The organism is Roseburia sp. AF20-18LB (assembly GCF_003461185.1).
Taxonomy (GTDB): Bacteria; Bacillota; Clostridia; order Lachnospirales; family Lachnospiraceae; genus Roseburia_C; species Roseburia_C amylophila.
In genome coordinates, this window is sequence record NZ_QTWP01000002.1 from 115344 (window position 1) to 173014 (window position 57671).

44 protein-coding genes (2 of these 44 cut by a window edge) are annotated in these 57671 nt (G+C 39.2%); 1 reads left to right on the plus strand and 43 read right to left on the minus strand.

Features of this window, described 5'->3' with window-relative positions; all coding sequences use genetic code 11:
- Both glmS and DWX65_RS05310 read right to left on the minus strand, forming a co-directional pair.
- Positions 1 to 1401 carry the 5' portion of a glutamine--fructose-6-phosphate transaminase (isomerizing) gene (glmS, locus tag DWX65_RS05305; RefSeq protein WP_117697456.1) on the minus strand. Its footprint begins 426 nt before the window's first position, so 1401 of the gene's 1827 nt are visible here — the first part of the coding sequence; it begins with the start codon at positions 1399 to 1401; its stop codon lies beyond the left edge, outside the window.
- 135 nt (positions 1402 to 1536) lie between these two features.
- Positions 1537 to 2856, minus strand: a complete 1320-nt coding sequence (locus DWX65_RS05310) for an ArnT family glycosyltransferase (RefSeq protein ID WP_158551977.1) — start codon at positions 2854 to 2856, stop codon at positions 1537 to 1539.
- A 193-nt stretch (positions 2857 to 3049) separates the two neighbouring features.
- Between DWX65_RS05310 and DWX65_RS05315 the strand changes: the two genes are divergently transcribed.
- Entirely contained in the window at positions 3050 to 4024 is a 975-nt protein-coding gene (locus DWX65_RS05315; protein WP_117697452.1) for a glycosyltransferase family 2 protein, read from the plus strand.
- On the opposite strand, the gene DWX65_RS05320 is transcribed toward DWX65_RS05315, so the two are convergent.
- From DWX65_RS05320 to DWX65_RS05520, 41 genes are all read right to left on the minus strand, one after another.
- Entirely contained in the window at positions 4005 to 5456 is a 1452-nt protein-coding gene (locus tag DWX65_RS05320; RefSeq protein WP_118172991.1) for an MBOAT family O-acyltransferase, read from the minus strand. The two genes, DWX65_RS05315 and DWX65_RS05320, sit on opposite strands and share 20 nt — an antisense overlap.
- On the minus strand, positions 5453 to 6514 hold the full coding sequence (locus DWX65_RS05325; RefSeq protein WP_118172992.1) for an SGNH/GDSL hydrolase family protein: 1062 nt from the start codon (positions 6512 to 6514) through the stop codon (positions 5453 to 5455). The genes DWX65_RS05320 and DWX65_RS05325 overlap by 4 nt, the downstream gene beginning before the upstream one ends.
- A gap of 142 nt (positions 6515 to 6656) precedes the next feature.
- Positions 6657 to 7805, minus strand: coding sequence for an LCP family protein (locus DWX65_RS05330; RefSeq protein ID WP_118172993.1), 1149 nt, complete (start codon positions 7803 to 7805; stop codon positions 6657 to 6659).
- A 102-nt stretch (positions 7806 to 7907) separates the two neighbouring features.
- On the minus strand, positions 7908 to 8612 hold the full coding sequence (locus DWX65_RS05335) for a glycosyltransferase family 2 protein (RefSeq protein WP_118172994.1): 705 nt from the start codon (positions 8610 to 8612) through the stop codon (positions 7908 to 7910).
- Positions 8609 to 9775, minus strand: coding sequence for a beta 1-4 rhamnosyltransferase Cps2T (gene cps2T, locus DWX65_RS05340; protein ID WP_118172995.1), 1167 nt, complete (start codon positions 9773 to 9775; stop codon positions 8609 to 8611). Before cps2T ends, DWX65_RS05335 begins: the two co-directional genes overlap by 4 nt.
- Positions 9776 to 9778: 3 nt before the next feature.
- Positions 9779 to 11227 carry a glycosyltransferase family 2 protein gene (locus DWX65_RS05345; protein WP_118172996.1) on the minus strand — a complete coding sequence of 483 codons (1449 nt, stop codon included), beginning with the start codon at positions 11225 to 11227 and terminating at the stop codon, positions 9779 to 9781.
- Between the two features lie 3 nt (positions 11228 to 11230).
- Positions 11231 to 12637, minus strand: a complete 1407-nt coding sequence (locus DWX65_RS05350) for a sugar transferase (RefSeq protein WP_118172997.1) — start codon at positions 12635 to 12637, stop codon at positions 11231 to 11233.
- Between the two features lie 120 nt (positions 12638 to 12757).
- Entirely contained in the window at positions 12758 to 12955 is a 198-nt protein-coding gene (locus tag DWX65_RS05355; protein ID WP_022244445.1) for a hypothetical protein, read from the minus strand.
- Between the two features lie 81 nt (positions 12956 to 13036).
- Entirely contained in the window at positions 13037 to 14680 is a 1644-nt protein-coding gene (locus tag DWX65_RS05360; RefSeq protein WP_117698698.1) for a glycosyltransferase family 2 protein, read from the minus strand.
- Between the two features lie 77 nt (positions 14681 to 14757).
- Positions 14758 to 15942, minus strand: a complete 1185-nt coding sequence (locus DWX65_RS05365) for a nucleotide sugar dehydrogenase (RefSeq protein ID WP_117946440.1) — start codon at positions 15940 to 15942, stop codon at positions 14758 to 14760.
- Between the two features lie 11 nt (positions 15943 to 15953).
- A complete protein-coding gene (locus tag DWX65_RS05370; RefSeq protein WP_118172998.1) occupies positions 15954 to 17426 on the minus strand; it encodes a flippase in 1473 nt (490 codons plus the stop codon).
- Between the two features lie 15 nt (positions 17427 to 17441).
- A complete protein-coding gene (locus tag DWX65_RS05375; RefSeq protein WP_158564702.1) occupies positions 17442 to 18359 on the minus strand; it encodes a glycosyltransferase family 2 protein in 918 nt (305 codons plus the stop codon).
- A gap of 26 nt (positions 18360 to 18385) precedes the next feature.
- Positions 18386 to 19393, minus strand: coding sequence for a glycosyltransferase family 2 protein (locus DWX65_RS05380; protein WP_118088230.1), 1008 nt, complete (start codon positions 19391 to 19393; stop codon positions 18386 to 18388).
- Positions 19394 to 19408: 15 nt separating this feature from the next.
- The gene (locus tag DWX65_RS05385) at positions 19409 to 20398 is read right to left on the minus strand and encodes a GNAT family N-acetyltransferase (protein ID WP_118173000.1); all 990 of its coding nucleotides are present in this window, start codon (positions 20396 to 20398) and stop codon (positions 19409 to 19411) included.
- A gap of 13 nt (positions 20399 to 20411) precedes the next feature.
- Complete coding sequence (locus tag DWX65_RS05390) at positions 20412 to 21509, minus strand: DegT/DnrJ/EryC1/StrS family aminotransferase (protein WP_118173001.1); 1098 nt, start codon at positions 21507 to 21509, stop codon at positions 20412 to 20414.
- 12 nt (positions 21510 to 21521) lie between these two features.
- On the minus strand, positions 21522 to 21935 hold the full coding sequence (locus DWX65_RS05395) for a sugar 3,4-ketoisomerase (protein ID WP_022244453.1): 414 nt from the start codon (positions 21933 to 21935) through the stop codon (positions 21522 to 21524).
- A 104-nt stretch (positions 21936 to 22039) separates the two neighbouring features.
- Positions 22040 to 23008, minus strand: a complete 969-nt coding sequence (locus DWX65_RS05400; RefSeq protein WP_118173002.1) for a glycosyltransferase family 2 protein — start codon at positions 23006 to 23008, stop codon at positions 22040 to 22042.
- A 56-nt stretch (positions 23009 to 23064) separates the two neighbouring features.
- The gene (locus DWX65_RS05405) at positions 23065 to 23973 is read right to left on the minus strand and encodes a glycosyltransferase family 2 protein (RefSeq protein WP_158552104.1); all 909 of its coding nucleotides are present in this window, start codon (positions 23971 to 23973) and stop codon (positions 23065 to 23067) included.
- A gap of 12 nt (positions 23974 to 23985) precedes the next feature.
- Positions 23986 to 25761, minus strand: a complete 1776-nt coding sequence (locus tag DWX65_RS05410; RefSeq protein WP_118173003.1) for a hypothetical protein — start codon at positions 25759 to 25761, stop codon at positions 23986 to 23988.
- Between the two features lie 21 nt (positions 25762 to 25782).
- The gene (locus DWX65_RS05415; RefSeq protein ID WP_118173004.1) at positions 25783 to 27732 is read right to left on the minus strand and encodes a DUF2142 domain-containing protein; all 1950 of its coding nucleotides are present in this window, start codon (positions 27730 to 27732) and stop codon (positions 25783 to 25785) included.
- Positions 27729 to 30665, minus strand: coding sequence for a YfhO family protein (locus DWX65_RS05420; protein ID WP_158564703.1), 2937 nt, complete (start codon positions 30663 to 30665; stop codon positions 27729 to 27731). The genes DWX65_RS05415 and DWX65_RS05420 overlap by 4 nt, the downstream gene beginning before the upstream one ends.
- A complete protein-coding gene (locus DWX65_RS05425; protein ID WP_117698687.1) occupies positions 30646 to 31590 on the minus strand; it encodes a glycosyltransferase family 2 protein in 945 nt (314 codons plus the stop codon). The genes DWX65_RS05420 and DWX65_RS05425 overlap by 20 nt, the downstream gene beginning before the upstream one ends.
- A gap of 12 nt (positions 31591 to 31602) precedes the next feature.
- Positions 31603 to 31935, minus strand: a complete 333-nt coding sequence (locus DWX65_RS05430; protein ID WP_117698686.1) for an EamA family transporter — start codon at positions 31933 to 31935, stop codon at positions 31603 to 31605.
- Between the two features lie 3 nt (positions 31936 to 31938).
- Positions 31939 to 32295, minus strand: coding sequence for a transporter (locus DWX65_RS05435; RefSeq protein ID WP_117698685.1), 357 nt, complete (start codon positions 32293 to 32295; stop codon positions 31939 to 31941).
- A complete protein-coding gene (locus DWX65_RS05440; RefSeq protein ID WP_118056474.1) occupies positions 32292 to 33437 on the minus strand; it encodes an ATP-grasp domain-containing protein in 1146 nt (381 codons plus the stop codon). Before DWX65_RS05440 ends, DWX65_RS05435 begins: the two co-directional genes overlap by 4 nt.
- Before the next feature lie 20 nt (positions 33438 to 33457).
- A complete protein-coding gene (locus tag DWX65_RS05445) occupies positions 33458 to 34474 on the minus strand; it encodes an NAD-dependent epimerase/dehydratase family protein (protein WP_118173006.1) in 1017 nt (338 codons plus the stop codon).
- Positions 34475 to 34503: 29 nt separating this feature from the next.
- Positions 34504 to 35637, minus strand: a complete 1134-nt coding sequence (gene rffA, locus DWX65_RS05450; protein WP_118173007.1) for a dTDP-4-amino-4,6-dideoxygalactose transaminase — start codon at positions 35635 to 35637, stop codon at positions 34504 to 34506.
- A gap of 67 nt (positions 35638 to 35704) precedes the next feature.
- Entirely contained in the window at positions 35705 to 38143 is a 2439-nt protein-coding gene (locus DWX65_RS05455) for a glycosyltransferase family 2 protein (RefSeq protein ID WP_242997819.1), read from the minus strand.
- A gap of 120 nt (positions 38144 to 38263) precedes the next feature.
- Positions 38264 to 40123: a hypothetical protein gene (locus DWX65_RS05460; RefSeq protein ID WP_117946412.1), complete on the minus strand. Its 1860-nt coding sequence runs from the start codon at positions 40121 to 40123 to the stop codon at positions 38264 to 38266.
- Between the two features lie 17 nt (positions 40124 to 40140).
- Entirely contained in the window at positions 40141 to 41709 is a 1569-nt protein-coding gene (locus tag DWX65_RS05465) for a transglutaminase domain-containing protein (RefSeq protein ID WP_118173008.1), read from the minus strand.
- A gap of 134 nt (positions 41710 to 41843) precedes the next feature.
- The gene (locus DWX65_RS05470) at positions 41844 to 42944 is read right to left on the minus strand and encodes a hypothetical protein (protein WP_118173009.1); all 1101 of its coding nucleotides are present in this window, start codon (positions 42942 to 42944) and stop codon (positions 41844 to 41846) included.
- A 94-nt stretch (positions 42945 to 43038) separates the two neighbouring features.
- Positions 43039 to 43713 (minus strand): hypothetical protein, encoded by a 675-nt coding sequence (locus DWX65_RS05475; RefSeq protein WP_117946406.1) that lies wholly within the window; start codon positions 43711 to 43713, stop codon positions 43039 to 43041.
- Positions 43714 to 43743: 30 nt separating this feature from the next.
- Positions 43744 to 44781 (minus strand): CAP domain-containing protein, encoded by a 1038-nt coding sequence (locus DWX65_RS05480; protein ID WP_118173010.1) that lies wholly within the window; start codon positions 44779 to 44781, stop codon positions 43744 to 43746.
- Positions 44782 to 44799: 18 nt separating this feature from the next.
- On the minus strand, positions 44800 to 47886 hold the full coding sequence (locus tag DWX65_RS05485; protein ID WP_118173011.1) for an N-acetylmuramoyl-L-alanine amidase: 3087 nt from the start codon (positions 47884 to 47886) through the stop codon (positions 44800 to 44802).
- Positions 47887 to 47902: 16 nt separating this feature from the next.
- Positions 47903 to 48910 carry an NAD-dependent epimerase gene (locus tag DWX65_RS05490; RefSeq protein ID WP_118173012.1) on the minus strand — a complete coding sequence of 336 codons (1008 nt, stop codon included), beginning with the start codon at positions 48908 to 48910 and terminating at the stop codon, positions 47903 to 47905.
- Positions 48911 to 49135: 225 nt separating this feature from the next.
- The gene (locus DWX65_RS05495; protein ID WP_117698674.1) at positions 49136 to 51367 is read right to left on the minus strand and encodes a DUF5722 domain-containing protein; all 2232 of its coding nucleotides are present in this window, start codon (positions 51365 to 51367) and stop codon (positions 49136 to 49138) included.
- Positions 51368 to 51377: 10 nt separating this feature from the next.
- Positions 51378 to 51692: a hypothetical protein gene (locus DWX65_RS05500; protein WP_147339139.1), complete on the minus strand. Its 315-nt coding sequence runs from the start codon at positions 51690 to 51692 to the stop codon at positions 51378 to 51380.
- 14 nt (positions 51693 to 51706) lie between these two features.
- On the minus strand, positions 51707 to 52129 hold the full coding sequence (locus tag DWX65_RS05505; protein ID WP_147339140.1) for a hypothetical protein: 423 nt from the start codon (positions 52127 to 52129) through the stop codon (positions 51707 to 51709).
- A 17-nt stretch (positions 52130 to 52146) separates the two neighbouring features.
- Positions 52147 to 54867 carry a YfhO family protein gene (locus DWX65_RS05510; protein ID WP_117698671.1) on the minus strand — a complete coding sequence of 907 codons (2721 nt, stop codon included), beginning with the start codon at positions 54865 to 54867 and terminating at the stop codon, positions 52147 to 52149.
- Positions 54868 to 54945: 78 nt separating this feature from the next.
- Positions 54946 to 56145, minus strand: coding sequence for a glycosyltransferase (locus DWX65_RS05515; protein WP_118173015.1), 1200 nt, complete (start codon positions 56143 to 56145; stop codon positions 54946 to 54948).
- Positions 56146 to 56182: 37 nt separating this feature from the next.
- Positions 56183 to 57671 carry the 3' portion of an ArnT family glycosyltransferase gene (locus DWX65_RS05520; RefSeq protein ID WP_118173016.1) on the minus strand. The gene runs 692 nt beyond the window's last position, so only the last 1489 of its 2181 coding nucleotides appear in the window; its start codon lies off the right edge, out of view; it ends in the stop codon at positions 56183 to 56185.

The following is a 57671-nucleotide window of genomic DNA, read 5'->3' on the forward strand; positions in this document are numbered from 1 at the left end:
AATATCCTTAGCTGCAATGAAACGGTTGGCAAATTTCTGGATCTTCTCTTTATGGCTCAGTAACATTTCTACCTGATCCGGCAGCTTCTTAAGGTCACGAAGCATTTCTCCTACTTCTGCTTCCGTAACTTTACCACGAACCTGTGCAAATTTAATTGCCAGAAGATATTGTGCCACAAGCTGTGCACTGTATGCCTTTGTAGTTGCAACTGCAATTTCCGGTCCAGCCCAGGTATACATTACTTTATCTGCCTCTCTTGCAATGGAGCTTCCAACTACGTTTACAATACCAAGGGTCTTAACACCACGCTCTTTTGCCATACGGAGTGCCGCCAGGGAATCTGCTGTCTCTCCGGACTGACTGATAATAATGACAAGGGCTCCATCCTCTAAAATCGGATTCCGGTAGCGGAACTCGGATGCCACATCTACATCTACCGGAATTCTTGCCATTCCTTCGAAAATATACTTACTGGTAAATCCGGTATGATAAGCAGAACCGCAGGCAACAATGTGAATTCTGCTGATATTTCTGATTTCTTCGTCACTCATTCCAAGCTCATCGATGACAATTCTGCCATCCTTGATACGTGGACTGATGGTATCTCTTATGGTCTTTGGCTGTTCATTCATTTCTTTTAACATGAAATGCTCATAGCCGCCTTTTTCTGCTGCATGAATATCCCACTCGATATGTTTGCATTCTTTTTCGATAGATTCCCCGTCTACATTAAAGAATTCTATTTTTTCCTCGGAGAGGCGGGCAATTTCTTCATTTTCAATAAAATATACATCTCTGGTATATTTTAAAATTGCCGGGACATCGGATGCAATCAGATTCTCCCCCTCACCTCTTCCTACAATCAGAGGGCTGTCCTTACGGACTGCATAGATAACATCCGGATTCTCTGCAAAGATAATTCCCAGTGCATAAGAACCTTCCACACGATGCATGACCTTGGTAATGGTCTCCAATGGATTCCCGGTATAGTAATAATCCAGCAGCTGGGCCACAACCTCAGTGTCCGTGTCTGACCGAAACTTATAGCCTTTTTCTGATAACTTTTTCTTTAATTTCATATAGTTTTCAATGATACCATTGTGTACCACAGCAATCGTACCGGCTTCATTGAAATGTGGATGCGCATTGATATCACTCGGTGCACCATGGGTTGCCCAGCGTGTGTGACCGATTCCAACCGTTCCCGGCAAGGTAGCACCCTCATGGGTCAGCTCAGATAATACCTTTAATCTTCCGGTCGCCTTAGCCATGTTAATCTTCTTCCCATCAAAGATTGCCATACCTGCCGAATCATAACCACGGTACTCCAGTTTTGAAAGTCCATCCAACAAAATTGGTGCAGCCTGTTTCTTCCCTATATATCCAACAATTCCGCACATAATTCTTCCTCCTGCTTTTCTTTTACATTCTATTCCAATTGCTGTTGTTTCATCCTATCTTTTATAGAACTGTCTTTATCGTCCTTTTGACATTATATAAGAAAAACCGGGGATTATCCAGTCCTTTTTTGAAATCTATATCAGCGCATGAACATAATAAAAACTTGCTGCAGATATCAATATGAAAAACATATAAATTCCACCGTATAACATACGATTTACTTTTTGTGGTATCTTTTCAAGTACCAAAGTCAGTCCTGTCGTGACAAAATAAAGAAACGGAATCAGCATCGGCATCAGATACCGCCCCTGTGGCTGATAGTCACTATAAAAAGAATAATAAATACTCAATCCGCATGGAATTACCATGCATATCAGAAATGTGATATGCAGCAGTCTGTCTGACGAAAATATTTTTCTTTTCCACCCGCCTGCCAGATAGCCAATGATTCCAGCAAGAAAAAGTATTCCAATCCCCAGATAGCCCCTGCCCATCAGATTCCAGTCGCAGGTCCTTAATATTCCAATAAAGCTGATCAGTGATGTTCTCAGCCAGCCGGAAGTAAATAACATCTGGTACCATGACCAGCCCTGATGATATGGCGTCGGCCGTTCTGACGGACGGAATCCCGGCTGTGCATACATTTCCCCATATTTATCCGTTGTTCGAAGTCCAAGGAAATCACCATCATATAATATTGCACTCCGGATAAACCACCAGCCAGCTAAAAGTATTGCTACAATAGCAATTACTGCTGCCATCCTGAACATCCGATGCATGTCAGTTCTTTTTCCTTCACCTTCTATTTGCCTTTCCTTCCAGTAGGAAATAAAGAAAAACGGTATACTCATCAAAAGATAACCGTAGGCATTATAATAAGATAATGCACATAACCCTATTCCAGTTCCTAATAGGATACAGCTTTTCCAGTCCCAGTGTCTGTCCCTGCCCCTAAGCCAGGCATAAATAATCCATGCAATTGTAAATAATGCAAAGGAATCATTATTCAGATAACTTCCAAGATACATTACCTGGGGCAGCAGGGTTCCAGACATTACGAACAAAAATCTGCTTCTATTGGTTTGAAATAAGTACTCTCCTATCTGAAACATCAAATATGCCATTCCGGTTATGGAAAGTACACTGGTGAATCTGACTGCCACATACAGCCAATACGCATTTGTGGTAAATAAAAAAGCTATTTTCAAAAAAACTCCGCTTATCATATATGACAGAATCGGAGTAAATCCATATGATATTCCCCAGATTGGATTTCTTAGCGCCGGGTCCGTTCCATCAGGAAGCTTTCCATGGGACGCTATATAATTACAGATATCATATTTCATTGCTTCATCCGGCCCGCTTCCGGAAGTAGTTGCCATACTCCAAATTGTCAACGCCAGAAATAAACATATTAAATACCCTCTTTTCAGAGTCTGATTTGTCTTTTCCATTCTCATTTCCTTTTCATTATTAATTTCTTCTTCATGATGAATCGTTGGTATTATACTCCTGAAAACTTATCCAGACAACTAAGAGTTCTCTTACTATTTTCTTAAGACTTTCTTTACCCTATTGATTTTACAAAAACATACGTTATCATAATAAAGAATCAAGAAGTAATAGTTTATGAAAGGAGCCAATGTTATGAAACTATCCATTGTAATACCAGTGTATTTTAACCATGATAACCTTCTTCCACTTTACAATGATCTGCGGGAAAAGGTTTTATGTAAACTAGATTGTGACTATGAAATTCTCATGGTTGATGATGGTTCCAAAGATAAATCCTATGATGTCATCTGCGAGCTTGCCCGCCTGGATACACATATTATCCCATTAAAATTATCCCGTAATTTTGGTGAACATGCCGCCATTCTTGCAGGACTCTCCCGCTGCAGTGGCGATTGTGCTGTCCGCAAAGCTGCAGACTTACAGGAACCATCCGAATTAATCTTAAGTATGTTAGAAAAATACAGGGATGGTAATAAGGTAGTACTTGCTACCCGTGCTGACCGTGAGGAACCTCTTACACAGAAAGCTGTTTCTTCCCTTTATGCCTATATTATGAAGGAGGTTGCACTTCCCACCATGCCCAAAGGTGGATTTGACAGTTTTCTGATTGACCGCCAAATCATTGACCTGCTGGTCGCAATGAAGGAAAAAAATACCTCTCTTATGGGACAGGTCCTGTGGAGTGGCTTTCAGACTGCAACTGTTCCTTATATCCGGAAAAAAAGAACCATCGGACATTCCCGATGGACTCTTCACAAAAAAATAAAACTTGCCACGGATTCCCTGATAGGATTCTCCAGCTTTCCGATTACCATGGTCACTGCAGCCGGTGCCGGAGTATTTCTCTTTGCACTCATTCTGTTCTTTATTACAATTTACCGGAAAATGACCGGAATTATAACTGCAGAAGGCTATACCTCATTATTAATCGTACTTTTAATGGGTATGGGAATTATTATGCTTTCCATCGGTATTATTGGTTCCTACATCTGGCGTATTTATGATGCCACCAGAAACCGTCCACCATTCATTATTGATGAACCGATGACACCAAAGACCTCCATGGCAGACACACAAACTGCCTTACCTAAAACTGAAAATAAATAAACGGACTGCCCTTCACATAAGCCAGACCAAGGATAAGGCCTATCTCAACAAAGAAAATCACAAGAGACCAGAAATGATTTAAATCCATAACCGGATAAAAACCATTGACGGTCTTTTCTTTTTTCTTTGCTGCCCTAAGATATGCAGCCACTGTTGCAATGCAAAGAATAATAATTGCTGCAATGGCAAAGCTGTACGGATGTGTAATGCCCGCCCGGAAGCCAAATAACTGTTTTAATACCAGCCATGCCTTCGGCACATTTTCTGCCCGGAAGAATATCCAGCAGATGCAGACAAAAATGTCCGTTCCGAGGATGGATAAGGTATCCACCAGAACATTTTTCTTTCTCTCCTGCCCTTTCTGATACCCAGCCAGTTTCCGGAAGCCCTTATGGATACAAAGAGCCAGTCCATGGAGACCACCCCACAATACAAAGCTCCATTCTGCACCGTGCCAGAGTCCCCCTAAAAGCATCGTTATCATCAGGTTTACATAAGTACGAATACGTCCCTTGCGGTTACCACCCAGCGGAATATAAAGATACTGCATCAGCCAGCTTGAAAGGCTGATATGCCACCGTTTCCAGAACTCACTGACATTATGGGATATATATGGAAGGTTAAAGTTCACCGGTAATTCATAGCCCATACATTTTGCACAGCCGATTGCCATATCCGAATAACCGGAAAAATCCATATAAATCTGAATGGAATAGGCTGCTACTGCCAGTGCAACCGTTCCGGAACCAAATATCTGAGGACTACGATATACTTCATCCACAAATACAGAAATATTGTCCGCCAGTACCACTTTCTTAAACATACCAAATACAAATATCTGTATTCCACTTTCCAGTCCCACAAGTGTAACCTTCCGGTTCTCCTTAAGCTGTGGCAGAAACTCCGATGCTTTTACAATCGGTCCCGCTACAAGCTGTGGAAAAAAACTTAAGTACAATGCAAACTGCAAAAAGCTTTTTTCTTTTTCTATCTTCCCGGTATAGACATCAATGGTATAGCTCAATGCCTGAAAGGTATAAAAGGAAATTCCTACCGGAAGAATCAGATTCAGTACTCCCGGTGTCAGATGAAACACATCACAAAAGGAAGTCACAAAGAAATCATAATATTTAAAAATTCCAAGGACCGCCAAAGGCGTGCCTACTCCAATCAGAAGAGAAATCCGGCTCTGCCGCAGATGCTTTTCATCTTTTTTTACCGCGGTAAAAAAGGAAATCCATGTAATTCCCATTAAAAGCAGGCAAAGCCGCATATTCCACCAGCCATAAAAAACGTAACTGGCTATCAGAAGGATTCCCTGGCATATGATGCGGCGCTTTATTTCCGCAAAAGGCAGCACCCTCTGTACAAGAAGTAAAAGAAGAAGCACTACAAGAAAAAACAGTAAAAAGCTTACACTTGCAAAACTCATCTCTGCTCCTCCTCTCCGATTGCATCATAAATGCACTGTGCCAGAAGCTCATGTCCATATGCATTAAGATGCCCATAACCAACTGTTGTATTATCAAATCCACTGGCTACGATATGCTCTTTCACATAGGCTTCCTCTACGGAATCTGTCATGTCCGCAAAAATAATATTATATTTTCCACATAATTCTGCAAAAGTATCTCTGGTGTCCACACTTGCAGAGCATTCATAACTGCCATCCTCTGTCAATGTCATATCCGGAATATAATAAATCACTGCCTGAACATCTGCTTCTTCCGCCGTCCTGCTGATATAAGAAAGCAGTTCCTCCGTGGCCGCATAGGTGTCATCACCAAATACATCATATCCGGCATTTTCCGTAATCGTTACATCTGTTTCTCCATTGTTCTGGCTCTGCAGATTCTTATACTGCTGGTACAGCAGCTTGATATAAGGATTCTTTTCTAATGCTTCCAGTGCCGGTATTCCGCTTCCTGCTGTCAGATCCGGCATTTCATGGTTTAATGCCTGAGCAGCTTCTACCGGATTCATTGCCAGTGTTCCGGTCTCTAACGCAACATATTCAGCAGGCTGATAAACCTTAAGGGCATTTTCCAAATTACTGATATTACGGTAAATGGTATGGGCTGACATTCCCACATTGTATACATACCGGCTGCTTCCATCTTCGGCGTATTTCTCATTTAGCAAATAAGATACACAATCATCCTCGTTGACATACAGTCCTTCCGTCTGGGAAGAACCCATCATTAAAATAGCAGTCTTTCTTCCCTCTGCTGGATAACTGTTGTTATAACCATTGTCATCAGTAGTTCCCATGGCAAAACCTTCCGTTCCTCTCGCCCAGAACGTATCCGCCTGTCTTACATAGCTGGTCACTCCATTTCCACATGGTTCATGTACCGGAGGGTTGTAATAAAATACGCAAAAAAGCGCCAGAATTGCAAATGCTGTAATTCCGGCTCCTATCACCTTTCCGATAAAGCAGAATATTGTTTTTCCTGTTGTATTCCCTTTTTCCGATGTTCTTCCCGCCATGGAGAACCTCCTGTCATGATATAAGAAACAACTTTTCTGAATTCGTTTTCCGTCTCTTTTTCGTCTCTTCCTTATTTCCTGCGAAAGAAAAGCTGTCCTTTTCCAGACAGCTTTTCCTATGAATATTTTTATTTATCTTTCTTTACTGTGTCTGGGTATCCGCCTCTGTATCCTCTACCGTAAACGGATTTGTATCCCTTACTGTATCCGAAGCAGTCTTTCCAGTCTCATTGATTACGGATTTACTGATATTCTTTACGGTCTGTGTTGTCTCATAATCTTCTACATCAAATAAATACTGATGCAGTAAATTTACATTGGTTTCCAGATCTGTAGGAACTACTACATCGCCAAGCTTTCCTCCCATACGCTCTGTCGTAAGCTGGAATGGCCATCCCTGTGTATCTGCCAGTTCGTAGTCTTTGATGCCTGCTGCCAGTCCCAATATTTCAGAACTGCTAAGACTTGTGGAAATATCCGGGAATAATTCATCAATCACCTTATTTAATGTAGGAAGACTGGCTGCCTTTGCCTTCTCGACTATTTTACTGATAACGGTTCTCTGGCGCTCAGTACGGCCATAGTCATCACCACCGCTGTAACGGTCACGGCAATAAGCCAATGCCTGGATTCCGTTTACTGTCTGAAGTCCCGGTCCGGAAACTGCTGTTCCGTTGGTTCCCATTACCTCATTCATCTCATTGATATATATTTTCATGGTTTCTGCTTCTTTGGAAGTAATATCAAGTTCAATTCCACCCAGTGCATCTACCACTTCCATAACTGCATTAAAGTCCACAGCTACATACTCTTTAATATCCAGATCAAGATTCTTATTCAATGCTGCAACTGCACCGGTCGGACCGCCTTTTGCATATGCTGCATTGAGTTTTCTTAAATGGTCATCATCATCTACTGCCAGGAAGGAATCACGGTAAACCGATATCAGTCTTACTTCCTTCGTATCATTATTAATACTTGCAATCATGATACAGTCACTGTTTCCGGACTCATATTTACCGGTACTGCGGTTATCAATACCAAATAATGCAATGTTCGTATAACCATCTAACAATTCCTGGGTTTTGGCATCAATATTAATATTCAGCTTATCTTCATCCAAATCACCGGTATTATTGAGTTTATTTAATTTAATAATTACAAATAATGCTGCCAGAAGAATTAAGATAACCAATACTTCTATTATAAAAAGAATCAATTTTCTCTTTCTTCTCTGGCGTCTGGTCATTTTCTTTCTTTTACGGTTTCTATTATTACTACTTGTACTCATAAGTCATCTCCATTATCTTATTTTCCTGATGTTAAACAGTTTCTATTCATTTTTTCAAAACAATTGAAACTAATATATAACAAAACACTTTTTGTGTCAATATTATCCATGATAGCTTAATATCCTTTTTAGAAAAATTAAGCGATTCTTAATCATTACACCCACGCTGTTATGGGAAAAATCGGATACATTCTTTTCATGCCTCCGGTAAAGAATCAATGGTTCCTTTAAAAATACCGTGCGGTGATATTTCAAATCACATTTCACACCAATCCACTGATCATGCATGGTAACATCCTTCGGAATCGGAAGTACTGCATCCAATACCTCTTTCCGAAATGCCATGCAGCAGCCCATATAGGTATTCTTAATAATATTTTTAATCGCACCTCTTCCACTGTGGCGGTAAACAAAAAAGGACGGCATCAGTGTCTCTTTGCATGTAGCATCTGTCACTCTGGCATCATGAACCACAACCATGGCTTTCTTCCTCCGGAATACTTCCATGACTTTCTCTACTTTATCCGGCATCCAGACATCATCCTGGTCTGCAAGAAAAATATAATCGCCCCGGCACGCCCTAAGTCCTGCTTCCACATTGGCAATAACGCCTTCACCCGGTCCTTCCATAACACGGATTCTGGCATCCTGTTCCTGATAGGACTTAAGGATTTCCCTCGTAGTATCCAGTGAACCATCATCCGATACCACCAGTTCATCTCCCAGTCCGATATTTTTAAGTATGCTGTCTATCTGTTCTCTGATATAGGTTTCTCCGTTATAGGTTACTACTAAGACCGATATCATTCTCTCTCTTCCTCTCCTGTAAGAAACAGTGTTTCATACTGCTGTACAATTGCTTCCCAGCTATACCATTTCTTCATTCTGTCCTTCGCTTTCCGGCCAAGCTCCTCCCGCTCTGCTTCATCCATAGTATCCGCCTTCTGAATCAGTGTGGCAAGATTTCCGTTTTTCTTATTCCAGTACAGTGCGGCATCTTCCCCCACTTCTTTATTAAAGCCCACATCTAAAAGCAGATTCAGTTTTGTGGTACTGAGTGCCTCAAGAAGGGATGGATTGGTTCCTCCCACCTCATGTCCATGGAAATATCCATAGGCAAAGTAGCGGATTTCTGCCAGCAATGCAGCATCATACACGGTTCCTGCAAATTTAATCCGCTTGTCATTTAAAAAGCCGGTTTTCTCTTTTAAACTTTCATAAAAAGCATTTTCTTCCACATTTGTGATGATTACAAGATCTTTTGTGGAATCAGATGCCATAAATTCCCGAATCATTGTCTCGTAATTATTTTCCGGGACAAATCTTCCGACGATAAGATAATAATTTTCTTTTCTGATATCAAACTTCTGATACCATGCCAGCAACTCCTCTGTTGGTTCACCTGCTTTATAAGATAGTGTTCCATATGCGATAAATGTGGTCTTCGGCTGATATTTATGATATTCATCCCTGATATACTGTTCAATATTCTTTGAATCACAGACTAATAAATCTGCATGCTTTACCATTCCCTTTTCCGAATATTTCCAGTATTTACGAATCCATTTATTCCATTTTGCCCGCATAAATTCATGTCCATCCGGGTTTACATAAAGTGTACCAGACAACCGGTGCAGCTGCCTTTTAAAGTGCCCCACAAATGGTCCGATTCTGCATGCCAGCACATAGACAACGGCATCCTCTATCTTTTCTTTTTTAATTTTCTGAATGCAGTAACGAAATGCTGCCAAATCATAATACACGGCTCTCGCTGGTCCGATATCCGGCACCTTCACCCGGAAGCATTTCGCATTATGATAAGTAAATTCTTCATTATGGTCAGACATGCACGCCACATGGTACTGAATGTCTTCACTGACTGCCTGTCCGGTCAGATTCTCTACAAATGTCTCGAACCCGCCGTAAGCCGCCGGAATTCCTTTACTGCCTATAATAAATACATGTTTCATTTTCTATCCCTTATAAACTGCTGTAAGTTTTGCATCCAGCATAATCTGATATCCCGCTTTTTGCAGACGTCCGGCAAAATCTATTGCTCTCTCTAACGGTTCTTTATCCAGATCAATTCCGCCAGCCTTAAGATATGCTTCTTTCTTTATGATACACTGTTCCAGCGGAACGGCGCTGACATTCTGCGGAAGCACTGCCCGGTTGAAATATCCCTTGAAGCAGACCGGAAGTTTTTCAAAAAGATATCCCATCTTTCCATCCGGTAATACGCCAATGCCTGCCGAAACTAACTTCCGGTGTTTTTTAAACCGGACACCTGTCAGTCCCACTTTATTTAAACAGGCATATTGTGCCAGTTCTTTTCGTTCTCTCTCCCCAAGCAATCTGGTGCGACGGCTGTCATAAATGAAAAGATATTCCCTTGTGCTGTTTTCTACCAGTTCATTTAAAGCATCTTTTTCCTTTATTTCCGCAAGATTAATAAGCTCCGGCTCCGGAACTTCCTGTTCATAAATCACTTCATAAGAATTATGCCCCTGGGCTTCTTTAATCTCTGCCGGGATTTTCCGCCTCTGCACGTAAGCTTCCAATGCCCGCTTTCCCGCATCATAGGCATAATCCTTGGACAGGGAACTGCCTGCCGTGGAACCACTGTGTATTCTCCAATGATAAAGAATCTTTCGAATATGATAAATGGCAGCCGTCTGCTCTGTCAGGCGGAGCACCAGTTCATAGTCCTGGGCACCATCATAGCAGGGATTGAAATCCCCCACCTTCTCTAGCATGGTCTTCTTTACCACCAGAAAATGGCAGATATAATTATAATGCATCAGCAATTCCGGATTATAATCCGTCTTAAAATGCGGCCGGCTGTGTATCCCGGATTCTGCATCAATCTTATCTTCATCGGAATAAATCACCTGCGCATCCGGATGGGCATTTAACATCCGCACCACTTCATAAAGGGCATTGGGAGCCAGCACATCATCATGATCCAATAATCCGATATATTCGCCCATTGCCATCGCAACTGCCTCATTGGTATTCTCTGAAATCCCACCATTTTCCAACAGTCTGCGGTAACGTATTCTTGCATCCTCTTTATAATTTTCCGCAAGAAAACGTTCGATTTTATCGGTAGGGCTTCCATCTGCAAGACACAGTTCCCAGTTTTCATAGGACTGTCCCAGCATGCCCTCTATCAGTTCCCGTAAGAAGCATTCCGGTGTCTCATATAATGGTACTACAACAGAAACCAGCGGCATATGTTCAAACAACGTATTCCGCTGCACCTTCCATTCTTCTTTTGTCACCATATAATTCTGCCAGTTTTTCGTATATTCATGGTCTATGGGCTCATATTTTGTTTCCATTACTTTAATCGCCAGTCCCCGGAGTCCATGCTTGCGTATCATTCCAACTGCATATGCAGCCTTTTTCGTTAATCCCATTGCTTACTTCGATCCTTTTCCTGTTATAACAACCTGAATGGTCTTAAACAAGATTTTAATATCCAATGCCAGTGACCAGTTTGTAATATAGTAGGTATCCAGCTGTACCACTTCTTCAAAATCCGTAATGTCACTTCTTCCACTGACCTGCCACATTCCGGTAAGCCCCGGCTTAATTCCGAGTCTTGCCCGGTGCCTTGCCTCATATCCGGCAAATTCTTCCTCCGTCGGCGGTCTTGTGCCTACCAGACTCATATCCCCTTTTAAAATATTCCAGAACTGTGGCAGTTCATCAATGGAAAACTTCCGCATGAACCTGCCAACCGGAAATACTCTCGGATCATCTTCCATCTTAAACATCAGCCCTGACATCTCATTCTGCCCCATCAGCTCTTTTTTCTGTTCTTCTGCATTTACATTCATGGAACGGAATTTATAAAAGCGGAATTTCCTGCCATTTTTCCCCACACGAATCTGGGAAAAGAAAATCGGTCCCGGTGACTGTTTCTTAATAATCGGTGCAAAAATAATGGTAGCAATACCGGCAATCACCAATCCCACAAAACCGCCTACAATGTCCATCAGACGTTTCAAAAACAACTGACGTGGTGTTGCAATACACATACTGGAAGTTAAGACCATATAATTTCCACACTGCTCGATTACTTTATTCGGCATCAGCTTGGAAGCATGTACCAGATTAAAATGCACCGTAACGCCCATTTCCAGCAGATCATCTGCCAGTGCCTGGCTGCTGGCTATCGTATTGCCATTGATAAATACTTCATCTACCACATTATTTTTTACATATTCAAAGAAATCATCTGCATTTGCTACCACCGGAATGCCCCGGATAATTTCTCCCTTACGCATTGCATCCACTACAACAACTCCACGCACGGCAAATTCCCGGTATGGCAGATTTTCAAATTCCTTAAGACAGCTCTCCACCAGTTCATCTGTCGTTACCACTATCATGGCAGACAGATTTCTGTCATTCATCATCTTTTTCTTAATAAAATTCTTAAGCCCGGAACGGCCGACAAATTCAAAAATCATAGACAGTCCCCAGAACATCAGGAAAATCTGTCTGGAGAAGTCAGACTGTCTGGTCCAGTATCCATATACCATCATTCCGGCAACAATGATTGTTGTATGAACAACAACATGCTTAAATTCCTGCGTATTCTTTCTCCGCAGAATGCTCTTATAGGATTCGCCGAAAAATACCACGCAGATATCAATCAAAATAAGGACTACCGCTAATCGCTGATATTCCTCATTTAAAAACTCATTTTTTCTTCCAAAACGCATAAAATAGGATAAGGCATATGCAAGTTCCAGACAGATAATATCCAGAATCGTAAAGTCAAGATGCTTCATCCAGCTTTTTCGTTCTTTTTTATACATAATCTATTCCCTCTTATGCAATACAAGCCATCTTTTTAGGAATATTATACCAGTCCTACCCTGTCAGGTACAACCGAATTCTTTCTTAATTTTCTGTGAAAAAAGTATGTTCTTCTTCTGTCAAATGCTGTTTCTGTGAATATACAGCCAGCTTTCCGAATAGTCTTTCCGTTCTTTCTCACTCATCTTCCCATATTTCTCATAAGGAATCTTTGCCAGAACCATCTTTTCATTTCCACATTTAAAACATTCCACTTCATTTCTTCTTGAAACCGTCCGTATCCAGCCACATTTCGGACAAATATAAACTTTCATCATGTGTAACTCTACCTCCCTGTTACTTGTTTTTCTCTATACTCAGTTACAAAGTTACCACTTTCTTACAAATTCTGCAATGCCTTAGTGCTTTTGTCCCAGGGAATAATCTGTCCGGTAACGGGTCAGTCCGGGATGATAATAGGGATCTCCCTGCTTTAAAATATCAATCCAGCGGGTTCTCATATATTCAATCTCTTCCTGAAAACGGCGTACTTTCTCCTCTGTATCCTCCTGTCCTCTGGACTTTGATTCATAATGGTACGCTTCTACGGATGGTTCATATATAATAAGATAACCCTTCTTCCGGATTTTAAGACACAAATCCACATCATTAAATGCTACTGATAAAGCTTCGCAGAATCCGTCCACCTCACGGAACACCTTTGCCGGCACCATAAGAAATGCTGCTGTTGCTGCACTTAAATTCTGCCGCAGGCTGGCTCTATACATATACCCACTATCGCTGCGTACCTGTCCTACACACATATTGGCTGCAATTCCTCTGGCATGTCCACCGATGCCTATGACAATTCCGGCATGCTGTATCGTATCATCCGGGTAATAAAGCTTTGCTCCCACTGCTCCGGTATTTTCTTTTCCGCACAGGGTAAGCATCCGTTCCATGTAATCCTTTGTTATAATCTCAATATCATTGTTTAAGAACAAAAGATATTCACCCTTTGCATAGGATGCTCCATAGTTATTAATGGCTGAATAATTAAAAGTACCCGGTATTTCAGGTTTCCATTCTACCACACGGATATCCGGATACTGCATCTGCAGCTCTTTATAATAATCAAAGATTTCTTCGCTTTTACTGTTATTTTCTATAATGATAATCTCATAATTCCGGTAGCTGCCCTGCCGAATGGATGTGATGCATTTTTCCAAAGAAGCTTTTTCGTCTTTATTCGGTATCAGAATGGATACCAGTGGCTGCTTCTTTTCGTGACTGCCTGCTGCCATAGATGCATGCTCTACTCTCGGTGCATGCTCTGCCTTTGTATGATAAAGCACTTTGGGAATATGGATGATACTATCGGACTGCTTTGCCGCCCGGCAGATCAGTTCTTCTGTTGCAGGATTTCCGTCATTTTCTTTCAATGCCTGCAGGAATACCGTTTTTCTGATGCAGCATAAATGTCTGATATAACAGTAGTTTTCCAGATAATCCGGGCTGAAGTCCGGCTTTAAAAGAGGCTCTGCTGTCTCCGTTGTCTTTGATTCATCCGGACATCTGACATCTTCATCCGTATAAATCAAATCCGGCTTTCCGATTTCTTCCCAGTGAATTCCTGACTGCCTTGTCTCTTTTGGAAAAGCAATGGCATGGGCAAGCTCATAGAAAGCATCCGGTTCTAAGGTGTCACCCGCCTCAATAAGCGCTGCATATTCCCCGGAAAGTTCTATTTCTTTTCCGGTACAGAGCTTATCGATACAGGTTAGATTCCAGTTGGTATAGCTCTGCTGTTCTAACATAGCCAACGCATCTTCTCTATTTTCTCCCATATAAACACAACTGATAAGCGGTCGATAGGACCACTTATCAGATTCTTTTGTCTGTATCTTAAGTTGTGCTTCTGTCACCTTATGGGCTGCTGCATATTCTGCATAGGAAATCTGCTCCGGTTCTCCTTTTTCTTTCAGGCGGATAAAGAATTCCTTTAAACCATAATTTTTTAAATATCGGAAACCTTTTCTGAGGTTATAAAGGCTCAGTTTCATCTTGTCTCCTTTTTTCACTGCTCTAATCTCACTGCGCTAATCTCGTCGTTCTAATCAGGCAGCTTTATTTTCTAAAATTAATCTCTGTCATAAATATCTCTGGTATATACCTTGTCCTGCACATCCTCTAAGTCTGCACTGTTACGGTTGGATACAATAACATCGGACATCTTCTTGAACTCGTCTAAGTCATGGATTACTTTGGAATTATAGAAGCTGTCATCCTTTAAGGTTGGCTCATAAATCACTACTTCAATGCCCTTTGCTTTCAGACGTTTCATAACGCCCTGAATAGAAGACTGGCGGAAGTTATCGGAATTGGTCTTCATGGTCAGACGATAAATACCTACTACAGAAGGATTTCTATCTAAAATCTGCTGTGCAATGAAATCTTTTCTTGTCGTATTGGCTGCAACGATTGCTCCGATAATATCATTTGGAACATCCGCATAATTTGCCAGTAACTGCTTGGTATCCTTTGGCAGGCAGTATCCGCCATATCCGAAGGACGGATTGTTATAATAGTTACCGATTCGCGGGTCTAAGCCTACGCCTTCGATAATCTGTCTGGTATTTAATCCTCTTACCTCTGCATAGGTATCCAGCTCATTAAAATAGGAAACACGCAGTGCAAGATAAGTATTTGCAAATAATTTGATTGCTTCTGCCTCGGTGAGGTGTGCTAATAATACCGGAATATCCTCTTTGATAGCACCCTGTTTTAATAAGCCGGCGAACTCTTCTGCCTTTGCCCTTAAGCTTTCATCCTCTTTCGGATATCCCACTACGATACGGGATGGATAGAGGTTATCATATAATGCTCTTCCTTCTCTTAAGAATTCCGGAGAGAAGATGATATTTTTGCTGCCAAACTGTGCTCTTACTTTTTCGGTATAGCCAACCGGAACTGTAGATTTGATAACCATAATTGCATCCGGTGCATATTCCATAACCAGCTTGATTACGGCTTCTACGGATGATGTATCAAAGTAATTCTTCTTCTCATCATAGTTGGTCGGAGTGGAAATGATAATAAAATCTGCTCCTTCATATGCTGCCTTTGCATCTGTGGTAGCCCGCAGATTCAATGGTTTCTCTGCTAAATATTCTTCAATCTCCTTATCGACGATTGGCGATTTCTTATGATTAATCAGATCGACCTTCTCTTCAACAATATCGACTGCCCATACCTCATTATTCTGTGCTAATAAAATGGAATTTGACAATCCCACATAACCGGTTCCTGCTACTGCAATTTTCATGTGTATCCTCCTTATTTTTCATTGTGTTTCAATTTTCCAAATATCATGCGTACTTCTTCACGCACCAGTTCATCCCCTAAGATTAAAAGCATAATGCCATAGGTTACTACTCCAATTATAATCATCAGTAACATATAAATCAAATAACTGCTGAAAGTTACCTTCTGAAACAGCACATATGCAATGACCATCGGAACGGATGCGATGACATATTTCCAGACACCCTGCATCATTCCCTTAAACGGTATCATCTTATGTCCTAAGATAATGCAGATTAACATTACCATTGCCTCTGCCAGTACGGTAGCAATTGCTGCTCCATCGTAGCTTAATACCGGAATCAGCAGGTAGTTAATGATAAGGTTACTGATTGCGCCACCCAAGGTTGCCCAGAAAATAATCTTCTCTTTCTTCTTTGGCATAAATATCTGATATGCAATAAAGCCGTTAATCGGCGAGAAGAACAAATTGATGGCAAGAATTCTCGATGTTGTAACACTCGGGAAAAACTCGCTGTAATTCTTACCGGATATCAGATGAATGACTTCCGGCGAAATCAAAAGCATACCCACCATACATGGTACAATTAACATCATCATAAAACGGAATGCCTGTTTTAACAGCCGGTCAAAGTTATCCTTCTGGTCATTTTCAAGATAATATGCCATCCGGGGCATGATAACCGTACTCAGAGATTTAATCAGCGTACACAAAACCTGATTCATCTTCGATGCCGTTGTATAGATTCCCGCATCCTTATCTCCCTTCATCCATCCCAACATTGTAATATCGGAATTGAGATAAATAACAGATGCAATCGAAACGCCAAACATATATACCATCGGTTTCATATGAACCTTGATATCAGCCCAATGGACTCTTGTTTCAAATAAATGGATGTAATGTCTGCTGTGAATAAAATTCAGCACACCGGAGCCAACGGTAGATACCGCAGTCAATGCCACATACCATGCCACATCACCTTCATTCCGTACCAGCACAAATAGCATTACAAGTGCTACTACCTGGAAAATGACAGAACGAATCGTAATATACTCATACTCTTCCAACAGTTCATAGAGCCATTCCATACCAAGGGTGGTAAATAGAACCGTAGAACTGCTGATTAACAGCAGCATTTCATAGCCGTCAAACTTCGGCAGGAACAACGCACCTGCAAATCCGATATAAGCAAGCACCGTAAATACCAGATTGATGAAAAACATCTCCGAAGCAAATTTATTTAATTTTGCCTTATCGTCACGGATTTTTGCACCCTCTGTAATGGCATAATTATTAACACCAAAGGATGCTACCAGCTGAAAATAGCTGACAATGGATGCTACATAGGCAGCCCGTCCCACTCCGGCAGAATTCAGTACCCGCGTTGCATATGGATAGGTAATCAGCGGGAATACTATTGTCATCAAAACCCGAATCAGATTCATTATAAAGTTAAATTTGATTGATTTTACTTCTTTCACAATATGTCCTCGCTGTTACTTCTGCATTGCCTCTAAATGTTCCAAGAGAATTCCAAGCGATTTAATCTGATTCTCCAGATTAAAGATTTCTTTTTTGCGCTCGGTCTTATAAATATAATCCGTAGAGATATCCTCAAGATGAAGAATTCTTACCTCCGGACAGTATACCATCGGTATTCCCGCTTCTTTACATCTTAAATATAAAAGTTCCTCTTCCCGGAACATAAAGGTATCCGGTACGAATGCATCTTTATATTTTGTAAGATAAATCGGCGAGAAAATCAGACAGCAGCCATGCAGTACCAGCTCATCCTGATATTCCAAGGAGCCTTCTGTGCAGTCTTCATGTTTCTTTAATTCCGGCATGACATGAATCTTTCCAAGGAAGATGCGAAGCAGCAGCTTTGCTCTGTCCCAAAGATTCCAAAGCGGATAAATGGAAGAGGTAATGTGTTTTAATCTCGTCTCATATACATGGCGTTCTTTTTTCAAACCCTCAATGGATGCAATTTCATAATACATGGCATTTTCCCTGCCATCCTTTAATTCAATATGCGGTCCCATTACTGCAAACTGATGTGCTTCATAGGCTGCCTCCACCAGCTGTGCAAAGTTATCCTGCAATAAAATCACATCATTATTCATCACGCAGATAAAATCACAGTGCAGATCTTCTCTTGCATATACATAGCCAAGATTGTTGCCTTTGGCAAAGCCGAGATTTTCCTTACTCAAAAGAACACTTACATGCTCTGTGTCTTTATAGCACTCTGCTAAATCTTTACCGGTTCCGTTGCCGGACGCATTATCTACTACCACAATTTCATAATCAGCCTGTGCCATTTTCTCCTGAATTGCCGCAATACACTTCTTTGTCATATCAAGAGTGCAATAATGCAATACCACAAAGCCAAATTTTTTCTTCTCACTCATCTTTGATTCCATCCATTCCAGATATCCTAATTGTGTAATAATAAACTGTCAATGAACAGCCATTTTACATGGCATACAAAATACCAAAGCATTGCCTTCCGGTATAATTTTAATGCCTTTTTATCAGACATCTTTCCGGTCTTGCAATATTCTAACCACGCCTCGGATACTGTAAGTCCGTCTTTTTTTATCTTTTCCTCATAGAAAGCCACCTTTTCTCCGGCTGGCTGTTCCTTACATTTATGCATGAAACTCATATCTGCCCGGTGACGTACGAGACTGTAGCGGATAAATTCCGGTGCAATCTTCTGCTCCAAGTCATAGTCCATCAAATTTCTAAGATAGTTGATAAACCTGGAATTTCCCGTCCAGATGCCGTCTCCGGTCTGACGATAGCTCGCCATAATATCCGGCATATAATATACATCCCCATGCTTGATAAAACAGAACGTAATGGTATTATCATTAAAATAATCTGCTACCACATCCATCGGAATATCCTTGATATAGGCACTTCGCATCAGAATAGAATCCGGATGGAAATAGAAACGTCCCCAATAGGTTGTTCCCTTTAATTTCATCGTATGATTGCAGTTTAAAAATGGTGTATTTTCTTTCGTCTTCTCATCATAGGCATAGACATTGTGGGCACAGACTGCATATTTTGCATTTTCCGGCTGATCCATAATCTCTACCTGCTTCTGCAGTTTATGGTCATCGATATAGAAATCATCCCCATCGAGATAAGCAAAATACTCTCCCTTTACATACTGCAAAAGATTCAGACGGTTTCTTGATGCCCGCTGGCTGCTGTTGTATTTCACACCAGGTTCCCGGTCCATCACATAGATTTCCATTCTGTCCGGATATTTCTGCTTCCATTTCTGTAATTTTGCCATGGTGCCATCGGTAGAACCATCGTCACCAATCAGCACCTCAAAATCAAAATCACATTTCTGGTCAAAGACACTCTGCAATGCCTCATCCACATAATCTTCCTGATTATAAAAAGTCACAAGGACGCTTACTTTCATACTATCCTCCAGTGCCTACAATGTAATGGAGTAGGTCAGGTTATTACAATAGGAGCTTCCGAAGTCTTCTTTGCTGGTAATCAGTCCCATATTCAGATAATTACCTAAATCTTCGGTTGCTGTTCCCCAGGAAATCCGTTTATAGCCACGATTCTTCATTTCCACAATCATGGAATAATACATAAAGGTCATCGGGCTTAATTTATTAAACGCCTGTCTTGCAGCAAGATACTGTGTATGGGCACAGCCTACTTTATCGAAATAAAACATCATGGAGCCAGCTAACATTTCATCCTCTTTGAAAATGCCAAAGAAGCCACATTCCTTCGGAAAACGGTCATTCTTGAAATCTAAGAGCTCTGCTAAAGTATGTACCGGTCTGGTATCATACTTGGAAAGGTTCTCACAGAGAATATCATAGAATTCTTTAATCTCATCATCTGTCGTCAGCGGTCTGCATTCCAGACCTTCCTTCTCACAGTTGTGTACATTGGTACGTTTTCCCTGTGCAAAGTTAGATAGAATTGCCTCTTTATAGGTAGCATAGTTTACATAAGTGCTCAGTTCCTTATGCTCCGTATAGCCTGCATGCTGGAATGCATACTGGAATAAATCACTTTCTACTTCTGAGAAAATATCGGAAGTCATCTTAAGATAAGCCTCGTTATAGCCCTGCTCCTTAAGATAATCTTTTAATTCTTCTACTAATACCACTACATGTTTGGCATTGTGATGCTTCTTGTCGATAATGATACCGCCAAAGGTGGTTCCTTTGTGGGAGAAAAATACCTTTTTTCCATCCTGCTCCAATTCACATGCAGGAATCAGGGCTGCGATATTATTTTTCTCATTATATACTACCAAAGATACATCTTTAAATCTGCCTGCCGGATGATAATTGAAGAACCGGCGGCTCTGTAAAAAGGTTCCGTTTATGGATTTTTCTGTGATAAATTTATCCCACTGTTCCTCTAAACTGTCCTCATATTTTTCAAATCGAAACATAGTCTCTCCTCTTCTATTTGAATGCATTGATTGCATCAATGACATATCCGGTTTCTTCCTCTGTCATTCCATAGTACATCGGAATGCTAAGCTCTGTTGCAGAAATCTCTTCTGCCAGTGGAAGCTCTCCCTTTTTGATGCCAAGGCTTTCATATGCGCCCTGCAGATGCATTGGAATCGGATAATGTTTATTGGTTCCAATTCCCTTTTCATTTAAGAACTTCTCTAATTCATCCCTGCGTGCACAGCGGATTGCAAAGATGTGGAATACATGCTTCGTATCCGGCATTATAGTTGGCAGTGCGATTTCCGGATTCTTAATTCCGGCAAGATATTTCTCTGCTGTCTCAATACGGTTTGCATTCCAGCGGTCTAAATTCTTTAATTTAATTCTTAAGAAAGCTGCCTGCATCTCATCCAGTCTGGAGTTATTTCCCTGATAGATATGATGATATTTATAATCAGAACCGTAGTTGCCAAGGGCACGTACTTTATCTGCCAGTTCTTTATCATTGGTTACAAAAGCTCCGGCATCTCCTAATGCGCCTAAGTTCTTGCCCGGATAAAAGCTGAATCCGGCTCCGTCTCCAAGACTTCCCACATGTTTTCCCTTATAGAGTGCGCCATGTGCCTGTGCAGAATCTTCGATTACTTTCAGATTGTGACGTTTTGCAATCTCCATGATTTCATCCATTGGTGCCGGCTGTCCATAAAGATGTACTGCCATAATTGCTTTGGTCTTATCGGTAATCTTCTCTTCGATTCTTGCCGGGTCAATGTCAAAGGACTCTAAAGTCGGCTCTACAAATACCGGAATTGCACCTGTATAAGAAACTGCCAGTGCAGTTGCAATAAAGGTATTGGATGGAACAATGACTTCATCACCTGTCCCGATTCCATATGCTTTCAGTGGAAGGAACAGTGCATCCAGTCCGTTACCTACACCTACACAGTATTTCACGCCACAATATGCGGCATACTCTTCTTCAAACTTTGCTAATTCTTCTCCCTGGATAAACCAGTTTTTTGCTAAAACCTGCTGAAATTTTCCGGTAAGTTCGTCCTTGATTTCATCATGCATTTTCTCAAATGACACAAATGGTATTTTCATGGCAATTCTCCTTTACTTATCCTTATTTTCCTCTTTTACAAATGCAAGAAATTTATCGTAATCCCTGATATAATCATTTTCATCATAATATTCTGATGCCAGTACCATCAGCACTGCATCCTCAGAGAAATCATACATTTCCCGCCACATATTATTTGCAATATATAAGCCTTCATATGGCTTGTCCAATAAGACCTCTGCCGTCTCACTGCCGTTATCCAGATGAATCTTACAGGTTCCATGAATCGGAATCAGAATCTGTTCTAAACACCGGTGTGCATGATAGCCTCTTCGTACACCATCTACGGTATCATACATATAGTAAACACGCTTAATTTCAAATGGAATATCACGCATCTCTTCCAATGCTACCAGCTGACCGCGTTCATCCCCATGCTGCTGAAATCTGTACTTAATCACTTCCATGGACATTCTCCTTCTTCCACATTCCTGTGTTCTGCTTTTCTCGTTTCTTTTCTATGTTACTTTCTATTTTCGCTCTTATTTTAGTTCCTGTTTCAATTCTCTTCTTACTCTGCTTTTTCTTTGCCGAATTCCGGATTATCTAAAAATCCCTTCTGCTGATGTAATGGCCGGTATGCGCCTTTTCGTGCCTGCAGCATATGGCTTATAAGATAACGGATGGCATCCGGATTGCGGAACAGCCGTAACAAAGTACGAAGATAAAGGTTTCTGATTTTATATAATCCCAATACCTTTTTCTGCTTCTTCACATATGGATTATCGCTGTACTGCTCCTGAATCATGGCATAGAAACGGTCTACATCCTGTGCAAGAAGCTCCGAGAAGCTGCTTTTCTTCTTAGTGGATACTCCGGTATCGGCTTCATACCATACCAGATAATCCGGGAAGAAATGCATCGGTCTGCCATCTAAGCCTGCCATCATCTGAAAAATATCTTCTGCATAAATGACCGTTCCCTCTATCTTCTTAAGATAAGTCATATAATAGTCTACGGTATAACAGGTACATGCACCGGAAGCATTGTCCCGATACAGCACCAGATTCTTTACAATCTTATCCTCATTCCAGTTCTTATACGGAGATAAATCAAAGGGATGCGGAAATTCCACATAATCTACACCGTCATCTTCCCTGCGGCAATACCCCCGCATCAGACCAAAGCAGGACTCATACCGGTTCTCTTCCATAAAGTCATACACCTGCTGCAGGGTATGTTCATTATAGAATGCATCTCCCGGGCCAAAATCCCGGACATATTTTCCTTTTGCTTTTGCCAGACCATCTATGAGATTTTTTACCGTTCCCTGATTCTTCTCATGAGGAACAAGGGTATAATCTGCAAACTGATGTGCTGCAAAATATGCTTCTATCTTATCAAAACAGTTTTCTTCTGAACCATCATCTGAGACTACGATTTCATAATCCTTAAAGGTCTGTGCCATGACAGAATCCAGAGTTACTAACAATTTCGTCCAGTCTGGATGATAAGTTACAATTAAAACAGTAAATTTCATCGTTGCTCCTTCTTGTTAACTTATACAGTTTACTATGTTTTCTTAAAATTTGCAACTTACAGCCTTCCGATGAGGAACAGTACTCTGACAAAGATTTCATCAATCATTCCCTGACGCAATTTATGCGGATAAAACACTTTTTTCAATGCTACTATTGGATGAAATCCCTCTTGTGTAAACAGATAAAGAGTCTTTCTATCTTCTTCACTCAGCTTATCTTTATATAATTCCGCATATTCACGAATCTGACGTCTGATATACTTAAAATAGTGATTCAGGAAAAACTTTTTAAACCTCCAAACTTGTGCTTTCCAAAAGCTATCCCCGCTGTTACTAACATTGCTCCCTGTTCTACGGTATTTTACGGTTGCACGTTCATCATATATAACCTTTCCCATGCCAACACACACCATATACATCCACCAGTCGTGTCCGGTAGAATATTTTGGCATCTGTTCTGTTACCATGTCCTTAGCTTTACGGTTAAATACACTGTTAAAGCCCAATGAAACACAGTCTACCATTGAATTTGCAAAAGATATATTAGGATGTTTACAGTCCCTATGTGCCACAAAATTTAACCCGCCATCATAATAATCATAATTTGAGAAATACAAAACAGGAACATCCGATGGGCTTTTATCCAGCAATTCCAATGCCATTTTTATCTTATCCGGAAACCAAAAATCATCCTGATCACTAAAGGCATAATAATCTGCTTCACCGCCATTTGCAATCAGCCACTCAAAACTTTTCACAAAGCCGACATTTTTTCCTGCTTCAAGATGAACTAGGCCTCGTTCTTCATACTCTTTTAAAATAGTCAGTGTTCCATCTTTTGAACCATCATCTCTTACATATATTTCAATATTTTTATAAGACTGTTCCAATATACTTTCTATCTGTTCACGAATATACTTCTCTCCATTATAAGCCGATAATAATACATTTACTTTCTTATCCATATGAATCATTCCTTACTTTTCATTTAGCTTACCTACAAAGCCGATTTCCGTATCATATATCCTTTCCAGTGAATCAAAATATGCCTGTTCATCCTGATAAATCTGGCTGTCTTTTAATACCAGTATATACTCTGCTCCAGAATCATTCAAATGATTAAAATAATCTGTGTGATTCGGATCACTCTGTCCCCAGCCATAATATCTTTGATTCGTAATTGCCTGATACCACAAATCATCCTCCCAGTATCCTGCCATCGGAACAAGTTCCTCTCCTTGTTCTAAAAGTTCATTGTAAACCCAATGATATAATTCCTCTTTCTCTTTCGAATATCCTGGCATCCAAAACGTTATGTAATTATAATGCAATAAATCATTATATGCTTCTGCCTTATATGACGAAACCATAAGACTATTATGTATCTGGATACGTTCCTCTACTTTTCCCAGATACATTCCAACCAAAAATATCCAGGTAATAAAGTATCCTGTTATCAGGACTCTGGTCTGCTTTTGTGCATAAACGACTCCATAAAATACTAATACAAAAGCTATTAACCACAACAAAAAATATATTTTATAGAAGTAATATGTAGATGCCTTACCTGTAACCGTTTTCCAAAGCAGTAACAATGTAAATACAAATGTGTAAGGTGCCAAAAACAATACAAGATTATTATCCCCTTTCTTACACATTGCATAGAATCCAAATAAAATCAGCGGTATATATATAACAAAATTAGAAAAAAGATCCCTGTAGCATGCCCCTTCATTCACAATTGCACTGGATACCGTTACCCCATCTTTAAATACACCGGCATATGTATATACAAATCCAAGAATACACGGAATCAGGAACACTGCCAGACAGGTTACCACGGTGTCTTGTGATACTAACTTATGCATTTTCCATTGTTTTACAAAAATGCAGGTAATTAGTGCAAAAAAGGTCACCGGCATAAACATCACATAGCATTCAAAAATAGCAAGGCACCCCAGCATCAGGAAAATGATGTTCATCCATTTTCCCATATTCTCTTTTAAATACATATCAGTTAAAATAATCAACATACCTACAACGGTAACACCCATTCCAAGATATGTAAAACCATAAATCATGGAACACATAGGATATCCAATCATATATACAAAGGAAAGAATGTACGCTGCAACCCTGCCGAAACGGTCTTTACCATACTTTCTTGCTATTCCATAGAAAACAAATGCAGAAAGGCACACCTGAATCAGTTCACTCAAAACATAAAAACGGTAGTAATAGTCCACTGTTGCCAGTGGTGCCAGCATCTCTATAAATAATCCATTCCAAACAGTTTCATAAAACATACTTGTAACAGTTCCGTCATTCACAAGGTCCATTGCTGCCCGGAAATGATTCGCTGGATCAATTGTAAGGAAATTAAGATTAAGAGCTGTTCCACCATATCTTGTTTTTGCAAAAATAATTAAAACAACTACGGCTGTTACGACAAACATCAAATCACTTACCGCAAACTCATATTTCTGATATTTCTTCTTTTTCCAATTAAAAAACCATACTATACCTCCTGTTATCATATCAATGATTCCAATTGATATAATATTTATCGGGATATGTACTAAATCTAAAACCGCCGCCCAAAATGTGTGATAACAGTTTAATAAAATAAGCAACATTACTATCCATGTCACTCCGGTCTGTTTTTCTTCACTTTTATACAAGCCAAAAATACTGCTCCAAACTAATATCACTGCTGCCACAAAAAAAGCTGTACTACCAATGTTCCATCCCATTCCTCTATTCGCCCTTTCTCCTTAATAACAGGTCTTAATCAGAATAAACAATGCATAGAGAAGCATTATTCCCATGATTGCAGATACCTTTATTGTAAAATGATTTATGTTATGTTTTATTTTATCACTGACTAATGCGATAAATGGAAGAATTATAAGAATAATAAAATATCTTCCCTGTACTCCTCCCACAACAGCAGCCCCTACCGGGTTTGCATAACCATCAGCAATATACAGTCCGAGCATCACTGCCACTGCTGTAATTATAAAAGTAACGATTAGTAATACCCTCTGTCTTACTTTTATTTTTCCATTCATACTCTGACCATCCAGCATTCCAACTGTAGTCAGAAAACACGGTGCAATAATCATAAGCATACTAAGTGGATAATTCAGGCTTCCCAGTATATTAAGCTGATGCAAATATTCATTTATTTGTACCAAAACAGTAGAGAATATTACCTTTACACCCACCAGCGGATTAGCCATCAGATACTGTAACTGTGTCATATCACTGGATGCTCCACCAACTGCCTGAAGCCCACTAATTCCCGTTGAAACCCGAGACATGATATAAATGCATAAAATAGCAAATGGTATCAAGGTTATTGCAAATGCTTTCCAATACTTTCGGTTACTTTCAAATTTATTCTTTGGAATCAAAAATACCAACAATCCCATACATGCATAAACATATTTACACAAGAACATTCCAAGTAACAAAAAGCCCAGCAGTAACGTATGTTTCCATGACAACTTGACATTTTCATCAAAAGCATAATATAAACATAACGCAATAAATAAGAACCCAAATCCATTCAGTACCGCATCCTGCGAAAGCGAAGCTGCCTGATATATACTTAAAGGCATTACTGCCAGCATTGCAAGTAAATTCTTATAGCAGGGAATAAAACGAATTGCAAAAAATCCAAGCATAACATAAGTTAACAGGTTAAACAGTCTTCCCATCAAAATGACACCATAGATACTTAAATTCAATGCTCTTCCAATGAAAATTCCAAATCCCTGTGGCCAATATACAATCGACGTCACACTTTCATAATATGTCATTTCAACCTTAACATTTGAAAATTTATGAGTTTTTAAATAATTTACATATTCACTTCCTTCACTTCCATCCGGTGTTATCTGCCGATATGAAATATCACTCACATTCTCAGGAACATTTATCACACCATCCCCATGGGAAAAATTACCAAAAGAGCCCAGTATATTTCCATAAGAAACATCCATTGCCTTATAAAAATGCGATGGACCATCACATTCCTGAAACGGCGGATTAATTAACGCCATTGCAATTCCCATTACTGTTGCTAAAATAACAAATATATACTCCGGACGTTCTAACCGTTTCGGCAACACACAAATACCAACAACTACAGCTGCTCCTAATCCGAATAAAACAAAAAATGCTAGATTTAATCCTCCGCCGTAAATAACAGACATCCGAAGTCTTGTTCCTGACTCCTGATTATTTACTGCCATATCGGATTCATAATCCCCTTTCAGTACACAGTAATTCACCTCATCAACAGGAGTTTCTTCCTGCAGCGTAAGATATACTTTCTGTCTTCCACTCACCTCACCAGATGAAAATGAAAAACTTATTACCGACTCTTCCCCCCTGGAATCCGGTAAATCGGTCTGTGCGCTAGCTAGTAATTCATTTGTATCTGCATTATAAAGCCCTGCATCTATAACAACATTCTGACCTGAATCATTTGTCATTAAAAGTGCAATCGACTGCACACTCTCTTTTATTTCAAAATACTGTGTAACAATCGTCTCTTCAGCTGGAATTACATCATTCTCTCCACTTCTATCATTATAATTATCCTGTCTTGATTCATAAAATACGTTTCTATGTTTTACCATCAAAACTGAAATTATTAAAAATACACCAATTGCGATCCAATATTTAACCGGAATTTTTTTTATTTTCTCTTTCATTTCTGCTTACCCACACCTCGTTTTCTATCTTTTAAATGCAATATCAGACATACTCCAGCTAAAACAATGATTCCAAGTACACTTCCTATAATACCTTCCTTTAACCTTGGAATATGATATACCGCCTGCACATTATGAACTCCAGGTTTCAGTCTTACTGCAGTAAATCCATAATCACCATTTATGATTGTTTCTTTTTCCTCATCTACATAGATTTCCCAGCCTTCCTGATCTGGAATAGTCAAAAGCAGAAATCCTTCCTTCTCATTCGAAACAGTACCTTCAAGTGAAGAACCGTCTACTTTAAAATCTCCAATGTCCGTCTGTCCAGGTTCTTCCTTTGATAACATATCCTGTCTGTCCCTGACAATCAAGGTATCCCCTAAAAGTTTTCGGCGACTTCCTTCATCCATTTTTTCACATTCTTCCTGTGAAATAGTTTTTTCATAAAAAGAAGCAACTGAATCTGCATATATATTTTGATATATATATACCTCCCCTATTTTATGTACATATTGGCACCAGGAATAATCAATTTCAGATGTACTTAAAATATATTTTAAATTAATCAACCGCATCGGATAAATCTCTGTTTCATCTGTCACAATAAATGCCCTTTGAGCATCTGTCACCTTCTGGCTACTGTACAGATTTGTATAAAAAGATGACAAATTGCGATTTATGGTACTATTATAATCAGTTATAGCAGAATATCCGGCTATCAACGAATCTCCATACGTTGAAGAAAATGAGTATGTCTTCTCCACGCGGTAAAAAGAATCATCTTTCTCCTTTAAATATTTCAATGCATCTATCGTATCATTTCCCATCCCTTTATCAGAATAAATTATTTTTTCTCCCGAAGCATAAGCCGTTACCCGCTCATTATTGGTAATATAATTTTCCCTTCCCACAGAAATAATCAGACATATTCCAAGGAAAACTTCTACTATCCCCCATATCTTTTTTGTTCTGCAAAAATATCCAATTCCAAGCAATCCTGCAAAGATCAGGCACAAAACAATAAGCTGTCCATCATATTTTATCACTTCACCAGACGCTCTCCGACCGGTCTGTAACAGCACTCCAACACTTGCCGCCAGCCCCAATGCCAATCCAAAAATACTGATTTTTTTTCTTACAATCAGACTTTCCCATTCTGTTGCTACCAGCAATGCTGCTACCGGCATGATTACAAAAGTATATCTTGCCTGCACATATGCAAATCCATTAAACGCAATGGCAAATCCCGGATTATACAAAATAAATACGCCTACCATTGTCACAAAGATTCCATATACCAGCTGTTTTGTATTTTTGCACTCTCTTATTTTACGTACAAGAAATTGTCCCAGAAATATAAATATAAATACAGTAAGGCAGACATTTGGCATCTCATAATAATTTCCCCAACCCGTTGCATGCTCTAACTGGTTAATGCAAAAAGTATTATTTGATATAAGACGACCCGTTGTTTCTATATTGGCATCCATTGTATAAGTAGAAAACAGACCACTTAAAAACTTTGTAATTGCAGACTCACTGGAATCCAGCCTTGTCGAACTGGAAGTCAGGTAAGATGCTGCCGGCAATAATGTCACCGCATCCATAAATACGCCACATATAATTGTTCCAAAGACTGTTGCCGCACGTTTTAATCTGTCTTTCCATTGCCAGTCCAGCTCCGGATTAATCAGCCTGAGTACACAGTATATTGCAGCAAATGCAAGTGCCATATATGTATTATAATAACTGTATAATGTCGATGCTGCGACTGCGACTCCCAATCCCGCAATATATTTTACTTTGACTTCCCGTAACAGTTTCTCCAGGAAAATCAAAATTATTATCTGGTATACACAAATTGTTCCCAGCAAATAATGTTGTCCCCATAACATCAGATAACCATTAAATGCATAAAGATATCCGCCAACACATGCTGCTTTTTCTGAAACATGAAACATTTTCAAAAAATAACGGCATAAAAGTGCCGATAAAACAATCTTCAATATCTGCGCTACTACAAGCAGTCTTCTTACCTTTGAGATTCCACCGATTACTCCACCTAATATTACAAACAATCCAAATGGATCCAACGTCTGTGAAATATTGTTCATCAGACTTGTTCCCAAACCATAATCCCAGTTCCAGATACCAAATGTTCCTTCCTGTATTCTTCTTACACAGTTCATGTAATATGGATAATACTGCTGGATGGTATCTGAGCCAATATCCGCAAAGATAAAAAGTCTGTCACCAAATATATAATCATGAAAAATATATAATACGGTGATACCAACCACAAAAAGAAATACTGTAATGGAAGCAGTTTTTTTTAGTTTTGTTCTATCTTCCGAAATATATTCCACACCTTTTACCAGTACTCCAACCAGCAATAATACAATTGCTATTTTAAAAATAGCCTTCTTATGAATTCGTACATACACTTCAAATGGATTTCGATAAGAGATTTGGTTAATATTATAATGCAGTCCCTGTACATCTGAAATCAATAGTTTAATATACTTTGTTCCTTTTTCCACCTGAATTGGATTATGCCCCAGCTGATAAGTATATGTTGCTGGATCACTATTAAATTCTTTTGTTTCTGACTGCCAGATAAAACCTGTAATTTCCTGATTCAGTTGATTCATTTCAACATCCAAGAGTTTATCTGCATTTACCGGAATAATAAAGAAACTGTCTTCTCCCGTAATATATCCATCCTCATCCTGGATTAAATCATTAGCAGAGCTTTTTATTTCTTCAAGATTTTGTTTTTCCTGCTGGAAAGTAAAATATATTTTCCAGTTGTCAAATCCCCGTTCTCCAACCGTTCCCACCAGAACCAGCCCTGTAAGAATCAGAACCAGTTCTGCAAGCAATACTGCTGCATTTTTTAACCATTTCTTCCTATCGACTTGAATCTGCATCTTCCTTCTCCTCATTCAGCATCTGGCGTACCACATAAAGGGGTCTTTGTTTTGACTGCATAAAGATATTTCCTACATAAATGCCTACCAGACCGACTACCATAATAATAATTCCTCCGATGAGACAGTTAGTTGCTACGATACTGGTCCAGCCTGCTGCCACATGACCGGTAAAATAATAGATAATCAGTCCGATAATCACCAGTGCTGAAATGATGGACATCAGAAATCCAAAGCCCATGGTGAATTTCAAAAGTTTATCCGACTGGGAGGTTAAAATCTCTCCCGCCATCTTAAAACGCTTCTTCATGTTATAAGAGGATTTTCCCTCAAAACGGGAATCGTGTTCCACATCAATTGCTGTCTGCTTAAAGCCAAGCCATTTCACATAAATTACAAAGGCACGGTGCATTTCCCGCATCTTGCAGTAATTATCGATTACCACCCGTTTGCTGATGCTGAAATTACAGATTGCCGGGTCATAGTGTCCATCCGATGCAAAGGAATAAATCTTATAGAATATTTTAGATACTAATACCTTTAAGAAAGAATCTTTTCTATGTACTCTTCTGGCAAAGACCACATCATAACCTTCCTGAGCCTTGCGATAAAGATTCGGGATTTCTTCCGGTCTGTCCTGTAAATCACAGTCCATCACCACTACCCAGTCTCCTTTTGAGGCATCCAGTCCTGCAGTTATTGCCATAATCTGTCCGAAATTCCGGGATAATTCAATCCCCTTTACACGGCTGTCCTCCTTACAGATTTCTTCGATTACTTCCCACGAATTCTGCGGGCAGGCATCATTTACCAGAATAATTTCAAAATCATCGGTGATGGTACTTACCGATTCCACCAGACGTCTATGCAATTCATGCAGCGCTGCCCGGCATCCATAGACCGGAACTACAACTGATATATCCATTTTCATACCCTCCTATAGGTAAAACACGATAATGCCAAGCAGTATCAGTGCATTTCCAAATACTTTACGCTTTGTAATCGGCTCTTTAAAAAAGAAAAAGCTTAAAATCATAATTAAGATATAGCCCAGAGATTCAATGACCGGGCCATTCTTATATTCAATTCCATGATATGCCAGAATCGTCAATACGGTAGTTCCTACCATCATGGCATATCCAATGATGACATATGGATTTAAGTATTCCTTTATTACATTATCATATTTTTTTGCAGCACTTTTCTTTAACAAAATCTGCGAAAAGGAAGCTACTACTACGGATGCCACCAGAAAAAGCCAGTATATCATCTTTTAACCCTCCTTATTCACAATCATGGTGCCGGCAATTACCAGAAGGACACCAATAATATTCTGTACCGAAATATGTTCTCCAAAAATCAGTGCTGCCCAGATCATAGACCACAAAATCGCAATGCTCCGGTTTGCATATGCTACCGACAAATCAACCCTTTTGATAATCTGCTGCCAGAAAATGGCATACAATCCAAGGATGCAGATTTCCACTCCGTAACACAGAATAAATCCCATGGATAAAAACTCATATCCTGCAGCAAACTTCGCTGCCACACCGGATAATGTGTATATCATAATTACCAGCTGCAGTAAAATCAGCAGTATCCACTTTTTCTTTCCTTCTACTTTACTCATCGTTCCAACCAATCCTTAATCTCTGCCTGATTTTTTCCAGCCAGAATGTAATAACCAAAACGGCTTCCACTGTCTACTACCTGATGTTCCCCTACCGGTTCCATTTCACTTACCATCTGAAGCAGTTCCGGACTTTTGCTCTTAATCTCTTCCAAAACATCCAGATCCTTCTTTGTAAACACAAAGCGGATTCCCGCACACATCGGCTCATGTGCCGGTGTCAGTTCCGGTTCCTGTCCCAAAGCAGTCTCAATTACCATGCGTACAAAGTCATATCCGGAAGATAAATATACCAGATGGGAGCCAATACAGTCGCCACCCATACGGGAACCGATTTCAATGATTCTTACATTGCCATCGGCATCCAGTTTAAATTCTGAATGAGAAGCACCATTTTCAATCTCAAGAGCAGTAAGTGCCTTCGGAATAAATTCCTTCACCCGGTTCATTTCGATTTCAGAAAGCTCCGGTGGCTCCATATGTCCGGTCTCAATAAAATGAGGATATCCTGTGGTATATTTCTTTGTCACCGCCAGCACATGATGTCTGCCCTGATAAGAAATACATTCACAGCTATATTCATTGCCTTCGATATATTCTTCAATAATTGCCTTCTTTTCAAAGGAATTACGCACTGCCTCTTCCACTGCCGGAGCAATCTCTTCAAGACGTTCCACCCTCATAATACCGCGGCTTCCGGAACGGTCGGTCGGTTTTACTATCATTGGAAACTGCATATCTGCTACAGCTGCCGCGTAATCATCCCCTTCACATACACTGACAAAGCCCGGTGTAGGCACACCATGCTTCGAAAAAGCTTCCCGCATGGCAAATTTATTGGTAGATATATAGATACAGTTGTCAGAATTATGTGGTAATCCAAGCTGCTCTGCCAGATACTGCACGGTAATATTGGCAAGATCAGATGCTATTGTTGCAACTGCATCTGGCTGAATCCTCCGGCATTCTTCTAAGATTGCTTCCTTTTCCACAATGCTGATGGGATAAAAATAATCTGCTGTCCGTTCTCCGATAGAGCCATCTTTCCATGCAAATACATGTGTCTCATATCCCATCTCTTTTGCCTTTAAAATGAGCGGATTCTGAAAAGAATTCGCTCCTATAATTACAATTTTCTTCATATTGCCTGTCCTCCCGGCATTTAACTTTCTTTGCGGCGGCTTGCGATAAACTTATCCCATCTTCCGCTTTCTAATTCTTTTTTATAATCTTCCATAATCGCACGATAAGAAAGGTATTCCGGCACAAATCCGAAATCTTCCTTCGCCTTTGTCATATCAAACAAAAAGGATGGTGTATTATTCGGCTTGTCCGGACGGTATACAATCTTAGAGCCCTTATCCGGTCCGAATACATCAATAACAGTCTGCACCTGCTTCTCTAAAGTAAGTTCTGTACCGGATGTCATATTATAAAGGCCATAGGTCTTATCACTGCGTAACGCCAGCACAAATGCCCGTGCAACATCCTTTACATAAATAATATCTCTGGAAATCTGTGGATCTCCCCAGATTTCAATATCTTTTCCAGCTTCTGCATTTTCGATAAAAGTCTGGATTCCCGTCTTATAATATTTGCCATTAACATAAATTTCTGAATGCGGGCCAACACCATATACCGGCGGCAGACGGAAAGAAGCGCACTGCATGCCATGCTGTTCATTATAATATTCCATTACATCATTGGCTGCATTCTTGGAAATCACATATACTGCATGGTCTCCTGTATACATGAAATCTCTCGGTTCTGTCTCCTTAAGTGCAACACCCTTTTTCCATGCATTTCTTACATCTGCATAGCTGCTGGTAGCGATCACTTTCTGAATGCCATTCTTGCGGCAGTACTCCAGCACATTTATCGTTCCTTCCACATTGATGCGAATATAATCTGCAGCATTCTCATCCTGTGCAATGTCCACCGGTGCATTTGCCGGAAGCAGACCTGCCAGTAAAATGACACCCTCTACACCTTCTGTCGGTAATTTTTCAAAATCTTCTTTTTTCGAAATATCCAATGACACACAGGTAACGCCTTTTGCTTCCAGTTCCTGCTTCATGATTGCATTTCTTCCAGTTGCCAGCACCTCATAACCTTCTTCCAAGAAGCGGTCTACGGTATACATTCCAATAAATCCTGTTGCCCCAATAACAATAACCATTTACTCTGTCCTCTTTCCTGTATTTTCATTTATCTCTCTTTGTAAAATGCATTAACCTTATCTATCACATAGTCTGCCTGTTCCAATGACAGATTATAATATAACGGCAGGCGGACCAGCCTCTCGCTTTCCCTCGTTGTATAACGGTCTTCTCCCGCAAACATACCATAGCGCCGACCTGCCGGTGCTGTATGTAATGGAATATAATGAAATACAGCCTGTACCCCCTGTTCCTTTAAATAACTGATTAAAGCTGTTCTTTCCTCTAAATCCCTTGCTTTCAGATAAAACATATGTGCATTATGTGCGCAGCCCTCCGGTATCGTTGGGCGGACAATTTTACCCTCATCAGATAATTTTTCCAATCCATCCCAATAGCGGTTCCAGATAGACAGACGTTTTTCATTAATCTTATCCGCTGCTTCAAGCTGTGCATAAAGATATGCTGCATTTAACTCACTTGGCAGATAAGAAGAACCCGCTTCTACCCAGGTATACTTATCAATCTGTCCCCTGAAGAATTTGCTACGGTTTGTTCCTTTCTCCCGGACAATTTCTGCATTCTCTACATTTTTCTCGTCCCGGATTAAAAGTGCTCCGCCTTCTCCCATACTGTAATTCTTTGTCTCATGGAAACTGTAACATCCGTAATCTCCCATGGTTCCAAGTGCCTTTCCCTTATAAAAAGACATCACACCCTGGGCGGCATCTTCAATTACCAGAAGATGATATTTCTCTGCAATTGCAAGAATCGTATCCATTTCACAGGATACTCCGGCATAATGTACCGGAACGATCGCTTTCGTCTTATCGGTAATCGCTTGTTCAATCAGTTTTTCGTCTATATTCATGGTATCCGGACGGATATCCACAAACACCGCCTTAGCACCTCTTAAGACAAAGGCATCTGCTGTAGATACAAAGGTATATGCCGGCATGATCACTTCGTCTCCCGGCTGAATCCCGGATAAAATAGCTGCCAGTTCTGTTGCGTGGGTACAGGATGTTGTCAGTAATGCCTTTTTTGTCCCGGTATGTTCTTCTAACCAGGCATTACATTTCTTTGTAAATTCTCCATCTCCACAAATCTTCTTGTTCTCTACCGCCTTACGGATATAATCCATGCTTTTTTCCATATAAGGTGGTTCATTGAAATTAATCATTTCTATGCCTCCGTTATATATTCATGATATTGCACCACTTTTTACAATACCAGACCATTTATGATTCTCACTCTTTCAGTGAAAAATCTGCTTTATCCAGTGTCAGATTCGGATTATAATACGGATCCCCTTTTTCCAGAATATCTCCCCAGCGTTCTCCAAATAAAGCGATCTCCCGCTGGAATCTTGCCACTTTATCCGCAGAATCTTCCAGACCTCTTGATTTTGATTCATAATGGTAGAACTGTGCATATGGATTGTATACTACAAGATAACCTGCTTTTCTTACTTTCAGGCAGAAGTCAATATCATTGAAAGCTACTTTGTATTCTTCATCCAGTCCCCCGACTTCTTCATATACACTTTTTCGTACCATAAGACAGGCAGCTGTTACTGCTGATAAATCCTGCACACTTATGCTCCTGGAAAAATATCCATTGTCTTCTTTGTCCTGTCCGATAAATGCATGACCTGCAATACCGCCAAATCCAACGATAACACCTGCATGCTGTATGGTATTATCTTCATATAATAATTTTGCTCCGGCGATTCCTACATCCGGGCGCATACATACATCCAGCATTTCCTTGATGCTGTCTGGTTCGATCATCTCCGTATCATTGTTCAGAAGAAGGATATATTCTCCCTTTGCCTGCGCCACACCGAAGTTATTGATCTTCGAATAATTAAAGTCTCCTTTGTAATATAAGACAGTTACATTATCTCTTGTCTCTATCTCTTTATAATAAGCAAAGGTCTCTTCTTCTGTACTGTTATTCTCTACAATGATAAATTCAAAATTCCGGTAGGTGGATTTCTCTTCGATGGAATCCATACATTTTCTCAAGTCTGCCACATGGTCTTTATTCGGAATGATAATCGAAAGCAATGGTTCTTCTTTCCATTGATAACGGGTATGATACATTCCATAAAAAGGTCCTCTTTCTACTTCTGCTGGAATTCCAATTCTGTCATAATGTGCTTTTACCGCCTTGCATCCATTAGTAAATGCATACAGCTTGCTTTCCGGATTCTCTGAAGTTGACTGGGAATGACATCTCCAATGATACAGCACTCTTGGAATATGGGCAATATGTTCTGCTGCCTCGGTACAACGCAGTATAAAATCATGATCCTGTGCGCCATCATATTCACTCTGAAAGAAACCTGCTTTCTCCAGAATCGTCTTATGGAATACGAATAAATGGCAGATATAATTCATGGTACATAATAAATCAATATTAAAATCAGATTTAAAATGTGGTTCAAAATAGTGTCTGCCATTCATGTCCACCTTATCTTCATCCGAATAAATAACGTCTGTCTGCGGCTCTTTCTGTATTGCTTTCGCACACTGATATAATGCTTCCGGTGAAAGCAGATCATCATGGTCTGTCAATACAATAAAATCTCCATTCGCCATTTTCAGTGCTTCATTGGTATTACCGGCAATTCCTTCATTGCTTTCCAATAAAATATATTTTATACGCTTATCCTCTTTTGCATATATATCTACAGTTTCTTTCAGGGATTTTTCTTTTCCGCTTCCATCTGCAAGACACAGTTCCCAGTTGGTATATGTCTGCGCCTGTACCGACTCTATCATTTCACGCAGAAATTTTTCTTTGGTGCAGTATAATGGAACAACAACCGAAAACAATGGTCCATCTTTTATTACATCCTGTCTCTGCCGCTCCAGTTCATTTTCGTCTACTCCATATTTCTTCAGAAATTCCTCGTAATTCATCGTGTCCTTTTTGCCCTTTAACTTATAGAACACCTTACGCACCATTTTCCGGAAGCCATAATGTTTCCAATACGCAATCGCTTTTCTCACATAGCCGGAACCAGTCTGTTTTTCTTCTCCCTGGCGGACTTTTTCCAATAATATTTCAAACCGTTTCTGCTTATCTGCTGCTTTCAGTATAAGTACCAGTCTCTTTCCTCCCTGATCCGGTACAAAGATTTCATAACCACAATTTATACTGTCTGAAAGTTCTCCAAAAACATCTACTACATCTTTACGATATTTCCACTGTACTTCAAATGGTACACTTTTTTTATCGATAAAAACTTCACATTTGGTTGTATCCCCTGCTGCACTCCATCCGGTCAGAACAATTTTATCCTCTTCTAAACGTTCCATCTCCAGATTGCTTTCCAGCTGGCTGCATATGCTCTGATATAATTTCCCATCTGCCCGGAAAGACAACGCTTCCTCACTGCCCTTGCAGCTGTATACCCGGATTTCTGTAACCGGTTCTTCCGGTATTCCAAATTCTCCTGTAACTTCTTCTCCTACATTCATCTGGTAATGCAGATATCTTCTTCTGACATCCACACTTTTCTCTATTGTTATCTCTACTGGAATTTCCTTTTTATTTACATATACTTTAATCGTTCTTCCTTCCGGATTATCTTCTGGAAAGAAACCACGAAAAACCATTCGATTCTGTTTCGTCAGATGCATTCTCATGCTCTCTGTCACGAAATCATAATTTATCATATTCTTAAGTATTCCTCCTTAGAAAACATAGTTATCTATATTGTATCAAAAAGAATCCGGATGGTCAAATAATGACCATCCGGATTCCAGTCTTTTTTCCAGTATTTTCTGATTTTTCAATTATTGGAAACTTCCAAGATAATGTCCGTCTGTTGTATCCATATTATAATAGTAGACACCATCTGTGATCAATCCGCGGGCTACCATTCCATTCCAGTGGTAGAATACAATTCTTCCCCATGGATCATAGGAGAACTGATTCGTTTTTAATGTTCCATCTGCATTTGCATATCCATAATCCATGCCATTTGCGAACTGGAACCATCCACTATTCTCCATTTTACCATTTGCATTCAGATAATATGTCTTATTGCCAACAAAAGTAATCTGGTCCTTATAAATATATCCCAGTGAATCAAAGTAACAGGTATATCCTACTTTGGAGCAATAATAGAAATCCATAAATACTTCGTGTCCCTTTTCATCGAAACAGATAATATGTGTTCCATCCGGATGATAAGTCAGATTGTCTTTCATTGCTGTTCCATCTGCCTGGATATAATAAGTAAAATATCCGTCAAATATAAACTGATTGTAAATAGGTGTTCCATCCGGATAATATGCATGTATTGTTCCATCTGCATCTGTCTTAAAACGGTTGCCGGTATACTGGCAATTCGTTACTGCCATATTACTGCCTGATGTATTTGCAATCTGGTCTGAAGAATAATTTACATTATCATCTACATAGCCTCTGTTATAGCAGTTTTCTACATATACATAGCTACCAGTCCCATCCTCAGTTCCAAAATTATTCATGGCACCGCCAATTCCGCCTAAAACATCTATATTGACATCACTCCTGCCGTTTTCACTATAAATACTTCCTGAGTTACCACATCCTTTTACATATATCGTTCCAGTTTTGGAAATTACAGCACCGCCAAATACGCCTCCAACAGAGGAACTTCCTGATTTCTTTGCAGTAATATTTCCACTGTTTCCGCAGCCTTCTACAACAATATTATCTCCACCCGAAGGAATTTCCACACCATTCTGCATATAGGAATTTCCACGGTTAATATTTCCAATTACTCCTCCCAGGCTACCTGTACCGGAAATATTTCCTGCATTTGTACAATTCTTAATCGATGATGTACTATTGTCACCTTTTCTTGTGGCTTCACCAATGACACCGCCAATTGTTGCGGCTCCATTTCCAGCATCTCCGGAAATATCACCTGAATTTTTACAGTTTTCTATACTAAACTGGGTATTTCCGCTAAATCTTGTTTCATCACCGATGATTCCGCCTGCATAAACATGACAATTACTGGTTGTAAAGCTGATTGCTCCGGTATTTTCACAATCCACCACATTTGTTCCACCATTCAGCCCTATAATACCGCCCACTTCCGAAATATTTCCGGAAATATATCCTTCATTCTTACAGCGGTAAATGTCACCTACATTAGTTGCTGCAACTCCGCCAACACGGATATTAGAGCTTCCACCAGAGGTAATATTCACCTGGCTGACACAGTCCTCAATGGTTCCTGTATTAGTTGCTGCAATTCCACCAATATCAATAAATGACGCACTGTTTACCTGCAGATTGCCCACTACAGTAAGATTACTGATCCGTCCCAAGTTATAGGAAAACAGGGACTTGTCTCCATTGATTCCATATATGATATGTCCATTTCCATTAAATGTTCCTTGCAGCTGCATACCTGCAATGTTCCCCATATATGCGCTGATATCAATATCATTCATGAGAACATAATTGTCTCCCATTGATGTATCTGCATGATTCACCAGGTCTGCTGCCGTATAAATATAAACAGTTCCGCTTGCATAGTTCTGGGACACCACCGTCTCTTCATCCATTGTCTGCGCATATGCAGTCTCATTTATTCCTGTCGTAAATAATGTCACCATTGCTGTCATTGTTAAAAATGTAACCAGTTTTCTTTTCATCCAAAATCTCCTCTTATTTACTGGAAACTTCCAAGATAATGTCCGTCTGTTGCATCCATATTATAATAATATACACCATCTGTAATTAATCCACGGGCTACCATTCCATTCCAGTGATAGAATACAATTCTTCCCCATGGATCATAAGAAAATCCATCACATTTCAAAATTCCATCCGTATTCGCATATCCAAAATCCCTGCCATTTGCGAACCGGAACCAGCCACTGTTCTCCATCTTTCCATTTGCATTCAGATAAAATACTTTATCGCCAACAAAGGTAATCTGATCTTTATAAATATATCCCTGGGAATCAAAATAGCAGGTATATCCCACACTTGGACAGTACTGGAAATTATTAAACACCTCATGTCCTTCTGTATCCAGATAAATAATATGTTCTCCATCCGGATGATAAGTCAGACGGTCTTTCATCGGTGTTCCATCTGCCTGCATATAATAGGTATAACTTCCGTCAAATACAAATTTATTGGTAATCAGTTTTCCTTTTTCATCATAGCTGCGGATATTTCCATCTACTTCACGATAAAAACTGATTCCATTATAAGAGGACACTTTTCCGATATAATCTGAATTACATGCCGGTCTGTATGCACTCAGACAACTTTCCACTTCATGATATCCCTCATTTATTGTAGCATCTGATTTGCAAAAATAATTATAATACCAGCTATTGTCTGAATCAGAATCATCCCAGGTACAATCTACAACATACCAGTTATTATCCAGCTTCACTTCGTTCCATTCATGATATGGACTGGTTACACAGATTGCAGATATGCCTGCTGCATTGCATAACAGGGAAAAGAGCTGTGCATAGCCTGCGCATACTGAGTTTCCCGTCAGTACTGCTGTTCCGCTGCTCTGATGCTTTTCCTGATTGCTGGAATCATTATCATATACGATGTTCGCACATACAATATCATGTGCTTTTTTAATTTTAAAGTAATCTGAGGATTCTGCATTAATCTCATTTATCCAGTTATTCACTTTTGCATTAAACTGGGCAGTATATTTTGCACGTACATATCCTTTCTGATAATCCGGATAAATTGCCAGTGCCACATATTGTTTTGAGCCCTGATATCCTTTAAAAGCGGATGTACCACGGACAAAATAATACTGCGGGTTTGAAAGCGTAAATATCCAAACAACTTCCCACAGATCATCTGTTGACATGCCTGTGCATTCTATGTAGTCTGTCCTTGCATAAGAAGAACCATCTACTACCGCATCCTCCTGTGTATCCAGATACTGTTCACATTCATACTGCATACTATTATATAATGTTCTCTTTTCATAAGATAACTGATTATAGTAATAGCTGGAACTGTAATCAGTACCAGAAGCACTATATGTCTTTGCCCTATATTCCTGGTCCTCTAATGAAATCGCATCAGCTACATCTTCCTCTGTCAGGGTGACTTCCATCAGTCCTGCAGGAAGATATCCTGTTTTTTCACTTAAATCTGTGTCTAAATTTTCTGCTTTTACATTCACCGGTAATAATTGCACTATCATTGCAGCAATTGCCAGCAACGCCATCCCTTTCCTCCATTTTTTCATTCGTTTTCCTCCTTCATTCTAATAGCTGTCTTTATTATATCAGCTTTATTACTATCCTTTCAATATAAAAAATGCTTTCTGACGCAAAACATCAGAAAGCATTTTCTTACGCTTTTTATTCTTTTCTATTCTGATTACGGGCCTACATAAGTAACCGTCGCACCCCATACATCCAGCACCTGTCCATTATAGACTCTTACATCAACAGACTCTCCTGTATATGAAAATTTATGGCTGTTTGCAACACCATGTAAAAATGTAGAATCATTCCACACATTGTAGTAGCTTTCATAACTCGAACGGTCTTTTGCAGTAATACGATATACGCCTTCACCAAGATGAATACCAATCTTTGCATTCACACCGACATAGGAAAGGCTGATTGACTGGGAAGCAAGATTTGGCGTTGCGATTCCCTCATAAATGTATACTTCTTCACCTGGCACAGCAGTAAAAATCAGGTTCTGATCACTCCAGTCACCCCGGACAATTCTTCCGTTACTATCATAAATTTCAAATGACACATCCTCACCCTGATTTGCAAGGAAATATTCTCCTGCCGGCATATTTATACCAACAATATAGTAACCTGGTCCATACAGCGGATTGGTATTTCCATTGGAAAAGCTTCCAAGATAATGTCCATCTTCCGTTGACATACTATAGTAATTATTACCATCTGCGATCAGTCCACGGGCTACCATTCCATTCCAATGATAATATACTACACGTCCCCATGGATCATAATCAAATCCATCGCAATTCAAAGTACCATCACTATAAGCATATCCATAATCCACACCATTTGCGAATTGGAACCAACCACTATCCTCCATTTTACCATTTGCATTCAGATAAAAGACATCACTATCCACAAAGGTAATCTGATCCTTGTAGATATATCCCTGTGAATCAAAATAACAGGTATAGCCTACGCTCGGGCAGTACTGGAAATTACTGAACACTTCATGTCCCTTTGAATCAAAATAGATAATGTGTACTCCATCCGGATGATAGGTCAAACGATCTTTCATCGGTGTTCCATCTGCCTGTGCATAATAGGTATAGGTTCCATCAAACACAAAATCATTGATTACCATTCTGCCATTGCTGTACAGATGTCCATCACTGCTCAATGTTCCTGTTGTGTATGCTTTGGCAGATGTCTTATTTACAGAAAATGCTGCAAGAATAATCCCCAGACATACCACAACCTTCATCAGTTGTTTCTTCATAAACTTCTTTCTCCATTTCTTGTTGCTCTATTGTTTTGGTTACAAATCAACTATACCAGTTCTTTTTTCCCTTTTCAACCATTTCTTTCCAGGACTAATTTGGCAGCACATCTTCTATTGAGAATCCATCCAGGAAATGTCCATCATAGTAATCCATGTTATAAAGATATACTCCATCGGAAATTATGCCACGGGCTACGATTCCATTCCAGTTGTAGAAGACAACTCTTCCCCATGGATCATAAGAAAATCCATTATTCCGCAAGGTTCCATCTGTATCTGCAAATCCGCAGTCCTTACCGTTCGCGAAGTAGAACCAGCCGGAATCTTCCATCTTACCGTTTGCATTCAGATAATATGGCACACTATCTACAAATGTAATCTGATCTTTATAGATATAGCCCTGGGAATCAAAGTAACAGGTATATCCTACAGCTTCACAATACTGGAATTTGTTAAAAACTTCATGACCATTCTCGTCAAAGTAAATAATATGTTCTCCATCCGGATGATAAGACAGACGGTCTTTCATCGGTGTTCCATCTGCCTGCGCATAATAAGTATAAGTTCCATCAAAGACAAAATCATTGATTACTTTTTGTCCTTCTGAATACAGATACTGCACTCCGTTCTCCGTCTTAAGTTCTCCCGTTATGTGTGCGGTATGTGCCTCCGCCGTTATCTTATTACTGCCTGCCAACGTTACTGCCATGAGTCCCAGACACGCCGCAGTCTTCCAAAAATGTTTCTCCATAAATTGCTTTTTCATAAATTTTCTTCTCCTTTTACCCCATAAATTTTACCAGTATCTGTCTCCAATAAACATCTGTACCCAATAACAGTAGTATGGACCGGAACCATAATAATATCCTACTCCCAGTGCCGTATAACTTTCTTTCAGAATATTGGCTCTGTGTCCTGGTGAATTCATCCAGTCATTCACCACTTCCTGTGGGCTGCTCTGTCCTGCTGCAATATTCTCTCCGGCAGTACCATATCCATCTGTTACATACTCATCCAGTGCCGTAAAGCAGGATCTTCCATCCGGACGTATATGATCGAACACTGTGCTGATCTCACCTGCACGTACCTGTGCTGCCTGCTGCACCTGTTCGTTTAACTTTAATGGTGCAATGTTTCTGCTTAACCGTTCTTCATTGACAAGGTCGAGTACCTGAAGCTGATAGGTATCTGACGGTGCAACGCCTGCCGCTTTAAAACGTCCCAGGTAATGTCCATCCCCGCTATCCATGCTATAATACCATAATCCATCGGATATCAGACCTCTTGCAACCATTCCATTCCAGTGGTAAAAGACAACACGTCCCTGATCATCTTTTGCAAATTTATTATTTATTAAACATCCGTCAGATTCCGCATATCCATAATCTCTTCCATTCGCATACCGGAACCAGCCATTCTGCTCTAATGCTCCATTTGCATTTAAATAATATGGCTGTCCATCCAGATATGTTATCTGGTCTTTATACAGATAGCCCTGGGAATCAAAATAGCAGGTATATCCGACACTTGGGCAATACTGAAAATTATTAAATACTTCATGCCCATCTTCATCAAAATAAATAACGTGTTCCCCATCTGGATGATAGGTCAGACGATTCATCATTGGTGTTCCATCTGCCTGTGCATAATAGGTATACGAGCCATCAAATACAAAGTCATTGATTATTTTCTGATTGCCGGAATATAAATAATAGTTTCCATTCATATATTCCAAATTTCCTGTTGTAAATGCCTTTGCATCCATTTTGTTCATGCAGCATATCCCCAGTACCACTGCACAAAAAGTGATTATCTTCTGCAATGTTTTTTTCATTTCACCCCTCCTTTCGGTTTAATATCTAAACAGTTTTGCCATATAAAGATTAACAATATTATAGCCATAATTTTTAGCAGTCGCCCATCCTTTTCCATATGGGTTCTCCTGGATTCCAAGCCACTCTACATATGGTGCAGTTCCTCTCTTTACATATTGGAACCGTGAATCCACACATGGCTGGTTCAGACCAGCAGTTGATGCATAGGCCTTCAAGTGCTGTACCTGTGCCCGGATTCCTTCCCTTACACTGCCAAAGGAATTTCCCGGTGCTCCATTACCAGTTGCTCCTAATCCGGCAAAGTTATACTGGTTAATCTGTACATCCCCGCCATATCGTAAAAATCCGGTTTCCAGCATCGCCTGGCAGAATGCCACTTCTGCTTTCAGTCCTTCTGCCTGGCATTCTTCCAGATATATCTGGCAAAATGCTTCTATTGTCGGTGCATCGGAAGATGCATAGAATTCCGGATAAGCATTATTGGCATTATAATATGCAACCATCTGGGAAATATTGGTACTGGTCGTTCCCATAATCTCATATCTTGCCGTCACCTGATAAGCAATGCAATAGCTTTCTACTGTTCCGTCACTGGTTCTTGCTTCCACATATACCCAGTAATTACCAGAACCCGGATACCAGGATACCCAGTTGCTTCCCGTCCAGTCTGTCAGTGTAGACCAGGTACTGGTGCTAAGGTCATAAATCTGCCAGCGGAATGCTGGTGATGTATCATTGGTATTATAAGATACACCAAGATTTATTGCGGCTTTATCATTCACACTGCAGATTCCATTAATCGTTATGTATTTATGATTGTAATTTCTTGCTGCATTAAAACAGATTGTATATTCTTTCGTCACACCATCTGATGTCCGTGCTGTCACATGCATCCAGTAATTGCCTTTGTCCGGATACCAGGATACCCAGTTGCTTCCCGTCCAGTCTGCTACCAGATTCCACTCCTGCTTATCCAGGTTATATGCTTCCCATTTAAATGTCACATTGGAATCATCACTATCATAAGCAATTCCGACATCAATCCGGTCATCATAAATATTGTAGCACATTCCATTGAGGTTTAATGAATGATGGGAATAATCTTTCTGTGATGCAAAACACATAATCGTATTCTGTGTCGCACCATCCGGTGTCATTGCCTCTACATAGAGCCAGAAGTTGCCCTGTTCCGGTTTCCATGTTACCCAGTTGCTTCCCGTCCAGTCTGCCACCATGCTCCATTGCTGTTTATCCAAATTATATGCCTGCCATCTGAATTTCACATCTGATGCATTGCTGTCATACGCCACACCTACATCAATACCATTATCTCTCATGATATAACACATTCCATTCAGATCAAGATAATAGCCGGTATAATTATGTGTTGCTGCATAGGAAACTGTCTTCGTCGTACCATTTCCATTGCTGTCAATTGCTGCTACCTGTACCCAGTAATTACCAGCTTTTGGCTGCCATTCCACTTTAGATTCTGTGGTCCATTCTGATATAACACCCCAGCTCTGTGCAGCCAGGTCATAATACAGATAACGATACTTTATGCCCTTCATATCAGAACACTTTGCTGATACTTCCACGGAACTGTTTTTATCCTGAAAATCTATTTCATTAATCTGAAATCCCTGTTTCAAATTATAATACTGGGCAATTCCTGTTGCATCTGCCACACCCAGTTTCTTTAATTGTTCATCGGTCGATAAATAATTGGATACATCCGATGGATTGGTAACAAATGCATGTTCTACGATAATTGCCGGAATTCCTTCTTTCTTGCAATTACGGATTACAGCATAGTAATCTGCCTGGGAACCATCCGGATACTGATATTCCGGAACAGTATCTTTACATGTTCTGATCTTTGTTCCACGATTCTTTAGTCCCAGTGCAGTCAGCTGTCTTAAAATCTGAGAAGCCAGCTCTTCACCTGTCCGGCTGACAGACGGATTATAATTCGTATTCGGATAATAAATTTCTACTCCGGAAGCCTCTGATGAAGATGCTGAATTATTATGCAATGACACATAAATATCTGCTCCAACACTCTTTGCATATGCTACTCTGCTCTCATTACAGCTCTTTGCATCCACACTGCTGCCACCATATGGGCAGGTCTGTGAATCTCTTGTCATATATACGGTAACACCGCTGTATTTTTGCAGTTCTTCTTTGCAATACTGGGCTATTTTAAGATTAATTACAGATTCAGCCACTCCGTTTCCGCTTGTACCTCCATGGCTGCCATCATGTCCTGGATCCAGCACAACTACAATATTTCCGTTGCTGCCATAAGTAGAACGGGTAAGTCCATCTTCATTCTGTTCCTGACGCTGGTTCTCAATGGCTGATGCAATTGACTCTTCTGATATCTGGTTTCCATCTTTATCAAAAGACACTACATCATAATCCACATCCGGTTCTGTATCTTCTTCATTTACCACCTGTGCATCCGGCTGGGATTCTATATCACAGTTCACACCATAAGATACATTAACTCCTGCTTCTGAAAGAACCTGTGTATAAACTACTCCATTCACGGTTACTTCATAACTGTAGAGTGTATACACACCAGTCCTATTTTCATCCAGATATTTCTCTGTAAAAAGCATTGCATTTCCATCTATTGCTGATGCTTCCAATGCATACTGTTCCCCATCCTTTTTCTGAAGGAACAATCTGGCAGATTCTATTACTGTAGAATCGTCACCCACACTCAATACAATATTCTGTTCTCCATTTATTTCTACGTTGTTCTTATCAACATATACATAGTTTAATAATGGTGTTTCTTCCTGAACGGAAGCATCCTCTTCTGCCTGTTCTGTTTCCGGCTGTTCTGCTTCTGTCATTTTTGCTTCTTCGTTGATTTCTGTTGCTGTCTCTGTTTCTCCAGCCTGTTGTTCCGTCTCAGTCTGCGTCTCTGTCTCTGTTGTTTCCACGCTTTCTGCTTCATTTACTTCTTCAACCTGCTGCTCTGTTTCAGGCTGGACTGCTTCTGCAGCAAATACTCTCTGTACCGGTGCTTCTCCTGCCAGCATTAAGACTGCCAGTAAACACGCTGTTGCTCTTTTTAATATCTTCTTCATTTTATGTACTTCTTCCTTACTCGTATCTATAATATTCCTTAAACCATGTTACAAATTTTCCCAGTCCTTCATCAATCGAAGTACTTGGTTTAAAATCAAAATCATGCATCAGATCACTTACATCTGCATAGGTCTGGTAAACATCTCCCGGCTGCATCGGCAGGAATTCTTTCTTCGCTTCCCTGCCTAAATGTTTCTCCAGTGTTTCAATATAATCCATTAATTTTTCCGGCTTATTGTTACCAATATTATAAACTTTATATCTGGCTCCGGTCCCTATCTCTGCTGGTGGATTTGGCAGAATATTGGTAATTCCTTTCACTATATCATCTATGTATGTGAAATCACGCATCATATCGCCATTATTGTAAATCTGGATGGTTTCACCTGCCATAATCTTCTTTGCAAATTTAAAATATGCCATATCTGGTCGTCCAAACGGACCATATACTGTAAAGAAACGTAAACCGGTTGCCGGTATTCCATATAATTTGCTATAGCAATGCGCCATCAGCTCATTCGATTTCTTGGTTGCTGCATAAAGGCTTACCGGATAATCTACTTTATCTTCTACTGAAAATGGCACTTTCTTATTCGCGCCATATACAGAACTGGATGATGCATATACCAGATGTTCTACCGGATAATGTCTGCAGCATTCCAGTATGTTATAAAAGCCAATCATATTGGATGAAATATATGCATCCGGATTATCAATGCTATATCTTACACCTGCCTGTGCGCCAAGATTTACTACGATATCAAAAGAATACTCCTGAAATAATTTTCCCAATGTTTCTTTATCTGCAAGATCACCCTTAATAAATGTATATCCTTCTCTTCCTTCCAAATCCTTTAATCTGTCATACTTTAACTGGACTTCATAATAATCATTCAGATTATCATATCCAATAACTGTACAATCATATTCTAATAATTGTTTACTCAGATGATAACCGATAAAGCCAGCTCCACCAGTAACAAGAATTATTTTTCCTTTTAATTCTTCTGTTCCTCTGCTCATTACACTTCCTCCATTAATTTATGCTTGTATTTCCAATCTTTTTCATTTTAACGCAAAATTTTCCATCTAACAAGAGCAGATGCAAAAACAGGCAGTAACAAAAGTTACCGCCTGCGCCATTATCTTCCAATTGAATAATACTCTACGCCGCACCTTTTCATTTCATCTGTATCATATAGATTTCTTCCTTCATATGTTTCATAATTATAAATTTATAGTACTCTTCTACTGTGCATTTGTAAACCCATAACACTGTTGGTCAACCAGATTACCTGATGCATCATATAAATTAAACAGTGTCCAATAGTATCCAGGTACCGGCTGCCAGGTCGTCCACAAGGTATTTCCCTGGGTTCCACACTTACCGGTAGTATAAATCCAGGCGTCCTTTCCCTGCACATACAGATTGCAGTCTAATATCTGCATTTCATAATAATAACCTAGGTTATTAAAGCTCTGGATACCAATTAAATATCCATTTCCTGCCGGGTCAGGCATCTGGCAGATTGCTTCTATTGCATGGCGGTAATTAACTCCTACTGTGGTATTTACCACAGTTCCCTGTGCATCTTTTACCTCACAATAGACAAGGTAATCTCCACTTGATGACGGACTATAATGGATTCCATAGTCTGCAGACCAATCACCTGCCTGAATCCACTGATTATTTTTCACATCATATACCAGCCAGCGGTAAGAAAGCTGTGATTTATCTGTGCCATCATTTACTACCGCCCCACCTTCAATCAACCCATTTTCATACTGCCAGAGATAGATTCCAACAGAGGACAGTCCTGAAACAGCCGGTGCAGATTCAGGTGGATTAATGGCATTTCCATACTGGTAACCAGTAGTTGCAGTTTTTACGGAATTCGTATTTCCTGCAACCCGCACTTCCCCCTGTACCAGATAATTTCCAGCATTTTCCGGATACCAGTTCAATATATTCTGATTCAGCTGCCAGCCACTGACCACTCTCCAGACTGCAGTACTCTGATCGTATACCAGCCAGCGATACTCCAAATCCGCAGATGCAGATGTCGTTGCACTCATTGCCATCTGCACACATGGGCCAGACTGATTATCTGGAATATAAAGCTGAGCTGAAGTAATAGTTGCTAATGTTGGTGCCGCTTTCCATATAATATCATCTGTCCAACTGCTGATTGGTGTTCCTGTATCATTTGGTTTTATATATTTCAAATACTGTTCTACAACAGTTGAAGCATATGGGCCATCCATATACTTAAATACATTATATGCCTGACGGCCTGTCCCATCAGCATTCACAAGTCCCTGATAAAGACCTGCTCCTGTAGCACCAAGATTATCTTTAAATTGTACATAAATCATGGCATCTACCATATCATTTCTAGCTGCTGCATAATAAAGGTAAGCAAGACTTGCCGCCTGTGCTTCTTCCCCCAGGGTCTTAGCATCAAACCCCTGCTCTGACAAAATAATCCGATGCTTGGAACCATATGTATTCTTAATATAATCCGTCAGCACTTCCAAATTTGCCGCACATACAAAATTAGAAGTAATATCATGGGATAAATCTGCCGCTGCATCTTTGCTCCACATCGTCTTATCCATTTTGCGTGGATAAGCATGATATGCTATGTTCCAATTACGGCTCTGCTCTTTTGCTGCAAAACGGTCAATAAACGTTTTGGTTGGAATTCCTGTTCCAGCCAGATTATCATACCAGTTATGTGTCGGGCATACATACACTCTTGCATATGGACTGTTATCTTTCACTGCATCATAAAATAAATCAAAAGACTTTACAGCAATATCAACATTTGTATTGATATCATACGAACCACAGTAATTATAATGCTGAGGTGCTGTTATCTCATTTCCAAGAATCCAGTTCTGTATGAAACAATCTGACTGTCCAAATACATCTGCCAAATAATGGAAAGTTGCATCCAGTGTTGCTACAGCATCCGCATCCTGTACATTCAAAGCATAATAGAAATGTCCATTTTCTCTTCCTGCCGGATAAATCAGTTTCTGTATTTCCGGATTATCCGACCAACCTAATAATATTTCTGCTGTAATAATCTTACCAGCCGCCCGGAGTTCCCTGATTCTCCATTCAAAAACCTTTATATAATTTTCATAATTAAAATAATAGGTTTTTCCATTATAAACATATGGTGTTCCCGTTCCATCCGTGTTAATAATATTATTTAATTCCAGATTCACATAAACATGGTGGACAGAATTCTTCATTTCTGTATCAGAGCTGTCTGTCCAAAATTCTACTCCCTGAATACCTTTTTTATTTTCCGCTGTTGCTTCCACCACGTCAGACGCTGATGCTCTTTTTCCCATCAAGGTTGTTGCTGCTTTCGCCTGTGCCGGTACCATCATAGGAAATACCAGCAATACAACCAGTAAAAAAGCTACCAACTTTTGTCCTGTTCTTCGTATCCCTGCTCTTCTCATAATTATCTCCTTATCTGAATTGTCCTAAATAATGTCCATCCGCTCCATCCATATTATAATAAATATTACCATCCGAAATCAATCCCCTTGCTATCATTCCATTCCAATGAAAAAAAACTATTCTTTCATATGGTTCGTATGAAAACCCGGAATGCATCAGGGTTCCATCGGCATTTGCATACCCTAAATCCCTTCCATTGGCGAAGCGGAAAAGGCCCTGTTGCTCCATGGCTCCATTTGCATCCAGATAAATAATATGTTCTCCATCTGGATGATAAGTAAGCCTGTCCTTCATCGGTGTGCCATCACTTTTGAAATAGTACATACTTCCTTCATATTCTATCCGGCTGTTACGCACCATTCTGCCATTCTCATCATAGAAATAATAGCCACCCCCTTTTCCGTATCTTCCAAAAGTACCGGCAATGCAGCCGAGTAGATTGTATGATATGGAATCATACATACAACTTCAGCATCTGGATAATCATTTCTGCTTCTCTGCAACATCGTGTAGTATGCATCTGCAAAATCATCTGTTTTACCATAAATGCATTCTTCTTTAATTTCTCCCATATCTACTTCACCCTGGAGACGCATCCACCAGGTACTTTCAACGGGCAACATGGACTCATCATAATAATAACCCTGTGTACCGCTATAATCTTTATATGTTGTTATGCTATCACCAAAAAAAGAAACTCTTATTCCATCTTCCGTTTCTTCTTCATTTTCCTCTTTACTCCATCGTTCTAATTTTCTCATAACAGCCGGCTCAAAATTCATCCCCGGCTTTTTTTCTTAAGCAATAGTATATGTCCTGCCAAAAGAATAATACCCACGATGGAAATGTATACCGGAATTGCATTACTATCCGGTACATAGTCAAGTTTTATAACATGGTTTCCTGCTGCAATTCTGCTTCCCATAAATCCATAATCTACCTGTTGTAATTGTACCTCTTTTCCATCTACATACAATTCCCAGTTCTTATCAAAAGGTATCATAAACAATAAGAATGAATCTTTTTCTGTTTCTATTGTTCCTGTAATCAAATTATTTTCATATGTGTCCATCTGCAAAAACGATTTTTCACTTATGCCCGATTGATATACCTCATCAATCGCATCTTCACTACTGCTTTCATAATGCAGATTTCCAATCTGATAAGTTCCTTTCTGAAAATACATGCATAAAGTATCTGTATTTTTATAATCTATGGTAAAGTTAACATTATTCATTCCTTCTGTAACTGAAATAATTTTCTGTTTCCAGACATCTCCCTCGTTCCACTGTATAAAAATTGAATTTTCTGTAGGAGAATAAATCTTGAAAGATACAATATATTCATTATCCTCCGTCCACTGCATATCCTTTGTCTGAAGGCAAATACGATTAAAATCCTCTGATTCACATTGTATTTCATACATATCATTTTTCCCGGCTAACGTTATACCTTCTAAATACATCTCCTCCAGGGTAATTTCCTCTGACTCGACATTCAGCTCATTCTGATACTGAGTCAAATTACTCTCCTGTATGTCATCTGAAACAATACAATTCAGTAGTGCAACGTCTTTTTGACGGATAGATAACTTTTCAAAATCTTCAATGGATATCGTCTGGTCTATTACCACACCCAACGGCATACTATAATTATTACGATAAATATTATAGTTTTCATTCTCATCAATCTTTTCAAATCCTCTTGGTGGAGTTTCTGTCTTATCTAATACTGCATACTTCACACTCGCCAAGGAATCTATCATATATCTGGACAAAAAGCCATTACTTCTTTTCCAGACAGGTCTGTAAGTTGGTTCTGCCTCTATAGCCTCCAGAAAATCAACATACCCGCTTTTTACACTTTGTTCTCCATATCCCATGCTATTAAAATTATACAAAACAGATTCTGTATTATAATCTGCCATACGCTGGTCCCGAAAATATATTCTGTAAAAATCTTCCTGTTCATTTTCCTTTATTCCATCAATCATCCTCTGATTTTCTCCGGTATCTACAATATATTTTAATCCATCTGCCAAATCTTCTGCAGCTGTCATTGTCGGATGAATAAAGAAATATATTTCAGTGCATACAATTATCATAAATATGTAATTCACTATGACTTTATTTTTTATTTTGTTAAACATCAATAGAAACAGCAGCCAAAGACTTAAATAAATAATTACTTTTCCAAACATAATCATATTGAGCCGGCTTTTAAAATCATCAATTCCCAGATTCACCCCCATAAAAGCCACCATAATCACCGCATATGTTATACAAAGTAATTTTCCGTCTATACATTGTACCCCGCGTACTACCTTATCCAATACATAGACTGTCGAAAAAATCAGGAAGGCAAGCATCCACATTGTGCTTAACTTAAAATAGTCCTCATCTGCACCTAGATTACATAAATAAGAAACTGCCGGAATCACACAATATGCTACAATAAATGCAAATAATCCGAGCCATACCTTTTTTCCCTTTTTATTCAGGAATTTTACACATTGTGGCAACAACAATAATACCAATAGTCCCACATAAAACAATGGTCCATCCAACGCATTCGGGCAAAAGGCAGTATTTCCAATTGCCCCTTCCAATGAAATTGCAAAACAGCTATTGAATGATGCTATAAGACGATCCGGTTCAGCAAATGCCAACAAATTTATCCACTTTGCAGAACTTCCAACCTGTGTACTAACATTTGCTACACGACCAGACGAAAATGTTGACATAATTTCCGGAATAAGACGATATGCCAATATAATAACAGAAACGATCATAATCAATGCACAGTTTCCAATATACTTCCAAAACTTTTTCCCACGATAATTTGTCACAAGATAATTACGAATTAACGTATAGCATAACATTGCAACTGAATACACCACTAAATGATATAATTGCAATTGTGTCCCCAATAAAACAATTGCAACCACCAACAGGAGCCAGTTGTTATCCTGAAAATAACATTCCAATGCATAAAGCAACAATGCAAAAAGGACAAATTCCAATGCATAGCTTGCCCAAAAACTTCTTACAATAAATGTAGCAGAATAAACATAACATAATGCACCATATACTGCCACTTTTTGCTTTATTCCAAGCTTTGTCAACGCACAATAGAACAACACTGCAGCCAAATACATTTTAATCAGATGATACCAGATAAATGTGTATTTAAGATTTTCTTTTCCAAAAAGGAGGAGAAATATATTTAAAGAAAAAGTCTGTCCACTAAAATCATAACTATTTCCCATACCCTCTGAAAAAGACCACCCCTTTATGCCGTCTCCTATATGATTTAACCAGTTCACCAGGCTTGAATATTGTTGGATAGCCATATCTTTTGATACTAAAAAAAACTCTTTTCCAATAATAAATTTCCAATACAAAAGCAGATTAAGAATTGTCATCAAGACAACCAACCAAATCCAACTGTATTTTTCTTTTAAAATGCTACCCTTCATATCCCACCTCAAATAAATCATTTCTGCCACTTTATATAAAACTAATCACAAAAATACACTATCGCAATCTAGCCTATCATTTGATCTGTTTTCTATATTCTATTCTTCAATTAAGTCAATCCACTGTTTAATTATATTCTGTGGTTCATATTGTTCTACACATAGATGCGCATTTTTTTTGTACATATCCCTCAGTTCCTTATTATTAATGATTTCCGTCATAGCCCTGTACATTATCATTTCATTTTTTGTTAACTTTTCTTCTGCTCCAAAATATTTTCCCTCGCATACTGGAACCAAAATTCCATATTTCGCATATTCAATTTCATCCATAACATGAAAATCTATATTTGTTCCTGGTGCAAGAATTTCCCTTGCGCCCGACTTAAAATCAGAAGAAATAACCGGCAAATCACATGCTAATGCTTCAATCAATGCATTCCCAAAACCTTCAAATAAAGATGGAAATACGAAACATGTTGCCTTTTTCAGATATACAAATGGATTATCCGCAAATCCAACTATATCAACTGATTTTTCTATATTATATTCTTCAACCAATTTCTCATAATATTCCTTTAACTCCCCCGTTCCCAGAAGAACTAGCTTACATTTATAACCATCGTGGACTAATTTGGCAAATGCTCTTATTAGGTGCCAGCCTCCTTTTTGGTATGTGAATCTCCCCATTGATATAAAACATACCTCATTCTCTCCCAAATCATTTAACACATTATCTTCACTATTTGCCAACATTTTCATTTTTTGCAAGTTGTAACAGTTATATATAGTACAATTTTTCTGTGGTTCCAAGCCAAAATTGCTAACTAAATCTTTTTCCACTCCCTTTGATAACGAAACCACCTTATCCGCTTTATTGTATAAATGTTTTACCATTGGAGTTAATATATATCTATATGAAAATGAGTTATCCTGTGACAGCTCGCACCTTACAGACACTATTGTTTTGGTTTTCGCCGTTTTAGTTAAAATATTTACAATATTTGCACTATCTAAAAAACTTATACATGCATCATATTTTCTTTTCCGTTTCAGACTTTTTATTCTACGAAATCTTTTAAAAAAAACCTTTAATTGATATAATACACTTTTCCGATTCTTTGGTTCTTTTATTTTTAAATCAATAATATTCCCCTTATATGGATATTTAATTATTGTTGCATTATTTAAAATAATATCTATTTCCCAATTATCCGGCCAATTTGTCACTATATTAGAAACCGCCCTTTGCGCTCCTCCAGTATCTAGTGATGAAACTATAAATGCTATTTTCCTCATCTAATTTTTCCTTCCTAATTTTTAACCCTCACTATTATCAGTAATATATCTCTGTTAATGTGTCTTCATTCGTATTATATATCCCCATATTAGGTTGTAAAACAGCCCCATCAAAATACGGTTCAGCAAGTTTTAACTTATAACAAACTACCTCACCAGGTCTTACATCATCCGGAATATCTAATTGCCACATTTTCTTTTCACCATTTGAATTCAAGAACTGTATTAATAGTAAATCAGCATTAATGTCTTCTCTAATTCTTATTCCAAGAAAAGCAGTATTGGCATCTATTACTTCCACTTTATAGTTCTCTGTGTCATTTAGATTTACTTCTACAGATTTATCCTCTTCTTCAAAACGATATCGATAAATATTTACATTTGTATCATCAATATTCTGACCGCTAATCTGTTCCAGCCATGTATCTCGAAAGTCCGCATAAACTGGTGTTACCATATGCGCTTTATCAGCTTCAAATACTATAACTCCATCATTATACTCCTTTCCCATCCTAATAAAGTCTTTCATGCCACTATCCTGTAAGTAATCGGAATCCAGCATTTTTATATAATTACTCTCTGAATAATCAGTCAGGTATTCGCTATGATAGTGAAAAGAGCAAAAAGCAAATGGTTTACTTGTATCAATAGCACTATCTATTTTTGAATATGCTTCTTGTAATTTTGTTCTACTTAAATCCGGATTATATTCTGACACTGCAATCGTCAATAAACTTAAAGCCAACCCCATCACCAAGAAGGCTCTTAAGACTTTTTTGCCAAATCGCTCCATTATTTCAAATAATTGTTTAAACGAAACAGCTAAAATACAAGCCAATAATGGCTCTACAAAAAGGAGATATCTTATTCTGAACATATGGCTTGTACAGAATACAAATATAAATGTACATGATAAATAGCAAAATACAATTGCAATTAATTGTTTGTTTTCATGCCATTTTCTACATAATATATATATAAATGATACCATCAAAACGCTTCCCATAATTATTCCAAATGGATGACTGATAAAACTTGTTATGTAACTCATTTCTGGATAATTAAAATGAAAAGTCAAATGTAATTTCAATGCTTCAATAACTTCTTTATAGTACCCCCATGTTATGTTTTCAAAATTCCAGCCAATTACAACAAGGAATATTAATATTCCCCCTACACTAAATAATATAAAATGCTTCTTTTCTCCCTTAATTATCATCAAAAAAATCAAATATAAAAAAAGTCCAATACAAAAAAACCAAGGATTTTGAAATACCAAATAATATGTATTAATTACCAATAGCAAAAAAAACAAAGCTACATATTTCAAATTATAGTCAAAGTACTTTTTTATAAAAAGTGTAAATCTATTTTCCTTCTTAAAATTATTTTTGCAATCAATAACCTTTAATCCAAAATAAAACAACCAAATTCCGGCTAATGGTGACAACGTATGCATCCTTATCAATCTCGCCTGTTCAACAAATCCTGGAAATAACAGCATGATTACAGAAGCCAAAAATGCC

Bases quoted from the DNA above. Each gene is read 5' to 3' on its own strand.
- DWX65_RS05310 (WP_158551977.1), bottom strand. From the start codon at position 2,856: ATGGAAAAGACAAATCAGACTCTGAAAAGAGGGTATTTAATATGTTTA.
- DWX65_RS05315 (WP_117697452.1), top strand. From the start codon at position 3,050: ATGAAACTATCCATTGTAATACCAGTGTATTTTAACCATGATAACCTT.
- DWX65_RS05320 (WP_118172991.1), bottom strand. From the start codon at position 5,456: ATGAGTTTTGCAAGTGTAAGCTTTTTACTGTTTTTTCTTGTAGTGCTT.
- DWX65_RS05325 (WP_118172992.1), bottom strand. From the start codon at position 6,514: ATGGCGGGAAGAACATCGGAAAAAGGGAATACAACAGGAAAAACAATA.
- DWX65_RS05330 (WP_118172993.1), bottom strand. From the start codon at position 7,805: ATGAGTACAAGTAGTAATAATAGAAACCGTAAAAGAAAGAAAATGACC.
- DWX65_RS05335 (WP_118172994.1), bottom strand. From the start codon at position 8,612: ATGATATCGGTCTTAGTAGTAACCTATAACGGAGAAACCTATATCAGA.
- cps2T (WP_118172995.1), bottom strand. From the start codon at position 9,775: ATGAAACATGTATTTATTATAGGCAGTAAAGGAATTCCGGCGGCTTAC.
- DWX65_RS05345 (WP_118172996.1), bottom strand. From the start codon at position 11,227: ATGGGATTAACGAAAAAGGCTGCATATGCAGTTGGAATGATACGCAAG.
- DWX65_RS05350 (WP_118172997.1), bottom strand. From the start codon at position 12,637: ATGTATAAAAAAGAACGAAAAAGCTGGATGAAGCATCTTGACTTTACG.
- DWX65_RS05355 (WP_022244445.1), bottom strand. From the start codon at position 12,955: ATGATGAAAGTTTATATTTGTCCGAAATGTGGCTGGATACGGACGGTT.
- DWX65_RS05360 (WP_117698698.1), bottom strand. From the start codon at position 14,680: ATGAAACTGAGCCTTTATAACCTCAGAAAAGGTTTCCGATATTTAAAA.
- DWX65_RS05365 (WP_117946440.1), bottom strand. From the start codon at position 15,942: ATGAAAATTGCAGTAGCAGGAACCGGTTATGTGGGATTGTCAAATTCC.
- DWX65_RS05375 (WP_158564702.1), bottom strand. From the start codon at position 18,359: ATGAGTGAGAAGAAAAAATTTGGCTTTGTGGTATTGCATTATTGCACT.
- DWX65_RS05380 (WP_118088230.1), bottom strand. From the start codon at position 19,393: ATGAAAGTAAGCGTCCTTGTGACTTTTTATAATCAGGAAGATTATGTG.
- DWX65_RS05385 (WP_118173000.1), bottom strand. From the start codon at position 20,398: ATGTTTCGATTTGAAAAATATGAGGACAGTTTAGAGGAACAGTGGGAT.
- DWX65_RS05390 (WP_118173001.1), bottom strand. From the start codon at position 21,509: ATGAAAATACCATTTGTGTCATTTGAGAAAATGCATGATGAAATCAAG.
- DWX65_RS05395 (WP_022244453.1), bottom strand. From the start codon at position 21,935: ATGGAAGTGATTAAGTACAGATTTCAGCAGCATGGGGATGAACGCGGT.
- DWX65_RS05400 (WP_118173002.1), bottom strand. From the start codon at position 23,008: ATGAAATTTACTGTTTTAATTGTAACTTATCATCCAGACTGGACGAAA.
- DWX65_RS05405 (WP_158552104.1), bottom strand. From the start codon at position 23,973: ATGGATAAGAAAGTAAATGTATTATTATCGGCTTATAATGGAGAGAAG.
- DWX65_RS05410 (WP_118173003.1), bottom strand. From the start codon at position 25,761: ATGGGATGGAACATTGGTAGTACAGCTTTTTTTGTGGCAGCAGTGATA.
- DWX65_RS05415 (WP_118173004.1), bottom strand. From the start codon at position 27,732: ATGAAAGAGAAAATAAAAAAAATTCCGGTTAAATATTGGATCGCAATT.
- DWX65_RS05420 (WP_158564703.1), bottom strand. From the start codon at position 30,665: ATGCAGATTCAAGTCGATAGGAAGAAATGGTTAAAAAATGCAGCAGTA.
- DWX65_RS05425 (WP_117698687.1), bottom strand. From the start codon at position 31,590: ATGGATATATCAGTTGTAGTTCCGGTCTATGGATGCCGGGCAGCGCTG.
- DWX65_RS05430 (WP_117698686.1), bottom strand. From the start codon at position 31,935: ATGATATACTGGCTTTTTCTGGTGGCATCCGTAGTAGTAGCTTCCTTT.
- DWX65_RS05435 (WP_117698685.1), bottom strand. From the start codon at position 32,295: ATGAGTAAAGTAGAAGGAAAGAAAAAGTGGATACTGCTGATTTTACTG.
- DWX65_RS05440 (WP_118056474.1), bottom strand. From the start codon at position 33,437: ATGAAGAAAATTGTAATTATAGGAGCGAATTCTTTTCAGAATCCGCTC.
- DWX65_RS05445 (WP_118173006.1), bottom strand. From the start codon at position 34,474: ATGGTTATTGTTATTGGGGCAACAGGATTTATTGGAATGTATACCGTA.
- rffA (WP_118173007.1), bottom strand. From the start codon at position 35,637: ATGATTAATTTCAATGAACCACCTTATATGGAAAAAAGCATGGATTAT.
- DWX65_RS05455 (WP_242997819.1), bottom strand. From the start codon at position 38,143: ATGATAAATTATGATTTCGTGACAGAGAGCATGAGAATGCATCTGACG.
- DWX65_RS05460 (WP_117946412.1), bottom strand. From the start codon at position 40,123: ATGAAAAGAAAACTGGTTACATTTTTAACAATGACAGCAATGGTGACA.
- DWX65_RS05465 (WP_118173008.1), bottom strand. From the start codon at position 41,709: ATGAAAAAATGGAGGAAAGGGATGGCGTTGCTGGCAATTGCTGCAATG.
- DWX65_RS05470 (WP_118173009.1), bottom strand. From the start codon at position 42,944: ATGAAGAAACAACTGATGAAGGTTGTGGTATGTCTGGGGATTATTCTT.
- DWX65_RS05475 (WP_117946406.1), bottom strand. From the start codon at position 43,713: ATGAAAAAGCAATTTATGGAGAAACATTTTTGGAAGACTGCGGCGTGT.
- DWX65_RS05480 (WP_118173010.1), bottom strand. From the start codon at position 44,781: ATGAAAAAAACATTGCAGAAGATAATCACTTTTTGTGCAGTGGTACTG.
- DWX65_RS05485 (WP_118173011.1), bottom strand. From the start codon at position 47,886: ATGAAGAAGATATTAAAAAGAGCAACAGCGTGTTTACTGGCAGTCTTA.
- DWX65_RS05490 (WP_118173012.1), bottom strand. From the start codon at position 48,910: ATGAGCAGAGGAACAGAAGAATTAAAAGGAAAAATAATTCTTGTTACT.
- DWX65_RS05495 (WP_117698674.1), bottom strand. From the start codon at position 51,367: ATGAGAAGAGCAGGGATACGAAGAACAGGACAAAAGTTGGTAGCTTTT.
- DWX65_RS05500 (WP_147339139.1), bottom strand. From the start codon at position 51,692: ATGTACTATTTCAAAAGTGATGGCACACCGATGAAGGACAGGCTTACT.
- DWX65_RS05505 (WP_147339140.1), bottom strand. From the start codon at position 52,129: ATGAGAAAATTAGAACGATGGAGTAAAGAGGAAAATGAAGAAGAAACG.
- DWX65_RS05510 (WP_117698671.1), bottom strand. From the start codon at position 54,867: ATGATTTATTTGAGGTGGGATATGAAGGGTAGCATTTTAAAAGAAAAA.
- DWX65_RS05515 (WP_118173015.1), bottom strand. From the start codon at position 56,145: ATGAGGAAAATAGCATTTATAGTTTCATCACTAGATACTGGAGGAGCG.